Below are 55,870 nucleotides of genomic sequence, written 5' to 3' on the forward strand. Positions count from 1 at the left end.
TAATTTCGATCAATCAATCAGTAAAAATCCACACAAGTTGTTCTTCATAAGCTCTTAATGATCTTCTCACTGGTTCGTCACCAGCAAGCTAGGTCGGCTATACTACTCTCTTTCAGAGAATAGTCAACAGGTTTTATTGATTATTTTCAAACTCCTTCAAGATCCTTAGAATTAACCCTTAAGCCAACCCCTTGTTTCTCAACAAGTTTTAATCAATATCACCGCCGATGGATGTGCATTCTACAGCATTCCCAACCCAACACAACCCCCTTTTTTAATTATTTTATTAAAAATAACTCGAATGGTTATTTATTCCGCAAAAATGTGGTTTTTTTCTATTTTTTTAAGAAAACAGGCACTGAATCTACAAATTTATCGAATAATTTTCCTGTTTTATTCTTTTCTTGCCAATTTAACGGCCGACAATCGATATATTCGCAATAGCCGCTCTCTCCACTTATCTCTTCATCATTTATTTTAATTTGATAACTAAAACTTCCTGCATAACCAGCCCCTACCCCAAATTTAAAGTCGCCACGACTTTGTGACTGTATATGTACATTAATTTTTGAATTGCTAATGATCCATTCGAATTCGCGAGGTAAATACATTTTATGGTGATTTGGGGTCATCACTGCTGGATAAACGCGATGTACTCGTAAATACACGCCATCGTCATACATCTGTATTTTTTTTGAATTGAAATCTTTTAAATAAAGTCTGGACTGCAAAATTCGATTTAGTCCATCTCGGGTTTGCATCACAATAAGTTGGCGTTGATTACTGAGATTAATAATTTGTGCAGTATAAAATGCAATAGAAAAAGAGGGGAAGATCATGGCTCGAGCAAACTCAAGTGAGCCAAGTTGCTGAATGGTATATGGTCGATCTTTATAAACAATCTCGCCAGAACATTCACATAATTGTGACCAATATTCTGCCAAACCCATTCTTAGCTTATTGAAATAGCAAAATGAGCCAGATATTTTAATTTGCAGGTCAAAGCTTAATTCTGAATCATTGCGTTGCAACTTAAATTCGGGAAAAGCACCACTAAAATTTTCTCGATCTTGAAATTGAAAGATGTTCTCGTCAAAAGTGCAGTCATTTTCCATGGAATAGCAATGTAGCTGTCCAACCATATGTGAACTGATGCTGGACATCACTGTTGCTGTATTTTGGGCAGAGTATTGTACATTACGCAAAATTTTGGCGTTTGGCTGACCAATCACGCTAATGAAATTTAAATAATGTAGGGGCGCAGGTAAGTTTGGAATTTTCAGCGCCAACAGAACGGTTTTATATTGTCGGCTAGGCGGATGTAATGGATAGCTATGTGGAAGCAAGGCTGGAGTCTGGTTCAGCTGTTTGGATTGATCTAGAAAATCTTTAAACAACTGCATATCAGACTCCTTACATGATTATGTAGCCGTATTTTTGCGAGCAAGGAATGTGGTTACAAATCCTGAAAAAGCATAAATAATTGAAATCACTAATATTCCGACAGGAATATTATAAGTCACAGCAGCCAAGATAAATACAGCTATTGGTAATACAGCAAAAGGAACCCGCTTTCGCTCTACTGTTTTAAATGAATAATATTTCATATTCGAGATCATCAGCAAACCTACTGCAGCAATGACAACAGCATTGACGATTTGAATTCCATGTTCGCGTAAATCAAACACTTCTGGAAAATCTTTCGCAACCAATACCAATGAAATAATCATCACAGCAGCCAACGGACTTGCTACACCAATAAAGTAGCGTTTATCAACCACGCCAATCTGTACATTAAAGCGTGCTAAACGAAAGGCAGCACATGCCGTATAAACAAAGCACGCAGCCAAGCCAATTCTGCCTAAATCGTGCAGGCTCCAGCTATACATTAAAATAGCGGGTGCAACACCAAATGCGAGCAAGTCCGATAAAGAGTCAAACTGTTCGCCAAAAGGGCTTTGCGCACCAATTGCACGAGCAACACGACCATCTAAACCATCAAGCAATGCCGCAATAAAAATGGCATATACTGCTTGGGTATAATCACCATTCATACTCGCAATAATAGAATAAAACCCCGACAGCAATGCAGCTGTCGTAATTAAATTCGGCCACAGGTAGATACCGCGACGTTTGACCTTTTGCCCCTCATGGGTATGCTCTTCTTCCACTACTTCAAAAGTAATACCATCAAAAGCATTTTCTTCTTTGGTAGAGTTTTCCCGTTCAGGTTTATTTATATTTGTCATTGTTCGATCCTAACTGTGACCTTTTATCTTCGTTCAGCGTGTAGGCTGTGTTATTCGCCAACCAACCAGCGAACAGCGGCATGGCCACCATTTTCGCTCATTTTTAAATGTGGGAACAACCATTGTAAAGCTTCATCTGCATCTTGAGAGAACTTCCAAGGTGGATTGATCACCAACAAACCACAGCCATTCAAACCCACTGGCGTATCATCTGGCCATACACATACTTCGCAAACCAATTGACGACGAATACCCGTTTTGTACATTTTCTTTTCAAAACGTTCAATCATGGCACGGTCTTTAATTGGATACCAAACCGCAAAACAGCCTGTTGGCCATTTCTTGTAAGCAGCAACCAGTAATTCTACCAATTGTGGGAAATCTTTACGTTCTAATTCGTAAGGTGGGTCAATCATCACCAAACCACGTTTTTCTTTTGGTGGAATGACACCTAGCAAACCTTCGTAAGCATCACGCTCATGCAAGCCTGCACGTTTATCAAAAATATTGTGGCGCAATTGCTGAAATACATCACGTTGCATTTCAAAAATGGTGGCTCTGTCTATTTCACGCATGCCTTCTAAAGCAAACCATGGTGAACCGGGATACGCACCCTTACCAAAATTCTCACGCATTTTTTCAACAATTTTTAAATATTGTTGTACACCTTCAGGTGCATTACGTTTAATCGAATCATCCAGCTTCACTAAACGGTGAATACCCGTTAAAAATTCGCCCGATTTTTGTGCTTCTGAAGTCGACAAGTCATATTTACCCGCCCCACCATGCGTATCTACATAGCGATAAGGTTTATCTTTTGCATTGAGTCGAGTCAATAATTGAAGCAACAAAACATGCTTCATGACATCGGCAAAGTTGCCTGCATGGAAATGGTGACGGTAATTCATGTTTCTATAATTCCTAATATCAACGTCTATTTTAGCATGAAAAATAGTTTCATTCCGATGCTTATCTTGTTCTAGAATAGCTCACCTTTTTTGCGGTTTTAAATATGGACGCAATGCCCCTCCCAAAGTCTTGGAATGCTGATCAAATATTAAATGATTTAGATCAGCATGGATTTGCCTTAATTGATGATGCTTACTCTTCAGAATACACACAAGCATTACTTGAAGAATGCACTTCTCACTTCAATCAATTTCGTGATGCAGCCATTCAAAATGGTGTAATGAGTCAAATTCGTAGTGACCATATTTTATGGATAAATGACGAATTAAAAATTGCACAACAACACATCGATTATTTAAACGCCCTTTCAGAGCAATTGAATCAGGCGTTTTTTTTGGGCATTCAAGAAGTCGAAGCGCACTTTGCCTGCTATAACGCAGGTGAGTTTTATGCCTTACATCGCGATAACCCACAGCAAAAAAATGGCCGTCTCATTTCTACCGTGTATTACTTACATGAAGAGTGGCAAGAGGACTGGGGTGGCGAACTCCGCCTACAAGACAAAAATGAGCAATGGCATGTCATTGCACCAAAACCGAACCGAATTGCGATTTTTCAAAGTGACTTATTACACGAAGTGATTCAAGCAAAACAGCAACGTCTTTCAATTACCGCATGGTTACGTAGTCGCTCTTCCATTTGGTAGAACTTTAAATTTAAACATTCATCCTCATATAACGCTTATTGTTATATGAGGAATACACCAATGCGTGACCACACCAAACTCATCATTCAACGTATTGGTGAGACAGATCAATTATATTTGCAAGGCAATAGTCCTGAACTTAGCCTAGAACGCGCAGAATTACGCTTACAATTGGTCACGCTCAGTCAAATGCGTCAAGAACAAATTCATTTTCTACAAGAAGCTGTCGTGCTTTTAGAGCAAAGCCGGATTGACGCTGAAGAAATGCCTTTAAGCATGTATATTAATTTGTCTTTGCATTTGGCCAAAGCCTATATGCTGTATTTTGAAATTACTCGTGAAGTGCGTTTTGCTTTAATTGTGCAACAAATTTTAAAACCTATGAAGCGTGATGATTACGGCGATATTTATTTCTTTTTGGCTTATGCCTCTGCAGCAAAAAATGAATTATCCCTGACCCGCCATTGGTTAACCAAATACAGCAAAACCCAAGCTTTTGACTCGGAATTGATACGCGAACATGCGGCTTTTCGTATGTTCCATCAAGAACTGTGGTTTACACAGCTAATTTAAGATGCATTGTACTCAATGTCTAAATTTCTAGTTCAGCTGTAAAAAACAGACAATAAAAAACGCCTCAATAGAGGCGTTTTCTTCAAGACATTCTGTCGTATTAAAATAATAGTAAGCTAATGCCTTTAAGCAGGTTGTAATTTATACGCATCCATATGTAACTGCTGATTCAACTCATCAATCCAAATCGCCCAATCATCATCTTGTATTAAATGACTGATTAAAAAATCACGCTGCCCTCTATTCCAAAAAGGTGCATCATGCAAATTTTGACTGGCAGAAAGCTGATGTGTTCGTACATACAACGCTATCGCGGCAGCACTGTTGGCTAACCCCAACTGAGAAAACAATAATTCTAAGGATGGTTTATGTTGATTGAGCATCTCGCCCTCCTTATCAACGAATCTGTCATTTATTATTTAATTAACTTATAAGATATTGTAAAAAAAACCTAGTCATAAAACTAGGTTTGTTGTTGCAATTTGTATTCATAGACTACACGACCCTGAACGCTTATGTTCTTTATGTAATTGCTCATTCAAAATATCAACCACCATGGCCCACTCATCATCTTTTTTCCAATGACTTAGAATAAAATCCTGCTGGGCTTTGCTCCAAAAATCTGCTTTATGTAAAGGAATATCCATGGTTAATTGATGGGTTTCAATAAATTGATCAATCGCTTCAGAGCTGGAGTCTAATCCCAGTTGATCAAAAAATAGTTCTAAGTTCGGTTGTTGATCAAACATATACGTCTCCCCAAGCCTAAATAGTTCTTTTAACGTTAGCGCGAAGTTCAACCTGTTGCAATTACCCATATCTGAAAGCATGTTATTTTTTGTTGGTTTTTCACCCAGATTTGAGTTTTAAAAAATCTCATCCAATAAAAAAGCACCCCGATTGGAGTGCTTTTTATCTAATTTAAAATCAGCTTAAGCTGAAATCAATTAGTTGAACAAGTGAGCAATAGCAGCACGTTCGCCTTCTAACTCTTCAAGAGTCACATCCATACGCTCACGGCTGAATGCATCAATTTCTAAGCCTTCAACACGTGTGTATTGACCGTTTGCACATGTTACAGGAACACCGTACATAACGCCTTCTGGAATACCATAAGAACCATCAGAAGGAATACCCATCGTTACCCATTCGCCGTTTGTGCCAAGAGCCCAATCGCGCATATGGTCGATTGCAGCATTTGCAGCAGAAGCAGCAGAAGACAAACCACGTGCTTCAATAATTGCAGCACCACGTTTACCAACAGTAGGAAGGAATACGTTTGCATTCCATTCTTGGTCGTTGATCATGTCTTTTACGCTTTCGCCGTTAATAGTCGCGAAACGGTAGTCAGCATACATTGTTGGAGAGTGGTTACCCCAAACTGTAAGATTTTTAATGTCTTTAACTGCTTTACCTGTTTTAGCCGCAACTTGGCTAAGCGCACGGTTGTGGTCAAGACGAAGCATAGCAGTGAATTGACCTGGATTTAGATCTGGAGCAGATTTCATAGCAATATAAGCATTCGTGTTCGCAGGGTTACCTACAACAAGAACTTTAACGTCACGGCTTGCGTGATCGTTAATTGATTTACCTTGAACAGTAAAGATTTTAGCATTTTCTTGTAAAAGCTCAGCACGCTCCATACCTGGACCACGTGGACGAGAACCTACAAGTAAGCAGTAGTCAGCATCTTTGAATGCAACATCTGGATTATCAGTACCGATCATGCCTTCTAAAAGAGGGAATGCGCAGTCTTCAAGTTCCATCATTACGCCTTTCAGCGCAGCTTGAGGCTTTTCAAAAGGAACTTCGAGCAATTGCAAAATAACTGGTTGATCTTTACCTAACATTTCGCCGCTTGCGATACGGAATAATAGGCTGTAACCAATTTGACCTGCTGCGCCAGTAACGGCAACACGAACTGCTTGCTTCATCTAATTATCTCCAATAGAGGATATTCAATGCGATTAAATAGTTAGTCCATTTAATCTAATCATCATAAACGCGAAAGATTGTACTCCAATCTTTTGGCAGTTGCATGTAAAAGGGAATGCTTTTCAACAAAAGTATAATAGGAAATATAAATAAAATAGCGCTAAAGACTCAGAAAGATCCTTTAATGGTAAAGGAAGCTGGACAATTACTGATGACACTATTCGAGCAGGTTTTGTATTGACCATTACTTTTGTAACAAATTTTAATATTGGTCAAAATACTTCCTGCATACGACAGCTGGCATCCCAGTTGCACACCTTGTGCTGGTAAACCACTATTTAATCTCATAATTTTTGATCGTAATGTTGCAGATTGCATAACTTGCGTTTCCTGACTGGTTAATTCCTCAGGTATTTTTAATTTTTCTGCATAATTAATAATGGTTCTAAAATAGTTACTGGCACTCATCGGAACACAGCCACCAATTTCACGCCATAAAGCATTTCGCGCATTTTCATCGGGCATTACTCGTGCCACGACCTTTGCTTGTATCGGTTGTAATTTAGAGGAACTTGAAGTAAAGCAGTCCTGCTGATTGGTTTCTGGAAAAAGCCCAGTAATATTCAGTGAATAGCCTTCCATACATTTGCGCTTTTTATGGCGCTGCGAATCGAGTGAACATACAGCGGGTACCAGCTGCACATTCATCATATAACCATGTACGGTCGGGGCTGCAAAACTGGTAGATACAAGAAAACAGTTACTACATGCAAAGAGTAAGGCAAATTCTATTCTCTTATTTCTAGCATAGTTCAGTCGCATTCATCCTCCCAAATCACAACCATCTACTGTTTATTCTACTGTGAGCTACGCATCGGTATGCTTTGCATCCGTTTACCAATGGACTGCGCACCCTGTCCAAGCAAGACCCCATAATGTGTCGCATTGGTCATCACGTGCTTGACATAGTCACGTGTTTCGGTCAATGGAATGCTTTCAGCGTACTGATCGGCCGCAATATTTGCTTCATCTGACTGCCAACGGCGTGCACGATTTGGCCCTGCGTTGTAACCTGCCGTGGCTAAAACAGGACTATTGCTTAATTGACTTTGAATCATCGACAAATAGAACGTACCGTAGCGAATATTGGTATTCATATCGGTTAATGCTGCAGGGTTGTAAGTTTCGCCCATCTGACGCGCAACCAATTTTGCCGTATTGGGCATAATCTGCATTAAGCCACCCGCGCCCACATGTGAACGTGCCGTTGTGTTAAAACGACTTTCTTGACGCATCAAACCATAAGCCCAAGCAGGATCGATGCCTGCATTTTTACTATGACTAACCACGTAGGCTTGATGAGGCATGGCATAACGTAAACTATAATTATGCTGATTGACCGTTCTATCGGCCGCATAAATAGCACGGTCATACCATCCCATGTCAGTTGCACGTTTGGCTGCAGCCAAAAGTAAACCATCATCTTTTTTCAAATACGCCTGACGAACAGCCCAATTCCATTCACGGTTAATATAACTGTCTGGCGCATTCACATTACGTAATGCAAAAGCACGGCGGAAATGAATGTCTTGACTTAGGCGTTGCGCATCGGCATTACTGGGTTGTGCATTGTTGGGTACACTACTATAACTTTGTCCAACATGGTCTTTTGCCAGTAGATTATGATAATCGTCACCTTGTGCTAAACGCTTAAAAATTGCTTGTGCTGTACGTTTAGATGAAGCGTCGCCACGTTGTTCAGAAGCACGCGCCAACCAATATTGCCAACGGTCTTCTTGACGTTGGGTCACACTCATACTATCAATGGCACGAATTAAGCTTTCCCATGCACTAAAACGAATAGCTTGACGTGCATAAATTTCAGCTTCTTCAGAACTAAACGGTAGTCCGTAACTGGCATCTAAATAATTCAGCACATCGCGACTAAAATTATTTTTCATCACCGTCGTGCCACCAATATAGCCCACTGTTCTATATAGCGCCCGTTGCACATCCGAAGGTGTACCTTCTGCAGCTCGTTTTACAGAGGCCATCGCGGAAGGTAAATCACTGTCCGCTAAACGTCCCAAGGCATAAATAAGGTAGGCTTGATCTTCTTTACTGGTCTTTGGTGCCGACCATAAATAGTTCATTGGGTTGCTTTGAATACTATTTAACTGTGCCAAAGACAAATTCATATTAATACTTTGCGCGGTTGCAATAGCCTGACCCGATTGCCCTGCTCTGAGTTGTCCCCATAAGCGTTGCTGACGATCTTGCTCGCTCATTAGTGGGCTAGACAACATCATTCGTCCTAACCCTGTACACGATTCGGGCTGTGAGTTGGTGGCCAACCACACATCTTTAAATTCTGCGTACACCAAAGGGTCGCCTGACTTGGCACGCACTTGCGCCATTGCACAGGTTTCAGCCTGATCAGGATTGGTCACATACTGTAAGAGTGGTTGCGCGGCACTAAAATCGGCCTGTTTTACTTTTTCTTCGACATAATCGGCAGCCAATTTTTCAGCCATAGCCGATTGAGGATAGCGCTGGGCAAAACTGACAATCTGCGAAGCAGGCTGAGAAGCTAAATTATTGTTGAGTATCCAATATTCAGGATAGTAACCCAGTGCATCATTCTGCATGGCATCCTGATACTGCTGAAGCATGCTGATATTACTGGCACTGGCTGCGCGTAACGCCTCATTAAACTGTTCATCTGCTGCATTTGCATAAGAAACACATGCCGATGCCACGCCTAAGGCAAGCAATTGATAAGATTTTTTGTGTTTCCAAACTTTATTTAACATCCACTTGCCTTCTTTGATTCACTTTTAGCGATACGTGCATTCTGCTAATCATTTTTAAGTTAGTTTAATAACTCTAAACCGACTGTATTGTTGTGTTATGTAACCTTATGATTAAACAATATTAATCTTCAAACATTTTTACTTCACAAATCAATCTTTCTTGCGCGCTATTTTAAACTATAAGTTTATCTCGAATTACTGTTAAAATATGCGCCTTTCACAAATATAGAAATTAATTGAGGCATATAGACTGCAGGTTCATTTCAAGCGTCTGCCAAACTTAATACTCTTCGAAACTATGCTTTTAGGAGCCTACATGACGGTTCAAACCTTCATCCCAAATGGTGCCCAAGCTGCCGCAGAAAACACTGTTACCCAGCCACAGCACACCCCAGCCATCGATGGTTCAGTAAAAAAACTGTACATCGAAACGCAAGGGTGTCAGATGAATGAGTATGACAGTCACCGCATGGCAGACCTTTTAGGCGACTCACACGGTTATGTGCTGACCAAAGACCCGAAAGATGCTGATATTCTGCTAATGAATACCTGCTCAATTCGTGAAAAGGCACAAGAAAAAGTCTTTTCGGAACTGGGTCGCTGGCGCAAGTTGAAAGATAAAAATCCTGACCTGATTATTGGGGTGGGTGGCTGTGTGGCTTCGCAAGAAGGCGATAACATTCAAAAACGTGCCAATTATGTCGATATGATTTTTGGCCCACAAACCTTGCACCGCTTGCCACAAATGCTCGATCAACATTTTGAGCAAGTTGAAAAACCGAAAAAAGATAAAATTAAACTGATAGATATTTCCTTCCCTGACATTGAAAAATTTGACTTTTTACCTGAACCGCGTGTTGAAGGTTACAAAGCATTTGTTTCAATTATGGAAGGTTGCTCTAAATACTGCTCATTCTGTGTCGTGCCTTATACCCGTGGCGAAGAAGTTTCGCGTCCATTGGACGATGTACTGGCTGAAATCGCCACCTTGGCTGAAAAAGGTGTACGTGAAATTTCATTGTTGGGCCAAAACGTCAATGGCTACCGCGGTGAAACCTTTGAAGGTGAAATTTGCACCTTTGCAGACTTGCTTCGTTTAGTGGCTGAAATTTCTGGTATTGGTCGTATCCGTTATACGACATCTCACCCGCTTGAATTCAATGATGATCTGATTCAGTGCTACCACGATTTACCACAAATGGTGTCACATTTACACTTGCCTGTACAAAGCGGTTCCAATGATGTGCTTCAAGCCATGAAGCGTAACCACACCATTGACGTCTATATTGATAAAATTGCAAAACTACGCAAAGTCCGCCCAGATATGCACTTATCTTCTGACTTTATTATTGGTTTCCCAGGCGAAACTGATGCTCACTTTGAAGAAACCTATCAATTTATTCAAGAGATGGATTTCGATCATTCTTACAGTTTTATCTATTCAAAACGCCCAGGTACGCCTGCGTCTGAACTTGAAGATAATATTCCTGAAGATGTGAAGAAAGAGCGCCTTGCCAAAGTTCAACAATGGATTAAGCAATCAAGTATTGATAAAACGGATGCCATGTTGGGAACCATCCAACGCGTTTTGGTCGAAAATGTTTCAGAAAAAGATCCAAATCTACTCATTGGTACAGCCGACAACACCCGTTTAGTGTCATTTATTGGCGACCCTGCTTGGGTTGGACGCTTTGCTGAAATTGAAGTCACAGATATCAAAACGCTCAAGTTTGTTTACGGCGAGCTCTTGAATCTTGAACCTGACGTGGCGTAATGTAAGAGCTGGACTCAAGACTACTTTTAAGGAATTCTCTTGACTGCAGCGATTCGGCGTACAGTAACATTTCCTGGCGTTTCTCTTGACCGTTTGCAAAGCATGCTTGGTGCTTACAACGGTCATTTGAAACAAATTGAACAACGTTTAGATGTCACTATTTCCCATCGGGCAGATGCCTTTTTTATTAATGGTGAAATTGATGCGGTAGAAAGAGCCGAAGGCCTTTTACATCGTTTGCATGAAGAATCAGAAATTTCCAATCAAATTACAGCAGACACATTGCACCTCATGATTCAAGGTAGCCAAACCGAACCTGCGTTTCCAAAAGATGTGGAAGATGCAGAACATTCAGACCTAGATGAAGTCTGGCTACAAACCCGCAAAGGCCGAATTAACCCACGCGGGGCCAATCAAAAACGCTATGTACAACGTATTCTCAACAGTGATATTTCATTTGGTATTGGCCCAGCAGGTACAGGGAAAACCTATCTTGCTGTGGCTGCGGCGGTAGACATGTTGGAACGCAATGAAATTCAGCGGATTTTATTGGTGCGTCCTGCCGTTGAAGCTGGTGAGAAACTCGGTTTTTTACCCGGTGATTTAAGCCAAAAAATTGATCCGTATTTGCGCCCATTGTATGACGCTTTATATGAAATGTTGGGTTTTGAAAAAGTTGCAAAGCTGATTGAACGCCAAGTGATTGAAGTTGCACCTCTTGCCTACATGCGCGGACGAACACTCAACCATTCTTTTGTCATTTTAGATGAAGCACAGAACACCACCCCTGAACAGATGAAAATGTTCCTGACCCGTTTAGGTTTCGGTTCACGTGCAGTCATTACGGGTGACGTCACCCAAGTCGACTTACCTCGCGGACAACAGTCTGGTCTGGCGCATTGTTTGCGTGTGCTTGAAAAAGTCACAGAAATTCATATCACCCGCTTCCATTCCCGTGATGTGGTGCGTCATCAATTGGTGCAAAAAATTGTTGAAGCCTACGAAGGATGGGATAGCGACCAACAGCGCCTCAGCGCTGAAGCTCGTGCTGAACGCAAAGCGTATCAAGATGCACTTGTTGCCGATAATGATACGAAAGCCGATGCACAGAATTAAAGATTTAGGGATTCATTTTGAAACTTAGCCTCTCATTACAACAATCGTTTGAAGCACCTGAATTGGTGCTTAAACGTGCGTATTTAAAGAAAGTTGTTGAAACCACACTACGGTATATCGACACACAAAGTGATTGTGAAATCGGTATCGCCTGTGTCGACAATGATGAAAGTCATAAACTCAATCTGCAATATCGCGGGAAAGACAAACCAACCAATGTGCTGTCTTTTCCAAGTGACTTGCCCGATGAAATGGCACAAATTTTAGATACCTTCCCGATTGGTGATTTGGTCATTTCAATTCCTGTGGTTTTACAAGAAGCGATTGAGCAAAACAAAGCCCCAATTGAGCATTTCACCCACATGCTGGTACATGGCACATTACATTTAATGGGCTATGATCATGAAACATCGGATGAAGATGCCGAAGAAATGGAAGCTTTAGAAATTGAGATTTTAGCCAAACTCGGGTTTAAAAATCCGTATCTAGAACAGTAATTTTTATATCCAAACCCATCAAACCCGATTAATCTCGATTCGTCGGGTTTATTTATGCTAAAAATAAGCCAATATAAAAAACAAATGAAGGCAACATAAAATGTACCGACCGATTTCGGCAATCTTATTCGCACTCGGGTTCTGTTGTACTGCCCCACTCTATGCCAATGATCAAACCTTCTGTAAGGAAGTACAATTTCAAGCCACAAATCAAACTTGGGCTGGACACTATTATTTGCAAGGCGTCATGGAAGTTGGATCAGAGCTGTTGCTTCAAGACAATGGAAAGTTTAAATGGTATTTAGCCGTGGGATCTCTAGACCAATATGCCGAAGGCACATGGTGGAAAAATGGCAACTGCATTGGTTTAAAAGCACTCCCTAAATATAAAAAACACTTAGAAATCTTCCCGACACGCTTAGAAATTACAGACACTCATTTAACCGTAACTTGGCTGGATGGCAGTCAGAAAGGCGCTTATATTCGTGCAACCCCATAAAAGCCAAACAATGAAATACCAATGATGAAGTGCAACGAATCAATGTACTTCGAATTCAGCTTGAGCTGGGTCAAAACGCCACGTGCGTACAATACGCAGTTCTGAAATATCTTTCATATTGCTATCAAAACCGCCAAAAGGTGCAGCTTTACGCACGGAAGTCTTGGCAGCGTCATCCAACATACTGTGCCCTGAACTTTCAATTAAACGAATGGCACGAATGCCCCCATTTTGGTTCAAAATTACCATCAAACGAACTTCACCAGCAAGATTCTGCTGTTTAGCGGCATCTGGATAATAGCGATTGCCGTAAAACTCGACTTTTTGACGGAATTTTTCCATGTATCCTGCGGTATTGTCTTGCTTGGCTTGAATCCCATCAATGGTTTTAATTTTTTGCTGACGGCTAAAGTTTTGTTGGCGTTGTAAATACTGTGCTTCGATACTGGCAATCATGGCAGATTTGGCTTGAAACTGACTTTGCATTTCTTCTGCGGTCTTTTTACGCTGATTTTCGTCTGCTTGCTTCTGCCAACTTAAGGTGGTCATTAACACTTTTTCTTCAAAATTGAGTTCACGTTTTTGCTGTAATTTATCCAAACTCTGTTGTGTCTGTTCACCTGTGGTCTGATCAACCATTGGCGCTGGCATATCGGTAGACATTCGATGCGACTCACGAAATTTCCCTGAGCCTTGCTGATCGGCTTGTGCCAAAAAATCTGCATGTTCAACTTTGACATCACTAGGACGTAAACTCACCGCAATTTCTTTGGTGCTCATATCATTTTCTTGTGGCATCGCAAATTGCATGGTTAACACAAGTAAATGCACAACAGCGGCCAAAGCAACTGCACTGGTAAAAATTGGATCTTTCCACCAGTCTTGAATGAAAGGTTTATACGTCATTTTTTTCAACATCACATTAATACGACAATTTGCCGATATCCCCAAGCACTCTAAGTGAGTATAAAAGAAGTAGAGTTTTCGTTTTTTGAATGAAAATGATAAATCCATCAACAAATGAATAGAACGCTTTCAAAATCCTAAAAATGCTGCTATTAATTTTGCTAAACTGCAAGCTCCGGACATTGTATTTTTTGCATAATTCGACAAGATACCCCCAATATTTTTAAAAGCTTATTTGCTAGGACGCACTATAAATATGCAAACGCTCATTTCCAATCTTTCTCAACGCATCCGCCGAGTGTATCAAAAGGCTGAAGGGTTTATTGAAGATGAACGTGAATTTCCACTTTCTCAAGTGTTTTTAAATGCAACCTTTCAGCGTTTTGTAACCGACAACGTTAAAATGCTTCAGGACTTGCACGCAGATTTACATGATGACTGGCTGCGCCTGTATGCCACACTCAATTACAACGGCTTAGACATTACGCTCTCGGTCGATTTAAAACTGGTGCAAATGGAGCTGAATAAAACCACCCAATTAATTGTCTTTGAGCAAATTAGCGACACCAAAGTGATTGATGCCAAATATCCTAATTTTTTATATAAAATGGGGGTTCGTCTGGCTTTGTGCTTTTATCAAAAAGTGTTGAATGATGACCCATTGGGTATGATTTTAGAAAAGTTAAAAGTGATTAAAGTAAAAGATGATTTATTACATTTGGACTTAAACCGCTGGTTAGGAAAACAGCGCTCAATTATCGAAACCTTAGCCAAAGTCCATGTGAACCATGCCGTACTCAGAGAAGCCGAATTGGTGGTGATGGGCAATGTCAATATTGCAGCATTATTCAGCAAAATGGCTTCAGCAAAATTTGAAAAATGGGATGATTCAGACTTAGAAGAAACCAATGTCACGCCTATTCAGCAAAAAGAAAAATAAGGGCAATCTGTTTCACCCCCCCAAAAAATATAAAAAGCAGCAGTAAATATACATTTTTTACTGCTTTTTTACTCCAATCTCCACAATCCACGCGCATAATTAGCAACTAGCGCTATTGTAAAATAGAAAATTAAATTACTTAAAACTTCATAGGAAAACATCACTTATGGCTACAAATGCAATCAAAACCTTAGGTCTTGCTGCGGGTGTTTCTACTGCGTTGCTCTTTACAGGCTTCGCAAGTCAAACCTTTGCCATGAGTCCATTCCAAGCAAGTTATCAATTTAACTACAATGGCAAGAACATGGGTTCGGCAACCCGTACGCTGAGCAAATCTGGCAACAATTGGTCTTATGTTTTTGTGGCCAAAGCTGGTGCAATTGCCTCTGCAACTGAATCCAGTATGTTTAGCCTTAACGGCACTGCAATTACATCGCAAAGCTTTAAACGTAGCAGTAAAATTTTAGTGCACAACAACACCATGAGCATTAATTTTAATCCAAGTAGCAAAACCATCAACACCAAAAAAGATGATAAAGCACGTTCATTTGCTTGGAAAAGTGGTGTGTTAGATGAACTGAATGCCGAACTTCAGTTACGTGAAGACTTAAAATCAAGTGGTTTAAAATCGAGCTACTGGATTGCCGATGCCAAAGAAATTGAAGCACGTAAGTTCGTAAAACAAGGCACAGAAACCGTCAAAACGCCGTATGGCACTTTCGACACCGTTAAAGTCGTCATGAAACATGATAAACCAGGACGTGAAACTATTTTCTGGTTAGCACCTAAATTAGACTATACACCCGTTAAAATGAGCCACCTAGATGGCAAAACATCATACGGTTTACTGTTAAGTGGCTATAAAGGGCCAACAAGTTAATCGATTTGATCAATTTCGCTTGCATTTTTCTTGGTGCTTTTTAAAATACGCCTTTGCTTTAAAAAGCACCTGCCCTTGAGGACTCTCCCGTGTACGCACTAGAACAGAAAATCTTAGCTGAAGGTATCGTTCTATCTGAAGAAGTATTGAAAGTCGATTCTTTCCTAAACCATCAAATTGACCCAGTGATGATGCAACAAGTTGGTCAAGAATTTGCGCGTCTATTTAAAGATGCAGGCATCACAAAAATTATTACCATTGAAGCCTCTGGTATTGCGCCAGCAGTGATGGCTGGTTTAGAACTTGGCGTACCGGTTATTTTTGCACGCAAGTATCAATCTTTAACGTTAAAAGATGACTTATACCGCTCAAAAGTTTTTTCTTTCACCAAACAAATTGAAAGTACCATTGCCATTTCCAAAAAGCATATCAATGCAACTGACAAAGTTTTAGTCATTGATGACTTCTTGGCGAATGGTCAAGCCGCACTTGGCTTAGCTGACTTAATTCATCAAGCTGAAGCAACAGTCGTTGGTATCGGTATTGTGATTGAAAAATCATTCCAACCAGGCCGTGAATTCTTAATTGATAAAGGTTATCGTGTCGAGTCTTTAGCACGTGTGAAATCTCTAGCAAATGGTACGGTTGAATTTGTACGCGACTAAGTTCGCGTCTTTTCGAATATTAAAGAGTGCATTTGCGCTCTTTTTTATGGCCTGATGCACGCGGAAGCAATCAGACCTCATTCATCAATCAACAAATCATCATCAATTGCTAGTGAAATTAATATTGAAAGAAGTCTAATGAATAAGCGCTAAAATTCTGTGTCCTTGCAAAATTATGACAAATTTGTCATCTTTGAATAGTTTCGTTGATGCAAAAAAGTACTATTGTGTATCTACAATTAGAAAACAAAACCCCACCTTTTTTATTCAGGCCAAGCCTCATGAGTACAGACCACTCCTTAACACAGCCACAAAACATTCAATGTCCCAAATGTGCTTCAACCGACATTGAAGTGCGCAATCACGAACAACACTTACAAAAAATTGGCGGTGTACTACTCAGTGGTGCTGGAACAGCAGCAGGAACAGTCGGTGGAGCAGCCTCTGGCGCATCCATTGGCGCTATGATTGGTGCAACCGCTGGGCCATTAGGAGTCATTATGGGTGGTACTGTGGGTACTTTTGTGGGTGCCATTAGTGTGGGTATTACAGGCGGTTTTCTAGGTCATCGTTTTGGTAAAAAAGCAGGTGTCATTGTGGATCAAAACATATTTCTCGATTACCAATGTAAAACATGTAAACATCGCTTTAAACTGCAACACACCACAGAAAACCCAAATAAAACCTAAATAAAATAACCATAGAAGTCATGAAAATAAAAATGCAGGAACAGTACGATGAATACATTTTCCTGCATTTGGTCTGCAAAATTTTAAACGACAGAGCTTTTGAAAAACTTAAACCAGTTTTTTAACCACAGCACCTAAACGCTTCCCTTGTTCTTCGCATAAGTTTTTTTCATCCTGACTTAAAGATAAATCATGACGTGGCCCACTGACATGGCTCGCACCATACGGCGTTCCCCCTGTTTTAGTATAAGACAACGCAGGCTGTGCATTGCTTAAACCCATAATCATCATGCCATGATGAAACAGAGGTGGAAGCATGGTCAATAAAGTACTTTCCTGTCCGCCATGCATTGAACCCGAAGCGGTAAAGACACATGCAGGCTTGCCATGCAATGCACCATTCAGCCATAAACTGGTGGTCTGATCTAAAAAATATTTCATTTCAGAAGCCATATTACCAAAACGTGTTGGCGAACCCAGTGCCAAACCCGAACAGTTTGCCAGCTCATCTAAAGTACAGTAAATATCACCTTCTTCAGGAATACTTGGCGCAGCTTCAGTCACAACAGTGGCAATATTCGGCACAGTCCGAATTTTGACTGCAACGCCTGCCGACTCAACACCATTGGCAATCAAATGCGCCATTTCTTTGGTTGATCCATATTTACTGTAATAAAGCACAAGAACATAAGGTTGCATATTTTTTATAAATGACATTAAAAAGAAAACTATACGGTATTTTTCCTTTTTTTTGGGTAAGCTTAGACCAGAAACTTTAGCAATATGATTAAAAAAATTGAGACTTTAGCGCATGATTGAAGCATATTTAAAAAAACTTCCCTTTTATGACAAGAAATGGTTTCAGTTTGTTTTATTTGTCATCAGACGTTTTGAAGCCGATCGATGCCGTGAACAAGCAGGTTCTTTAACCTACACCACTTTATTTGCCGTGGTGCCCATGCTCACCGTATTTTTGGTGATCATTTCTTCCATCAAAGCACTAGAACCAGCACGCCAACAATTACAACTCCTGATTTACAGTAACTTCTTACCCAAAACCACCATTGCTTTCGACAAAGCCCTAAATGCATTTACCGATAAATCGAGCAATTTAACCGTGATTGGGGTGTTGTTCCTCTTTATTACCACCGTCATGATGCTGACCAGTATTGAAACGGTATTCAACCGAATTTGGCGGGTGAAAGAAACCCGTGGAGGCATTTTAGGTTTTATGCGCTATTGGACGATTATTTCGCTTGGACCTATTTTGCTCGGTAGCGCATTTGTCATTTCATCAACAGCAGCATCTTTAAATGTACTCAGCAATAATTTTTCAGGTTATGAGCTAGATGGTGCGTTCGTGTTCTGGTGCATTTCATTTTCACTAACTATTTTGGGTTTCTTTATTTTAAATTGGACTATTCCCAATCGCAGTGTCCCCATTAAGGCTGCTTTTTTTGCAGGTACTTTTAGTGCCACGCTATTTGAAATGCTAAAGCACCTCTTTGGTTTTGTCATGTCCAACTTTACCAGTTATGAAATTATTTACGGCGCTTTTGCTGCTGTGCCCATTTTCCTGCTGTGGATTTTTCTGTCATGGAATATTGTGCTTTTAGGTGTCGAAATTAGCTACGCACTCACAGCATTTAATGCCGATACTCATAAACAACGTAAACGTCATGCCGTTATTATGTTGCTTGATTTACTTGAACTTTTTTACCAAAAACAGAAAGTTGGTCAAAGCGTTAATGAATCTGAGGCTTTAGAAGTATTGGGCCGTGAAGAAATTGGACGCTGGCCGTCTTATGTACAGATACTAGAAAAACAACATTTGATTATGCGTACTGACGACAATAACTATGTTTTGGTTCGCAATCTGTCTCAAATTGATTTCTGGAGCTTCTATTCAGCATTGCCTTATCCCTTACCTCGTCGTAAGGATATCGAGGATGTCTGTGGAAATAATCAATGGATAGAAAAAATTGGCCCAGCCCTCATTGAATCCGATGATTATCTGGTGGCAAAATTGGCCATTCCTCTCTCCATCATCTTTGAAGAAAAATAACCACTGCCTTCTGTCGATCTCTATTGTTTTAACGCCAGAAGTTCCTCAAATTTAAAAAAAGGACTGCTATTGCAGTCCTTTTTTTAATAACTTCGGCTTACTTTACAAAAGTATTCCATACATAGTCTTGAGTCTTACCCGTTAAAGTCATTTTTAACTGATCACCTGAAACTAAGGCCGCCACACCCGCTGGTGTACCTGTCATGATCACATCACCAACGTCTAAAGTAAAAACTTGACTAATATCTGCCAGCAAAGTGCCCACATCAAAAATTAAATGAGATGTATCGCCCTTTTGACGTAACTCATCATTGATATGCAAAGTGTAATGTACATCTGCCCAGTCCTGAACCACATCATCCACGGCAATCCAATCGGATAAAATACATGAGCCATCGTAAGCTTTTGAACGTTCCCACGGTTGACCTTTTTTCTTCAAGTCATCCTGTACATCACGCAAAGTTAAATCTAAACCCAATGTTACAGCGCCAACAGCATCTAAAGCTTTAATTGGATCAGTTTCGCCCTTTAATGGACGGTCAATACGCAACGTGAGCTCACATTCATAATGACAATCACCCAAAGATCGGTTCCATGTAATACCATCATCTAGCATCGTTAAAGCACTGGGTGGCTTAATAAATAAAACTGGACGGTCTGGTATGGCATTGCCAAGCTCTTTTGCATGATCTGCATAACTGCGCCCGACACAGACAATTTTTGATGGACGTGTATTCATGGTCTTCCCTTTCGTCTTTACTGAATCTTACTTTTTGAATGTATTTTCGAATATGGCTTGATCTGCCGAATTTTCAAAGGCGCGCTTTGGCACAATTACCACGGTGCGATTTTTCATTTCCAACATATAAGTCAATTTACCTGTCGCAAAATTAGCAACATCGGCATAATGAAAAACATTTTTGCGACCATTGGCATGTAACTCTGCATAGTCCTGATACAAGTCTATACCTTGTTCACTTTTACCAAATTGATATTTAACAAATTGGCGCTTAAACATCATCGGTAAAAACCAATAACGCATTAAAATTTGCATAATTAAGAAAAAAGCACCCAAGCCGACATAATAACGACCCACGCCATTAAAGCCTAAATAAAAGCCCCAAATAATAATTGCGATACTAATCAATGGAGTAATAAAACGAGTAAATTGTTTTTTGCCAAAAGTTGCGAGGGCAAAGCCATCTTGAGATTCTTCTAAATCTAGAAAATAACGCAACGATAATGCAGGTTTAGTGTCAGACATACGCTCACATGCACATAATTGATAGAAATTGAGCTAAATCTTACACCAGATTGCGTATTTTACTGATTCTTTTTCCACAACCATTGCTGGCAATACCGTTTTTATTTTGAAGCTTCAACAAATGAATAAATAGCAAAGAATGTGATATTTATTTTCAATAATCCAAACGCAAAAAAACCGCATCAATGTGCGGTTTTTTAATTCATCAAGTTGGTGCGCCCAGAGAGATTCGAACTCCCGACCCCTTAGTTCGTAGCCAAGTGCTCTATCCAGCTGAGCTATGGGCGCGACGTCTTGATGAGGTGCATTATACGTGATTTTTCAGTTTTGTTAAGTAGCAAATAATTGAAAACAGCCCGAATGTCTAGTATTTCACCATAAGGCTGAGCACTTGTATTATTTAGCACCATCTCAGATCAAAATAAGCGTTTACTTATATCAATCAACGGATTTCTGTCGCGCTCGTCATCCAGTTATTTTTGATATTTTGGCAATGCCATTGAAATAGCCACTTCATGCAATTCAATCAAAAAGAGAAAATAGCGCGTAGATACCAAATTTCAGGCACAAAAAAACCGCTGCTAAAGCGGTTCATTGTTTAAGTTGGTGCGCCCAGAGAGATTCGAACTCCCGACCCCTTAGTTCGTAGCCAAGTGCTCTATCCAGCTGAGCTATGGGCGCATTACTTATGTGCCAATAAAGGCGATACGTTACATACAGTTTACTTATTGGTGCGCCCAGAGAGATTCGAACTCCCGACCCCTTAGTTCGTAGCCAAGTGCTCTATCCAGCTGAGCTATGGGCGCGATATAAGTAAAGTTGGCGGTGAGAGAGGGATTCGAACCCTCGGTACAGTTACCCGTACGCATCCTTAGCAGGGATGTGGTTTCAGCCACTCACCCATCTCACCGTAACGTGGCGCCATAATACAAACTTAACGGCAACACTGCAAGCAATGCCTCGCGTTTTTTTGCATATTTTTGATCAATTAAATACTTTTTAAACAATTTGGCGAAAGTTTCATCTAAATAGATAAAAAATGCCTCCTTTACATCCCTAGAAAGCGCAAACATCGTAAAATATAATTTTAAAACACAATATTGCAATCATTTGCGTGCAGTCTCTGACTGCATGACTTATGCTAAACCTATCTTCTGACTTGAAGCCAAAGACATTATGAAAAATTGGGTCGATCCTGAAGCAAAAGCTGAAGCCGAACGTTACGAAAACCCCATTCCCAGCCGCAAGCTGATTTTGGACACCATTGAACAGCAGAAGACTGCATTGTCACATGCAGATTTTGTCGAGCACTTTGAAATTGCCGATCAAAAAAGTATTGAAGCCCTGAGCCACCGCTTAATTGCCATGGTGCGCGACGGCCAACTGATGAAAGACGGATTTAAATTTCAATTGGCTACAGAACAGCCGACTCATGAAGCAACGGTCTATATCAATAGTAAAGGAATGGGCACGGCCAATATTTCAGGTCATGATGATTTAATGTTGCCTGAACGCGAATTGCGTCAAGTCTTCAACGGTGACCGCGTCAAAGTGCGCCAAACCTCAGTCGACCGTAAAGGGAAAGCTTGGGGCTTTATTACTGAAGTACTACAACACCGCGTGAAAGAAATTATTGGTAAAGTTTCTGTACATGATGGCGAATATTTCATTCAGCCTGCCCTGCCGAATGCACATCAACCCATTACCTTAGAAAAAGAACTAATTGAACATGCCAAAGTCAATTTAGGTGATTCTGTGCGTGTTGCCATTGATACTTATCCAACCAAGGATGAGTTTGCAACAGGCCATATTGTGCAATCTATGGCAGACAAAGCCGATACAGAAATTATTATTCCGCAGACCATTTTAGAATTTGGTCTGCCTTATGAATTTCCAGAAGAAGTCATTCAAGAAGCCGAAAGCTTTAAAGAGCCAACTGCTCAAGACCGTGAAGGCCGTATAGACTTACGTGATTTACCTTTAGTGACTATTGATGGTGAAGATGCACGCGATTTTGACGATGCTGTTTTTGCCGAAAAACGTGCAGGTGGTGGTTATCGTGTTGTGGTCGCCATTGCCGATGTCAGTCATTATGTACGTGTAGGCAAACCCTTGGATGATGAAGCTCAAGAACGCGGTACGTCAGTGTATTTCCCGCATTTTGTACTGCCGATGTTGCCTGAAGCGCTGTCGAATGGATTATGTTCATTAAATCCAGACCTTGACCGCTTATGTATGGTCTGCGATTTAAAACTGTCACGCGCAGGTCGTGTCACCAGTTATGAATTCTATCCATCGGTAATGCACTCACAAGCCCGTCTGACTTATACCGACGTGGCGCAGTATTTTGATGGTGACAGTCAAGCCGTTCCTGAAAACCGCGATGTCCGTAAATCCTTAAATACCTTGTTCCAGTTGTATCAAGTATTAAAAGGTTTACGTGCTGAACGCAGTGCCATGGAATTCGAAACTGTTGAAACCTATATGACCTTTGATGAATTGGGTGGAATTAAAGAAATTCTACCTCGTTCACGTAATGAAGCGCATAAACTGATTGAAGAATGCATGTTACTGGCGAACGTGGCCGCTGCGGATTATGCATTGAAAAATGAAATTCCAATGTTGTACCGTGTGCATGAGCCACCAGAGTTTTCACGCATTCAAAAAGTTCGTGACTATGTGAAGTTGTTGGGAATGAATTTCCCAGAACAGCCGACACAGGCAGATTATCAAGCAGTCATTGAAGCCACCAAAGACCGAATTGATGCACCAAGTATTCATGCCGTATTACTACGTTCTATGATGCAAGCCTATTATGGCCCAAATAACGCAGGTCACTTCGGCTTGGCATATGAAGCTTATACACACTTTACTTCGCCAATTCGTCGCTATCCTGACTTATTGCTGCACCGTGCCATTAAAGCGCAGTTGAAGCAAAAGCCATACCCTATTTCAGGCGCACAGCTCGATGCTGCGGGTGAGCATTTTTCACAAACTGAACGTCGTGCTGATGAAGCATCTCGCTCTGTGACCACTTGGCTAAAATGCCATTATATGCAACAGCATTTAGGCGAAGAGTTTACTGGTATTGTTTCTGCGGTTGCTGAGTTCGGTCTGTTTGTTACCTTAAAAGACTTATATGTTGATGGCATGATTCATGTCAGCCAATTGGGCGATGATTTCTTTGTCTTTGATCAACCTAGCCAAAGCTTAATTGGTCAATCACGTGGACAAACCTTCAGTTTGGGTGATGAAGTTAAAATTAAGGTTGCAGGTGTGAGCTTGGAAGACCGTAAAATTGACTTTGCACTATTACAACAACTGACTCATGCGGGTCGTGTGGTTCGTAGTCGTGCACCACGTACCGCAAAACCGACACAACGCGGTGAAGTCAAACCTGCCCCACGTAGTGATACCAAAGAAGAAGTCTTTTCTGACCGTGCGAATACCAAGGTCAGTGAAGATGGGGAACGTCCCTTTCGAAAGAAAAAAGACAAGTCTAAACCCAGCTCATTCGGCGCAAAACCTGCTAAAAAACCTTCAAATAAATCTGAAGCAAAGACTAAAGATAAAGTGAAGAAAAAGGCCAAAGTGAAAAAGAAAAAGTCCAATGCGAAAGCCAAGACTGAGTAATTTTCCTACATAAAAAAGAGAGCTTCGGCTCTCTTTTTTATCATCAGCTATATATAAAACAGTGACATCACTTCAAAGTTCACTACAACACGCGAAGTAAAATGAATTCTTTTGCCGAAGTTTATGGCAATCAAGAGCCGATTTAATTTATTCACTATAATAAATATGCAGCTAACCTTGATTTCCCCGACTCCAAGCCCGACATCTATACATAACCTAGAAATTTATACGGCATTAAAATCATGACATTAGAAAAGGCGACTTTGCCCGTTCCGCAATTTGATCAAATTACTTTAGACCTCCTTAAACCTCAAATTGAACAGGCCATTCAACAGGGTCAAGCTTTTTTAGAGCATCTAAAAACCGTACCAGAAACCCTTCAAGAACAATTACAGACACTGGCAAAAATTGACGAATTAGAAAATAATTTAAGTGAATCTTGGGGTGTACTGTCACATTTAAATGCAGTCATTAACAATGCTGAAACTCGTGAAGTTCATCAGGCATTATTACCTGCACTCAGTGAATACTACACTGCATTGGGACAACACACGGCGCTGTATCAAACCTATCAACAGATTCATGATGCTTCTATCTTTAACACCTTGCCAGTTGCACAACAAAGTGCCATTAAATTGGCTTTACGTGACTTCAAACTGTCAGGTGTGGCATTAGAAGGCGATGCAAAAAAACGCTATGCTGAAATTTCTGCACGCCTATCACAATTGTCTTCTGACTTTTCCAATCATGTTCTAGATGCAACCCAAGCTTACTTCAAACCATTAACTGAAGATCAGCTTGCAGGCTTACCACAAAGTAGTGTTGAGCTTTTAACACAATATGGCCAACAACGTGAGTTAGAACAAGCTGTCGCGACCTTAGATATTCCCTCTTATTTGGCTATTATGACCTATGCCTCTGACCGTACTGTACGTGAAGAGTTGTATAAGGCTTACACCACACGAGCATCTGAACAAAGCGTTCTGCCTGAATTTGACAATACACCAGTGATGGAAGAAATTTTAGGTTTGCGTCAGGAAATGGCTCAAATTTTAGGTTTTCAAAATTATGCAGAATTATCACTGGCCAGTAAAATGGCACCCGATGTCGACACGGTTCAACAGTTTTTAATTGATTTGGCCGAACATGCGCGCAAGCCTGCAGAAAAGGAAATTGCAGAATTAAAAGCCATTGCGCTTGAAGATGGCATCACTGAATTACAACCTTGGGATACAGGCTACTATTCAGAAAAATTAAAAATGCAGCAGTTTAATTTATCTCAAGAAGCATTAAAGCCTTATTTCCCAGCACCTAAAATTTTGCAAGGTCTATTCAGCATCGTCAATCGCTTATACGGCGTCAATGTTGTAGAACGCCAAGCACCCGTTTGGCATCCAGATGCACGCTATTTTGAATTAGAAGATCAAGGCACCGTCGTTGGTGGATTCTACTTCGACTTATACGCCCGCAGTGGCAAGCGCGGTGGTGCATGGATGAGCGGATTCCGTTCACGTATGCAAACCGAAAATGGCCTACAAAAACCCATTTGTTATATGGTCTGCAACTTTACCCCACCCGTTGGCGATCAACCCGCACTCTTCACGCATGATGAAGTCAATACTCTGTTCCATGAGTTTGGTCATGGTTTACATCATATGCTTACAGAGGTTGATAATATTGCCGTCGCAGGAACGCATGGCGTTGCATGGGATGCGGTCGAACTCCCAAGTCAATTTATGGAATTTTGGACGTGGGACAAAGAAAGCTTAGACCTGCTCAGTGAACATATCGACAGTAAACAAACTTTACCGCAAGACTTATTAAAAGCCTTGTTAGATGCACGTCACTTCCAGTCGGGTATGCAAACCTTGCGTCAAATTGAATTCGCTTTGTTTGATTTAAATATTCATCGACACACACCAGCTTTGAATGCCACACAAATTCAAAATGTGCTAGATGATATTCGTTCCAAATATGCTGTTGCACCCACCGCCAGTTACAACCGCTTCCAACATGGTTTTAGTCATATTTTTGCTGGTGGTTATGCGGCAGGCTATTATTCATACAAATGGGCGGAAGTTTTGGCCAGCGATGCCTTTGATCGTTTTGAACAAGAAGGGATCTTCAACACACAAACTGGAAAAGAGTTTAGAGAGTTTATTCTAGCAGTTGGCGGAAAAGATACAGCACTTGATGCATTTATCAATTTCCGCGGACGCGAGCCAAAAATAGATGCACTACTACGTCATCAAGGTTGGACGAACGCATCATAAAACGCTTAAAATACTGGCCTTAGTTTGATTTAGAGTAAGTATGATGACCATTAAACGTCGTTTCATTGCTGGTGCAAAATGTCCAAAATGTCAGGCGTTAGATCGTGTTGTTATGCTGACTTCAGGCAACGATGAATGGATTGAATGCATCGACTGCGGTTATAGTGAAAACCGCCCAACTTATGTGGATGAGCCAGAAGTACCGGCTGTACCAGATGACGTTGGTGTCATTCAATTCAAGCCTCGTCAGCCCCAATAACAAGGCTTGTATATGATTGAAGATCGAAACCACAACCCGAAACTCTTAATCGGGATTGCTGGAGGACTAATTGCCGTTATTGCAATCTTTTTGGCCTATCAATGGTTTATTGCATCAAATGTTGAAAATAGTCCCACTTATGAGACTGAATTGACTACGCCTGCACAGGTCAAAGCGAAGCCCGCTGAAGCTGTTCCTTTAGCTGAGGCAGAGCCAACGCAAAAACTCATTGAAGAAGATATTCTACAAGCACCTGTCCCTGAAAATGCCTCTATTGCAAAAGAAGAAATTGCAAAATTGGATGATATTCAATTGCAACTTGCAGAACAGGAAAATACGCTTAAAGCACAACATGCCGATGCCGATCAGCTCTTAAAGCTAAAAGAAGAGCAAATCAAATTACTTGAAGCGCAGCTTGCGCAAACACACTAATTTTTAATTCAATTTAGGCTAGACGCTTATTAAGGCTCTGGCCTATTTTGTAATAGACCTCACACACTTGCCAGTTTTCAAAATTTGAATGGGCATTGGCAACTTAATCACCCACTTTGCTACTTGCATGACGCTATGACTCCAAAATATGAAAGTTTTGAGTGTTATTCCAAGCAAGAAAACTTCTCTAATTAACATCTCTTAGATTGGATCGTGCTTGTTTTAAGTACAATATTCAGGTTTTATCTCGTTCCTCAACAATACTTTAAGTGAAAATAGGCAAGCATAAAAAAAGCGCCCTCAGGCACTTTTTTATACGTATCAACTTATATCAAGACGAAACACTCATTACTGATACCAACCGAACATTTTAAAAATATACGGTGCATAAGTCACCACCAATAAAGACGGGAACAAGACCAAAATCGGTAAAATCCAGCGTTCATAACGATAATAGAAATTGGTGTACATGGCTTTCGCTTCGGCATCTGCAGCTCGAACCTCTTCATCTCCAACTGATAAACGCGTCAACAAATGATTCAGTGCCACAGGTGGAGAGACATAACCCAATTCAAAGGCCACCAAAACAATCATCCAGAAATGAATCGGGTGAATACCGTTTTCATATGCCACTGGCGCAATGGTTGCCGCCACCAAAATTACCGCACCAAATGGGTCTGTGGTCATTCCTACAATGGCCAAAAGTAAGGTAATAAAGGCCAGTGAAAGATAAATATTCCCCAAGTGCATCGGCAATAATTCAACAATTTCAGTCCGTTCAATCAGACCACCGACACTGGCAGACAAGGCCATTAAAATAATTAGTGCGCCAATATGTCCGACCGTTTCAGAAGAAGCAAACCAAATGGAATTACCAAAACTACGACGGTTACTATCGTGTCCACCATGCTCTCGCATAAATTCAGAACTTTGTTCATGTTGTAATGCAAGCGATGCATGCATATCCATTGGTTCTTTAATAAAGCGATCTGCAAACCAACGATCAAACATAATATAAACAATTAACAAAATAGGAAGAATCACAGGTGCGGTGAATTCATCCATTTGTGTATCTAAACCATATTTATAAAATGCAATCACAATAAATGTCAGCACAATATAAGGAATGACTGGAATGAAGGCTTTTAACATGCCAGGAATGGCAACTTTAGGCGAATTAACCCGAAAGCGTGTTTCAGCCAAAAACAATGAAATACCCAAGAAAATAAATGCCGTTAGCCAGAACACATAAATGCCGTGATCAAACAATTCATCAGATGTCACATGACGACTGTCTAACATCGAAATCAGAATAATCAGCAAACATGGGCGAATGACCACCCCTAAAGAGCCTGACATAGCTGAAACGGCTAAAGCAAATTGGCGACGCGAACCCGAGTTCCAAACTTCTTTATAAATAATTGCACCAGCAGCCACAACAAAAATACCCGATGCACCTGTGTAAGCTGTAGGAATAGCGGCAGCAATCAGAATTAACCACGTCAAGGTTTCAGGAGCTAAGTTCCAAGGGCGTAAAATACCTAAGAACAAATCCATAATTCGGGTTTGGGTCAGCAACATCCCCGCCCAAATAAACAGCGCAAGGTTTAAGAAGATACCAGAAAATTCAACCAGTTGACCTAAATAAATACCCTGCCCCATTGGATAATCCATGAAGAAGGTAAAAGCAATACCCGTGATAATCGCCATATAGGCATACAGCGGAACACTAAGTAAGGCAAAGCCAATATTGCCTTTACCTTGCTGTTTGGCAGGCGGTGTTTTAAAGAACTGGAAAATACTGATGAGCATCACAGCGCCAAAGAGTGCTAACCATAACCAGTAAATCGCAAGCGTTTCACCTGTCGACTTCACCCCTGAATTCAAGACTGAACTGAATTGACTATAGACCGAAAATGTCAACAAGCCATTACCAATGGCCATAAACAGTGCATAAATACGATAATCCAACTTGGTGGTCGGTGCACGTAAACCAATATGATGGAATTTTAAAGAAGCCGTAATGGCAGAAACCAGCACCATTAACAATAAAATTAATACTCGGTTTTCAGAGCCAAATTTAAAGATGCCAAAGAATGTAGTTTCAATGGTGCGGTAAGTACGAATACTTGGATGTGCATCTAAATATTTTTCAGCTTTATCGTAAAATTGGAATTTTTCTTCACATTGCTGTACGCCCGCCATAACCGATGAACGTACATCAGCAGCCGTCGCCGTTCCGAAAATATCAGCAAATTCATCATTTGCATTTTGCTTCATTTGCGTTTGCACCAAAGCATCGACATTTGGATGACGATTACAATCTGGTTTTACAGGTTCCGCACGAAGAAAAGAATACTGCATGCCAATAGCTTCGTTGCCATACAAGCGCTCCCCTGTACGTAGCAACTGACCATGAATCATTTCTCCCGTACCAATGATAAGCGTCAACAGCAGTAAGATTAAAACAACAAAAGTCGAAATCCATTCGTTCCATATATAACTTAGCAGACCGATCCCTGATCTGTTTTGTTCAGCATTTTGCATGAGTCTTCCTATTTTTTTATTTTCGGATCCAATGTAAGAAACACTCGACCCTTATTCTTTAGGCTGAAAAAAATCCGTTCTTCAGGCCATTACAATCTTATTGCTTTAAATTTGCATGAATATTAAGTCTTTTAAAATGACAATATGCATTTTCTTTTATGTTTTAAAGGTCAACTTTGTCACTCAAGCCACATCATCACATCGCTGAATCACGCTCTGAATAATGATCAACAAGGAGATAAACTGCGGCAATTCCTACCCCCCAAATCACCCCTAACAAATGTGCTTCGACCAACACAGGACTACCAATGAGCTGCGCTGTTCCCATGCTTCCCACGGTATTTTCCCAAAACAATTTCGACAAAATTAAAAACAATACTACGGCTGCAAAATTTCGTTCACGCTTATACATCAAATGTACACAGGCAATAGCGGTATATGCCCCATGTAACACGCCCGACAAGCCTGCATAAGCCTCAATATCTGGTAAAAAATAATAGAAACTTAAACTAATTAAAGGTGGAAGCACCAATAATAAAGCACTGAAATGCCATACCGATGCACGTGGAAAGATAAAAGGCAAACAGATAAATGCCAGCATATTTAAAAAATAATGTATCCAGCTGACATGTACCCAATGGGCTGTCCATAAGCGCCAAAACTCTGTAAGCAAGTCCTTACGCAGGTAGATAAATGCCTCGGGAAAAACTTGTAGGCAGGCACAAACAGATACGACAACAGCTAAAAAAACAATTTTTTGACTTAGAAATTGATCTTTCATTGGCATTCCCTGTTTCACTGAAAAGATGCTGGCGATTCGCTCAGCATCTTCAATCTAAGTGGGACAATCGCAATTTTATTCAGACCCACTCTCAAATAACTCATCTAAATCTGATGAATTTCCTGACTCGTCCCAAAAATGTTCCATGCCGTCATCTGCTGTACGTACACCCGTATGTTCTGTCCAATAACGGTCTGAGATCCCTTTCACCATCATGCCAGCCATACTATCAATCAGTTTAAATTGTGGATTAACCGGCTTTTCATCACTTCTTGCTTGCGCAAAGGTTCTTAATGCATCCCGAATTTTGGCATCATCGCCACTGGCTTGCGCGGCAACAGCATACATAGCATGCGACAAACGCACCCCTTTTTGTTCACCAATTTGAGTTGACTGCTTTAAGGTCAGATACGGATCTGGCTTACCATCACCCGCACCAGGTAATAATGTCCAAATCACGGCACGAGTGGCATTTGGTGCACCCCAAAATTTCTCATTATTTAGACAAGCCATGCCACGCTCTACCACGGCAGCAATATCTTTCGGCACATTCACAGCACCGCCTGAATTAATATCATTGGTCATAGATTGCAGACCACTCAGCATGCCCAATAAATAAACCGTCTGCTCAATATCACTATTCATTTTTGGACAGCTTTCACCCAAAGCCGTTTTGTATTTTTTCTCAAAGCGATTTTGAAAGAGTTGATAGCCTGTGTATTGACGTTGTGCAGCTAAGGCCGCCCAACGCTTCTGCTCAATACGTGCATCTTGTGCTTCAGTCACTTGATTGGCTTTAGATGCTCTTAAATAACGCAGTTCAGATTCAAGCGCCTGCTGTTCCGCACAAATACCAGCAGCCGAGTACATCAGCACTGCCACACGGGTGGGGTCTGCCCCCATATCTTTGGTTGCCATAATCGCAGGGGTTAAGGCATTCCCTGAATTACACACCATTTCAGCGTCATCCATCGCTAAAATAGGCGGAACGACATGTTTTTCGGTAAAACCAAGTGCCACATTGGCCCCTGTTTTCACGACTTGTGAACAACCCGTAAATAAAGTCGTTGTTATTGCTATTACTGCCACACCTTGGCATATTTTTTGGACGTTCGACATTTTCCTGTCCTCTATAATTGTGTTTATGTCCATCCTGACCAACATATCAGAAGCAATTTACCTTTTAAAGAGTATTTACTCTAATCTAGAAGTACACTTTGCCATGTATTGCAAGGCCTGCAATTGACTGAGTTTGCAAAAATCCTAAATTTTAGGCAAAAAAAAGCAGCATTGCGACGGTTCGACACATGCTGCTTATTAACTGGGTAAGTGTAAAACACTTATTTTTGTGCAATTCGTTCCTTCAGCACCGTTCCTAGCCGTCCTACAACAATTGCTAATACAATCGCTGTTGCCAGTAACATCCAAGTTGGATGATCCATAATGATCTCCTCTTCGCTGTTGGTTTATATAATGTACAATGAGGTTGAATATTTAGCCACGAACTTTGTCTGACAATCGATACTTTCTGCCAATTTAATCATATTTTGTCTAACAATAAAAAGATGAGATATAGATATCCAACTGTTTTAAATCTCTTTTATTTTTTTATGAAATTTAAAACTGTTAGACAATTAGATCATTTTTGCCAATATTTTAAGAGATTTCCACTGCTGAAAAGACACTTGATCACACCAAATAATAATCGGTTTGGTTCGTGCATGTTGAAAATACACCACGATATAGGCTTGATGATCGATAATATGACTAATCTGTACGCGTTGCTTTTGACCAGCAGCAAAGAGCGTCCACTCCTTGCCTTCTAAATAATCTAAGCCTGTAATTTGAGGGGTTTTCCGATAAAACAAAATATAAACCACAGCACCCAGCAATAAAAAACCACACCAGAAACTAAAAGGTAATATTTGGTATAAAAGAATCATCAAGAGCGTAAATATACACAGCTGAAACAAAAGTGCTAAATAACTACGTTTCAGCTGAAAACTAGCTTTATCCATGAACGTAATGTTTTAATTTATTAATAAACGTTTTTAACTCTGGGCGCGGTGGTTCACTCACTTCCATAAACCAATCCAATAAATCTGGATCTTCTTGCTCGACAAGTTCAGCAAACATCTCTTTTTCAAATGCATCGGCTTGCAAATAATAATTTTTGACGTAGGGATCAAAATACACATCAATTTCTTTTAAACCGCGACGCGCACGGTAAATAACTTTACGTTCTTCTAAGCTCATTTCTTCGCTCATTGCATTCCCCAATCTTTTAAAATCTGGCTTATTTTACCCGATCCCAGTCTGTTTGTTTGCATCAATTACTTGAATTGACTAAATCTATCAGCAATTTTCCTCGATTTGATCTTTCAGCTCATTGTCGCTTTACGGTTCATCTTATAGCGTGATAACACAAATATAAAATTCAGGAAAATAAGATGCAATCAGGTGCAATTCGCCCCCTTCCAAATATGTTGCCACGGAATCTGTTCAATGAGGAACATGAGGCTTTTCGCGATACTGTTCGCAAATTTTATGAAAAAGAAGTCGTGCCTAATATTGAAAGATATGAACAACAGCAACATGTTGACCGTGATCTATGGAATAAAGCGGGTGCCTTGGGGCTACTCTGCACCACCATGCCTGAAGAATATGGGGGTTCTGGCGTAGACCGCTTATACAGTATGATTTTAATTGAAGAACAAGCCTATGCCATGGATTCCTCGACAGGGTTTTCATTACATTCAGATATTGTTGCCAATTACATTATCAATTTTGCTAATGACGTACAAAAGCAACACTGGCTACCTAAAATGGCCTCAGGCGAAGTGATTACCGCCATTGCCATGACTGAGCCGGGTACAGGTTCAGATTTACAAGCAGTCAGAACTACCGCTGTTTTAGATGGTAATGATTACATTATTAATGGCTCAAAAATTTTTATTACCAATGGCTATTTATGTGACATGGCCATTGTTGTATGCAAAACAGGATCTTCCGAAAAAGGCTCGGCTAATCTTTCATTAATTCTGGTTGAAGCAGATCGAGTCGGTTTCAGCAAAGGTAAACCATTGAACAAAATTGGCATGAAAGGCCAAGACACTTGTGAACTTTTTTTTGATGATGTCCGTGTACCCAAAGAAAATTTATTGGGTATAGAGGGTATGGGCTTTATGATGCTCATGAAAGAATTAGCATGGGAGCGCATGCTAGTTGCCATTATTTGCCAAGCAGGTGCCGAAGCAGCCTTCGCGCATACCGTAAAATACAGCAAAGAACGAAAAGCTTTTGGTAAATCAATTGCTCATTTTCAAAATACCCGTTTTAAATTGGCAGAACTACGGACTGAAATTGATTTTTGTCGTGCCTATCTTGACCGTTGTATGCAGTTACAATTAGAAGAAAACCTGGGTGTAGATGCAGCGGCTGCTGCCAAATACAAAATATCTGAGATGTTTTCTAAAGTCGTTGATGAATGCCTACAATTACACGGAGGCTATGGCTACATGCTGGAATATCCAATTGCACGTGCCTATATCGACAATCGTGCAAACCGTATTTATGCAGGCACCAATGAAATTATGAAAGAGCTGATTTCACGTTCTTTATAATCGTTCAAAAACATTCGTCCCTTCTCATCCAATAAAGAAGTTTGATCACCTCACCTTTAGATGCTATTTCGATGAATCAGTATTTAAGCTTGAATTAAAAAAGGAGCTTTATTTGCTCCTTTTTTAATGCTCAGATGACCATTTGCTGATTAAGAGACTAAACGCGGTTTTTCTTGTACTTTCAGCACTTGCTTTTTAAACTGCAAAACGGTATCTGTAAAATCTGAATTCTTTAATTCCTTACGATCTGCAAGATAATTATTAGATACCTTCCAAGGTGCATGTTTACCTTGTTTCGGCATGACATCGGCAGCACGGGCAATATAACCAGAAGATAAACTTCCCATGACAGTATCTTCCATCAACGCTGTAGCATCACCTTGCGCAATGACTTGATCATAGCCTTCTGCATCCATATGGTTCAGCAAACGGCAAATATATTCGGCAGCAATATCCACCTTGAGTGTCCATGATGCATTGATATAGCCAATAATCATCGCCATATTCGGTACATCACTTACCATAATGCCTTTATACAGCATATGTTTTGACGTATTGAGTGGTTTGCCGTCAATACTAGCTTTAACACCACCCAAAATTTGAATTTCTAAACCTGTTGCAGAAACAATAATATCTGCCTCTAAGTGCTTGCCGGACTTCAATTGAATCCCTGTGGCTGTAAATTTTTCTATTTGATCGGTTTCAACACTGGCTTTACCGCTACGCAAAATCTTAAATAAGTCCCCATCGGGTACTACACATAAGCGTTGATCCCAAGGGTTATATTTAGGCGTAAAGTGTTTCATATCCACCTTACCTTTCAATTGCGTTTTTATTGAATGTAAAAGATATTTACGTAAGAGCTCAGGTTGTTTCTGAGCAACGGCATACACAGCACGCTGTACCCCAATATTACGGGCACGCGTCAATTTATAAGCCACATCTTCGGGCAATACTTTGCGCATTTTATCATAGACAAAATCAACCGAAGGAATAGACGCAATATAAGTCGGAGAACGTTGCAACATGGTAACATGTCCTGCTCCACCCTTTGCCATTGCCGGAACTAAAGTAATAGCCGTCGCACCACTGCCAATAATCACCACCTTTTTACCGGCATAATCTAATTTTTCTGGCCAATGTTGTGGATGTATCATCTGACCTTTAAATTTTTTTTGATCAGGAAATTTAGGTTGAAACCCTTGATCATAATTATAATAACCCGTGCAACCTAAAACAAAATTTGCGATCCATGTTTGCTTTTGCTGATTAGCATCTTCAATTTCTACCTGCCATTTACGAGAAATAGAATCATAATTAGCACTCAATACTCGATGTTGAAAATGTATTTTCTTCATTAATTCAAATTCATCAATCACTTCTGACAAATAGTTTTTAATTGAAGGGCCGTCTGCTAAAACACTCGATTGTTTCCAGGGTTTAAAATTAAAACCGAAGGTCGACATATCCGAATCTGAACGAATTCCTGGGTATTTAAATAAATCCCATGTGCCACCAAAACTTTCGCGACGTTCAATAATTTCAAAGGAACGATGTGGGCTTTCCTTCGCCAAATGCGCTGCAACACCAAGACCTGAAATACCCGCGCCTATAATCAAAATATCAACTTGCTTTTCCATTTTGTTTTTTTCGCCTGTTTATTTTCGCTATTTTATTAAAACATAAAATTGACAATACACAATGTCAAGTTTAGCAAAATCGATGAAATTACGTATCAATTCAGGACAAGTCTATAAAATTGTCAAACAATAGACATAAAAAAAGACTGGTTGAAACCAACCAGTCTTTTTAGAACAACTTACGCTATTCTTGTACGAAATTATTTAACTTCGCGATCTACTAATTCAACGTAAGCCATTGGTGCAGCATCACCTGCACGGAAGCCCGCTTTAAGAACACGTAGATAACCGCCGTTACGTTCTTTGTAACGAGGGCCAAGAACGGTAAATAGTTTACCAACAGTTGCTGCTGAACGAGTACGAGCAAATGCCAAGCGGCGGTTTGCAACAGTATCGTTTTTAGCTAAAGTGATTAAAGGCTCAGCAACGCGGCGAAGTTCTTTCGCTTTAGGCAAAGTTGTTTTGATTAACTCATGCTCTACTAAAGCATTTGTTAAGTTTTGAAACAACGCCTTACGGTGGCTGCTTGTACGGCCTAATTTCACACCACTATTACGATGACGCATGGTGAATAGTCCTACTTAATTAACGGCTACGATAGGCAAAACGATCGTCCATACGGAGGCTAGCCGGAGGCCAGTTCTCTAAACGCATGCCGAGCTGTAAGCCCTTAGAAGCCAGAACATCTTTGATTTCTGTAAGCGATTTTTTACCTAAGTTAGGAGTTTTTAACAACTCCACTTCAGTGCGCTGTACAAGGTCGCCGATGTAGTAAATATTTTCTGCTTTCAAACAGTTAGCAGAACGAACAGTAAGCTCTAGATCATCTACTGGACGAAGCAAGATTGGGTCAACTTCTTCACGAGGTTCTTGAGCAACTGGCGCTTGATCTTTCTGAAGGTCAACAAAAATCGCAATTTGCTGCTGCAAAATAGTAGCTGCTTTGCGGATTGCCTCTTCAGGATCAACCGTACCATTTGTTTCAAGATCAATGACGAGCTTATCAAGGTCAGTACGTTGTTCTACACGAGCATTTTCAACTGTGTAAGACACACGTTTGATTGGGCTATAAGACGCATCTAACTGTAAACGACCCACTGGGCGAGTTTCGCCTTCAGGGAAGCGTGAGTCAGAAGTCTCATAACCACGGCCTTGAGCAACTTTCAGGCGCATCTTAAGATTGCCTGAAGCACTTAAAGTGCCGATCACGAGTTCAGGGTTAACCACTTCAACATTGTGTGGCAAACGAAGGTCAGCGGCTGTTACATCGCCAGGACCTTGTTTTTCCAATGTCAAATAAGCTTCATTTTGATCGAACAGCTTAATAGACAATCCTTTTAGGTTCAGCAAGAGCTCGACGATGTCCTGCTGCAAGCCTTCCAAAGTACTGTACTCGTGCTCGACACCTTCAATTTCAACTTCAACCACGGCAGCGCCAGGTAAAGAAGAAAGTAGGATGCGACGTAAAGCATTACCAAGAGTATGACCAAAGCCACGCTCTAAGGGTTCTAGAATAACTTTTGCCGAGGTCCCGCTTGCCGCTTCGACCTTAATCGCTTGCGGAGTTAGAAACTCATTTGCAGTACGCGTCATTATTGCTACCTCAAGGATTATTTAGAATACAATTCTACAATCAAGCTTTCGTTGATTTCAGCAGGTAAATCAGAACGATCTGGTGCAGCTTTAAATGTACCTTCAAGTTTAGAATTATCAACTTCCATCCAAGAAGGAATACCACGTTGAGCCGCTAATTCAACTGCGCTTTTAATACGCAATTGTTGTTTAGCGCCTTCGTGAACTGCAATCACGTCACCAGCTTTAACTTGGATAGACGCGATGTTAACGCGACGGCCATTTAAAGTGATAGAACGGTGAGATACAAGCTGACGAGCTTCTGCACGTGTAGAACCAAAACCCATGCGATAAACAACGTTATCTATACGGCTTTCAAGCAATTTCAACAAGTTTTCACCTGTTGCGCCTTTCACACGAGCAGCTTCTTTGTAGTAATTACTAAATTGACGCTCTAAAACACCGTACATACGACGTACTTTTTGTTTTTCACGTAATTGTAGTGAGTACTCAGATTGCTTACCACCACGAGCTCCGCCATGTTGGCCAGGAACTTTCGCATGTTTTTTAGTTTTGACGTCAAATGGTTTAACGCCAGATTTTAATTGCAGGTCTGTCCCTTCGCGGCGAGAGAGTTTGCATTTTGGACCAATATAACGAGCCATGAATGATTCTCCTTAGACGCGACGTTTTTTAGGTGGACGGCAACCGTTGTGCGGGATTGGCGTCACATCGGTAATGCTGTTAATTTTATAACCCACTGCACCTAAAGCACGAACCGCAGATTCACGACCAGGACCAGGACCTTTTACAAGGACGTCCAAGTTTTTCAAACCGTAGTCTAAAGCTGCTTTACCAGCAACTTCAGCAGCTACCTGAGCAGCAAACGGAGTTGATTTACGTGATCCACGGAAGCCTTGTCCACCTGAGGTGGCCCAAGCCAGTGCATTACCTTGACGATCGGTAATAGTCACAATGGTGTTATTAAAAGAAGCGTGAATGTGTGCGACACCTTCAGAGACGGTACGAGTGACCTTCTTGCGTGCGCGAGTATCTTTAGCCATCTTTTAGCTTCCAGAAAATCTTATTTCTTAATAGGTTTGCGCGGACCTTTACGGGTACGTGCGTTAGTTTTGGTGCGTTGTCCACGGACAGGCAAGCTGCGACGATGACGAAGACCGCGGTAGCAGCCTAAATCCATTAAACGTTTAATGTTCATGGAAATTTCGCGACGTAAATCACCTTCGGTCGGAACCTTAGCAACTTCTGCACGAATCGCATCGAGCTGAGCATCATCTAACTCGCGAATCTTAGTAGTAGTCTGAATACCAGCAGCAGCTAAGATGTTCTTAGCAGTGTGGCGACCAATACCAAAGATATACGTTAGAGAGATAACAGCATGCTTGTTATCCGGAATGTTTACACCGGCAATACGAGCCATTCAATTTTCTCCAAAAAGGCAGTTAAGACAATCAACCGCCCCACAAAAATCTTGAGGGGCGGATAATAACCTAATTAGCCTACTGAAATCAACAGGTCTTGATCAGATTAACCTTGACGCTGCTTATGACGAGGTTCTGCGCTGCAAATTACGCGAATAACCCCATTACGACGGATAACTTTACAGTTACCACAAATTTTCTTAACAGAAGCTTGTACTTTCATGATGAAACCTCTAAGTGCGCTTATCCCTTAGGATGAGCAGTCGTTTTTCTCATTAATGATTGATTATCATATTGGTGCGAAGTCAAATGGGCTTGAAGCTGAGCCATAAAGTCCATTACAACTACCACTACAATCAGTAAAGATGTACCGCCTAAGCTGAATGGAATACCAAACGAACTTTGCAGAATCATCGGCATTAAGCAGATGACTGTGATATAAATCGCGCCAATAAACGTCAAACGATTGAGAATATGATCTAAGTAACGAGCAGTTTGCTCACCTGGGCGTATACCCGGCACATAAGCTCCACTACGTTTAAGATTCTCTGAAACTTCCTTCGGGCTGAAAACCAGCGCTGTATAAAAATAACAGAAAAATATAATTAACGCACCAAAGAGTACCAAATATAATGGTTGTCCAGGCGACAACACCAGAGCCAAATCTTGAAGGCTACGCTTAATAAATCCTGCACTTGGATCCGAACTGCCTACCCATTGACCTAAGCTCGCAGGGAACAAAAGCAATGAACTAGCAAAAATTGCCGGAATGACACCCGCCATATTAATTTTTAATGGCAAATGTGACTGCTGTGCAGAAAACACACGACGGCCTTGCTGTTTTTGAGCATAGTTCACTGGAATGCGACGTTGCGCTTTCTCAATGAATACAATGGCTGCTAAAACAGCTAGAGACAATAAGCCAAAGATTGCCAGCCCAATTAAGCTGGTTTGACCATTGTCTGTAGAAGATAATGATTGCAGAACTAAATTCGGCAACCCTGCAACAATACCAGCGAAAATGATCATGGAAATACCATTACCCACTCCACGCTCTGTAATTTGCTCTCCTAGCCACATCAAGAACATTGTCCCTGCAACCAGAGATGTTACTGCTGGAACATAAAAAGCCAAACCAGAATTCAGAGTAATCCCCTGACTGATTAAGCCTGCACACATACCAACAGCTTGCACGAATGCAAGAAATAACGTGCCTTGACGCGTATATTGATTAATTTTACGCTTTCCTTGCTCGCCTTCTTTTTTCAAAGCTTCAAGCGAAGGAACAACCGTAGACATCAACTGCACAATAATTGAGGCAGAAATGTACGGCATAATACCTAGAGCAAGAATTGACATCCGCTCTAATGCACCACCAGAAAACATATTAAACAAACCAAGGATAGTTCCCTGATTTGCATTAAAAAGATTTTCCAATGCAGCATTATTAATGCCCGGTACTGGAATATGCGCTCCTAGCCGAAAAACCAGCAACGCGCCAATGAGAAACATCATTCGGCGAATAATTTCACGGTATTTCACATGAAATGGCTGGCCTTTCATCATATTTACATGACCTGAAGAACTAGGAGTCATAGACACTGGGGATTACTCCTCGACTTTACCGCCAGCAGCTTCTACAGCAGCTTTAGCGCCTTTAGTCAATGCAACACCTTGAACAGTGAAAGCACGAGTAATTTCACCAGAAAGTACGATACGTGCACGAATCATATCTTTACGTACAACGTTAGCAACTTTCAAAGTTTCAAGTGAAATAATATCACCTTCTACTTTAGAAAGTTCTGATAAACGTACTTCAGCAGTTTTCAACGCCAATTGGCTAGTGAAACCGAATTTAGGCAAACGACGATATAACGCAGTTTGACCGCCTTCGAAACCAGGACGTGTACCACCGCTCTTACGTGAATTCTGACCTTTGACACCACGGCCACCAGTCTTACCAACACCAGAACCAATACCACGGCCCAAACGAAGGTTATCACGTTTAGCACCTTCTGCAGGTGCAATTGTATTTAAACGCAGAGTCATGGCTTAATCCTCTACACTAACCATATAGTAGACTTGGTTGATCATACCACGGTTAGAAGGCGTATCTTGCACTTCTACAGTATGACCAATACGACGCAGACCTAAACCTTTAAGGCTAAGCTTGTGATTTTTCAAGCGATGCGATGAAGATTTAGTCTGGGTAACTTTAATCGTTTTCATGATTGATTACCCTTGAATTTGTGCTACTGAAAGACCACGTTTCGCAGCAACCTTCTCTGGAGAAGTCATGTCACGCAAACCTTTGAAAGTTGCGTTAACTACGTTTGCAGCGTTAGTAGAACCATAACATTTAGTCAATACATTACGTACACCAACAGCTTCTAGAACAGCACGCATAGCGCCACCAGCAATTACGCCAGTACCTTCAGAAGCAGGTTGCATGTAAACACGGCTTGCACCGTGACGAGCATTGATTGGATGTTGAACAGTACCATCAACAAGATCAACAGTAATCATGTTACGACGAGCAGCTTCAAGTGCTTTAGCAATAGCAGCTGGAACTTCACGCGCCTTACCACGACCAAAACCTACACGACCATTTCCATCACCCACAACAGTTAATGCTGTGAAAGAGAAAATACGACCGCCCTTAACAACTTTGGCTACACGATCAACGGCAACCAGTTTCTCAACGAAACCTTCGTTTTGTTCAACTTTAGCCATGATTAGAACTCCAAGCCGTTTTCACGAGCAGCATCAGCCAAGGCTTTGATACGACCATGATATTTGAAACCAGAACGGTCAAACGCAACTTTAGTTACACCAGCTGCTTTAGCGCGTTCTGCGATTAAAGCACCTACTTGTTTAGCTGCTTCAACGTTACCAGTTGTACCAGCGCGTAAAGTAGCATCTAAAGTAGAAGCTTGAGCTAATACTTTGCCACCATCGGCTGAAATAACTTGAGCATAGATGTGACGCGGCGTGCGGTTTACACACAAACGAGTCGCACCCAATGCACGGATGTGCAAGCGTGTGCTTTTCGCACGACGCAAACGGGTTTGTTTCTTTTCGTTCATAAGAACCTCGCGCCTTATTTCTTCTTAGCTTCTTTACGAAGTACAACTTCGTCAGAATAACGAACACCTTTACCTTTATAAGGCTCTGGCGGACGGTAACCACGGATTTCTGCAGCAACTTGACCTAAAGCAGCTTTATCAGCAGACTTAAGGATAATTTCTGTTGCAGTTGGAGTTTCAGCAGTTACACCTTCAGGAAGGTCGTAATTGATCGGGTGTGAAAAACCTAGATTAAGGTGAACAACGTTACCTTTAATCGCAGCTTTATAACCAACACCGATAAGCTGTAACTTACGTTCGAAGCCTTCGTTAACACCTTTTACAAGGTTGTTTAACACAGCGCGAGCTGTACCAGCTTGCATCCAAGAATCTTTCGATTCTTTAACAGGAGCAATATGAAGTTGACCTTCTTCCTGTTTAAGCTCGACCAGCGCATGCAGGTTGAAAGACAATGTACCTTTAGTGCCTTTCACTTCGACCTGCCGGCCGTTCTGAGTAACTGTTACACCATTAGGTACAGTTACTGGGGCTTTAGCCACACGAGACATGAGGAATCACCTATTAAGAAACAAAAGCAATAACTTCACCACCGATGCCCGCAGCACGTGCAGCGCGATCAGTCATGATGCCTTTGCTTGTAGAAACAATTGCAATACCTAAACCTTGCTTAACGCTCGGAAGTGCATCTTTACCGCGATATTGGCGAAGACCTGGACGGCTTACGCGCTTCACAGTATCAATTACTGGTTTGCCTTCAAAATACTTTAAAGTAATCGTCAAAGTCGCTTTGCCTTCATTGTCAGCAATAGCTACTTCTGAGATATAACCTTCTTGTTGAAGTACGTTAGCAATTGCAACCTTCAACTTAGAATTCGGCATTGAAACAGTTTGTTTCTTTGCCATTTGTGCGTTACGAACACGGGTTAGCATGTCGGCAACGGTATCTTGCATACTCATATATAGTGCTCCTTACCAGCTTGCCTTAACAACGCCCGGTACATCACCTTGCATTACTGTTTCACGTAATTTGTTACGGCTTAAGCCGAACTTACGGAAATAGCCATGAGGACGACCAGTTAAACCACAACGGTTACGTAGACGTACTGGAGATGCATTACGTGGTAATGCTTGAAATTTCATCATCGCTTCGAAACGCTCTTCGTCGCTAGCATTTACGTTTGCAATAATTGCTTTTAATTCAGCACGTTTCGCAGCGTATTTAGCAACAGTAGCTTCGCGTTTCAATTCGCGATTAATCATACCTTTCTTAGCCATATCGACCTCTTATTTGAACGGGAAGCCGAATGCACGCATTAGCGCACGGCCTTCGTCATCGGTGCGAGCAGTCGTAGTAATGGTAATATCCATACCACGAATACGATCAATCTTATCAAAATCGATTTCAGGGAACATGATCTGTTCCTTCAAACCCATTGAATAGTTACCACGACCATCAAATGATTTCGCAGAAAAACCGCGGAAGTCACGAATACGTGGAATCGCAATAGAGATCAAACGGTCTAAGAATTCGTACATACGTTCGCCGCGTAAAGTAACTTTACAACCAATCGGCCAACCATCACGGATTTTAAAACCAGCAATTGATTTACGAGCTAAAGTTAAAACTGGTTTTTGACCAGCAATAGCTTGCATATCAGAAAGAGCACCATCAAGGAGTTTTTTGTCAGCAGAAGCCGCACCAACACCCATATTGATAGTAATTTTAGTGATGCGAGGGATCTCCATCACATTCTTAACGCCCAATTGTTCTAATAACTGAGCTTTAAGTTCGTTATTGTAACGTGTTTTAAGTCTGGCCATAGCCTATTGCAACCTATTACTTCGCTACCGCCACTGATTCACCATTTGATTTGAATACGCGAGTTTTCACGCCTTCAATCACTTGGTAACCAACACGGTCAGCCTTTTGGGTTGTAGCATTAAAAAGTGCCACGTTTGAGATATGAAGCGAAGCTTCTTGTGTAACTACAGCGCCTTCAGCACCTGTTGCACGGTTCGGCTTTTGATGCTTCTTAACCAAGTTAAGGCCTTCAACCATAACACGGTCAGTTGAAACAGACAGTACAGTACCCTGTTTGCCTTTTTCTTTACCTGCGATCACAATTACTTGATCGCCTTTTTTAATCTTAGCCATGATCGCCTCTTATAGTACTTCAGGAGCCAATGAAATAATTTTCATGAACTGTTCAGTACGAAGTTCACGAGTCACTGGTCCGAAAATACGAGTTGCAATCGGCGCTTTGTTGTTGTTCAAAATAACAGCAGCATTATCGTCAAAACGAATTACTGAACCATCTGGACGACGGATGCCGAATTTTGTACGTACAACTACAGCATTCATCACATCACCTTTTTTAACACGTGCGCGAGGAATAGCTTCTTTTACAGTAACTTTAATAATGTCGCCAACAGAAGCATAACGACGATGTGAACCACCTAGTACTTTAATACATTGTACGCGGCGAGCACCACTGTTGTCTGCTACGTCGAGCATACTTTCGGTTTGAATCATTGCCCTACTCCAAAACCGAGCATCACCGGTCGCAATTTCGAAAGGCTCAAAGAGTACTCGAAATTGACCGATGATGCAAGAACGTTAATTACTCAGCAGCAGCTTCAACAACTTCAACTAGAGTCCAAGACTTAGTTTTAGAAATTGGGCGGCTTTCTTTGATAGTTACAACATCGCCAGTTTTAGCTGTGTTGTTCTCATCATGAGCATGTAATTTTGTTGAACGGCGGATTGATTTGCCATACAACGGGTGTTGAACACGGCGTTCAATAAGTACAACAATAGACTTGTCCATTTTGTCGCTTACTACTTTGCCGGTTAACGTGCGGACTGTTTGTTCACTCATTGTCCGTTCCCCTGTTTTTCGGTAAGGAGGGTCTTAATACGAGCAATAGTCTTACGAGTAACCGCAACTTCATGCGATTTACCCAATTGGCCAGTTGCTTTTGCCATACGAAGACGGAATTGGTTTAACTGTTGCTCATCAAGCAAAGCCTTCAACTCTTCTACCGACTTTTCACGTAGATCTATAGTTTTCATTACATCACCGTCTTAGTAACGATAGAAGTTTTAAACGGAAGTTTAGCAGCAGCAAGCGTAAACGCTTCACGTGCCAACTCTTCGTTTACACCTTCCATTTCGTACAGGATCTTACCTGGCTTGATTACACAAACCCAGTATTCCACTGAACCTTTACCTTTACCCATACGAACTTCTAATGGCTTCTGAGTAATTGGTTTATCAGGGAAAACACGGATAAAGATCTTGCCACCACGTTTAACACGACGGCTAATTGTACGACGAGCTGCTTCAATTTGACGCGCAGTCATATGACCACGTTCAAGTGATTTAAGCGCAATAGTACCAAAAGATACTGTGCTACCGCGTTGTGCTAGACCAGTGTTACGGCCTTTATGCATTTTGCGGAATTTAGTACGTTTAGGTTGCAACATGGATTATTCTCCTTTTTCAGCAGAACGATCATTGCGACGACCACGACGCTCTTGACCTTCACCACGACCGCGACCACGTTTAGCTGGACGTTCTTCAGCAGGAGCAGGGTTCATGACTTGTTTCATGCCACCTAAAATCTCGCCACGGAAAACCCAAACTTTAACACCGATCGTACCGTAAGTAGTTTCTGCACGAACAGATGAGTAGTCGATGTCAGCACGAAGTGTATGCAAAGGTACACGACCTTCACGATACCATTCTGTACGAGCAATTTCAGCACCGCCTAAACGGCCAGAAACTTCAACTTTAATACCTTTAGCACCAGAACGCATAGAGTTTTGAACCGCACGCTTCATAGCACGACGGAACATAACACGCTTTTCTAGTTGAGAAGCAATTGCTTCAGCAACTAAACGAGCATCTAAGTCTGGGCGATCGATTTCGTTGATACTTACTTGCGCAGGAACACCCATAATAGATGTAAGTTCGCGTTGTAGCTTCTCAATGTCTTCGCCTTTTTTACCGATTACGATACCTGGACGAGCAGTGCTAATAGTAATTTTAGCAGCGCCTGTAGGACGTTCGATAAGAATATTGCTTACCATTGCGTTCTTAAGTTTTTTAAGTAAAAACTCACGAACTTGCAAATCTTTAAGCAAGTATTCAGCATATTGTTTCGGACTCGCATACCAGTTAGCGTTATGACGTTTCACAACACCTAGGCGGATACCGATTGGATGAACCTTCTGACCCATATCAAACCCCTACCTTAACGGTAATGTGACAAGTACGCTTAGTAATACGATCCGCACGGCCTTTAGCACGTGGCAAAATACGTTTCAGGCTAGTGCCTTCATCAACGTAGATCGTAGAAACTTTAAGGTCGTCTACATCTAAACTGTTATTATGTTCAGCGTTTGCAATCGCAGATTCTAATGCTTTTTTCACCAAAACTGCAGCTTTTTTATTGCTGAAATTTAAGATGTTAAGCGCGTGAGCAATTGATTTGCCACGGATTAAATCTGCAACCAAACGAGTTTTTTGTGCCGAGATAGCGGCACCGCGTAATTTAGCAGTAACTTCCATCATAGCACCTTAACGTTTAGATTTCTTGTCAACACCGTGACCACGATAGGTACGAGTTGGCGCGAATTCACCGAGTTTATGACCAACCATGTGTTCAGATACGATCACTGGAACATGGTTACGACCATTATGTACAGAAATTGTTAGACCAACAAAATCCGGGAGGATCATCGAACGACGCGACCAAGTTTTGATCGGCTTACGGTTATTAGCCGCGATAGCCGCTTCAACCTTAGCGAACAAGTGCGCATCGACGAATGGGCCTTTTTTCAGAGAACGAGGCATTGTCAGATTCCTTTACTTGTTACTTAACGCGACGGTCGCGAATGATCATCTTAGTCGTACGCTTATTGGTACGTGTTTTGTACCCCTTAGCTTTTTGACCCCATGGGCTTACAGGTTGAATACCTTTATTACGCCCTTCACCACCACCATGTGGATGGTCAACTGGGTTCATCGCCATACCACGAACGGTAGGACGAATACCACGCCAGCGAGATGCACCAGCTTTACCTAGTGAACGAAGGTTGCTTTCTTGGTTAGAAACTTCACCAAGAACTGCACGGCATTCAACGTGAATTTTACGCATTTCACCAGAACGTAAACGAACGATAGCGTAAGAACCGTCACGACCCAACAACTGAACTGAAGTACCAGCTGAACGAGCTAATTGCGCGCCTTTACCAATTTTAAGTTCGATGTTGTGTAGAGTAGAACCGATTGGCATGTTGCGAAGTGGCAAGCAGTTACCTGGACGAATTGGAGCATCGTTACCAGACTGAACTTGATCACCTGCGCGAAGGCCTTTAGGTGCAATAATATAGCGACGCTCACCATCAGCATACAAAACTAAAGCAATGTGTGCAGTACGGTTAGGATCGTATTCAATACGCTCAACTACAGCTGGGATGCCGTCTTTGTTACGTTTGAAGTCAATAAGACGGTAGTTTTGTTTATGACCACCACCAACATGACGAGTCGTAATATGACCATTATTATTACGGCCACCAGTACGTTTTTTAGCTTCAACCAACGGTGAGTACGGTGCGCCTTTGTGAAGATGGTCGTGAACGACTTTCTCTACAAAGCGACGCCCTGGCGACGTTGGCTTACATTTTTGAATAGGCATAATTTTCGTCCTTATTCCGCTGCGTTTTCAGCGGTATCGCCCAAGTTAGCCATTTCAACATCTTGGCCAGCTTTCAGGGTGACGTATGCTTTTTTAACATCAGAACGACGTCCTAATGTTTTACCAAAGCGTTTAGTCTTACCTTTAGTGATCGTTGTGTTAACTTTAACAACTTGAACACCAAACAGTTGCTCAACTGCTTTTTTGATTTCAAGTTTGTTTGCATCAAGTGCAACTTTAAAAACTTGAACACCAGCAGTTTCGCCTAAAACTTGTGCTTTTTCTGAGAATACAGGTCCTTGTAGGACTTGATAGATACGTTCGTTGTTCATCCGAGTTCTACCTCAATTTTCTTAGCAGCAGCTACAGACATAACAACTTTGTCAAACGCAATCAAGCTAACTGGATCAATTGCAGCAGCATCAACCACATCTACATGTGGAATGTTACGAGCAGCAAGATACAAATTCTCATCAACAGCATCTGTAACGATCAAAGCGCGAGTCGCATTTAAGTCGTTAAGTTTTGCAAGCAATTCTTTAGTTTTTGGAGCTGCAATAGCAATCTCTTCAACCAAAACTAAGCGACCTTGACGAACAAGTTCAGCTAGGATGCATTGCATAGCACCACGGTACATTTTACGGTTTACTTTTTGAGACCAGTCTTGTGGACGAGCAGCAAAAGTTTTACCACCACCAACCCAGATTGGGCTACGAATAGAACCAGCACGCGCACGACCAGTACCTTTTTGACGGAAAGGTTTTTTACCACCGCCAGATACATCGCCACGAGACTTTTGAGCTTTAGAACCTTGACGACCGCCAGCTAAATAAGCTGTAACAACTTGGTGTACAAGAGCTTCATTAAACTCACGTCCAAAAGCAACTTCAGACAATTCAACAGCAGAGCCGGAAACAGTATTTAAATTCACAATATTTCCCCTCAGGCCTTGATTGTAGGACGTACAGTTACGTCACCACCGGTAGCACCAGGAACCGCGCCTTTCACAACAAGAACTGAACGTTCAACGTCGATAGCAACGATTTCAAGACCCTGTGTAGTTACGCGTTCAGCGCCCATATGGCCGGCCATTTTCTTGCCTTTGAACACGCGACCAGGTGTCTGGTTTTGACCAGTAGAACCCAAAACACGGTGAGAAAGTGAGTTACCGTGTGTAGCATCTTGCGTACGGAAGTTCCAACGCTTAACACCACCTTGGAAACCTTTACCTTTAGACTGACCAGTTACGTCAACAATTTGACCCACTGTGAACAATTCAACGGTAAGCGTACCACCAACTTCACGACCTTCAAGATCAGCTTCTGTAGCGCGGAATTCTTGAACTAAACGACCAGCAGCAACACCCGCTTTAGCGAAGTGACCTTTCTGAGGATTAGTTACGCGAGATTCGCGACGTTCACCAGTAGTGATTTGAATCGCTTGATAACCATCAGTTTCAAGCGTTTTGATTTGAGTGATGCGGTTAGGATCAACCTCAATCACTGTTACAGGCACAGAAACACCAGCATCTGTAAAGATACGTGTCATACCGCACTTGCGACCGACTAAACCAATAGCCATGTGCATAAACCTCTAAAAAAAGCGGCTTAATTAACCTAGAGTGTTAATTAACCGAAAGTCTTAACCCAATGCGATCTGAACATCAACACCAGCTGCAAGATCCAACTTCATCAATGCATCAACAGTTTTATCTGTAGGTTGAACGATGTCGATCAAACGTTTGTAAGTGCGGATCTCGTATTGGTCACGCGCATCTTTGTTAACGTGTGGTGATGTTAAAACGTTAAAACGTTCGATGCGAGTTGGCATCGGAATAGGACCACAAACTTGTGCGCCAGTACGTTTTGCTGTTTCTACGATCTCTTGAGAAGATTGATCAATTAAACGATGATCAAAAGACTTAAGACGGATACGAATTCTCTGGTTAGACATACCAGTTAACTCCAAGCCAAATATATAAAGAATCACCCTTGACGCATCTCCCCCCATTAAATAAATATAGGGCAAGTGTCAAAGGCAGTGAGTTATCACTAAGGTCACGATCGATGCCGCAACTGTCACGATGTTAACTGCTTTATTCGCAGTCAACCCCCTTTCATTAAAGGGTCGCTCATTATATCCATTGTTTAATGCATAAGCAAATGTCTTTTCTTCTTTTTCCCTTATTTAAAAAATTAAGCGTAAGATCAATTGCTTATATTTTAATCAGCATGCCGTTTTCCTTAAAACATACTCAATTGCTTTATTTAATATTTGATTTCCCTGAATAAATTTATTTTTTTCTGATTTTTTTAACTCTTTCGATGATTGCACATATTCTCCCTTATATAACGCCAATTCGTCATCATCATCTAAAAATAAGGCCAAAGTTTCAGGTGTCATTTCTGGATGAAATTGAAAGCCCAGTACATTTTTACCAATTTGGTACATTTGATTACGACATACCTCATTTTCTGCTAAATGTACCGCCCCTTTTGGAATTTCGAAGGTTTCGCTGTGCCATTGCATGACGTTAAATTGATCTGGGAGTTGAAAACAATCGTGCGGGGTAAACTTGATTTTTCGAATCGTACTCCACCCAAGTTCCTGCACTGTATTTTTACCAACCGCAGCCCCAAGTGCATTCGCAATTAACTGCCCACCCAAGCACAACCCTATTGCTGGTTTTCCTAAGGAAAGGTATCGCCTTAACCACCGTTTTTCAATTTTTAACCAAGGGTAATTGGCTTCATCATTCACACTCATGGTGCCACCCATAATAATGAGCAAATCGACATCTTCTACATGAGGTAATGCCTCTATATCTAAAGGTCGGTCTACAGGCAGTGCGAAAAACTCTGTTGCTGAAATTTGTGCATTCATTTCTTTCAAATATGAATAACAACTTCCGAACCCTTCACCAGCAATATGCTGAAAATAATGTACTTTTAAATGCGACTTCATGCGCGCTTGCCTATTGTTGTAGCTATACCTCAGTTTTGCAAAAAGGAAGCCAACTTTATGCTCAATGCTGGGTTTGTAAACAAATCAAACAATTTATAGCGAAAACTACAACGATCTCTTAAGCTTATGTTGTCTATTTCCCCACTTTTAGAGCTGTATTGTGAAAAAAAACCCGCAAACTGCATTAATTCACGCACCAAGAAAAGCCCCACAATATGTATCAACAATACAGCCTCCCCTATTTCGTGCATCAACCATTATTTTTGACAATACCAATGCCCTATTTAATCGCCATTGGACAGATCGCTACGATTATAGTTATGGCACACATGGCACACCGACCACATTTACCTTGGCTGATAATATTGCGCAGCTTGAAGGGGGTGAGTTTTGCTTATTGGCACCCAGTGGTTTGTCTGCAATTAATTTGGTTAACTCTTGTTTTTTAAGTCAGGGGGATGAAGTTTGGGTGGCTGACAATATTTATGGGCCAAATATGGAGCATCTGCGCAATTTAGAAATGCGCTATGGCATTACAGTAAAGGTGTATAACCCCATTGATGTTGCAAGTTTTCAACCGACCGAAAAAGCCAAACTCATTTGGCTAGAAGCTGCAGGCTCTGTGACTTTAGAATTTCCCGATTTAAACAACTTGGTCAAAAAAGCCAAAGCACATCATGTATTAAGTGCCTTGGACAATACATGGGGCGCAGGGCTTGCCTTTAATGCTTTCGATTTTGGCGATGAACATTTAAGTGTCGATTTAACCGCACATGCCCTGACCAAATATCCAAGTGGTGGTGGTGATATTTTAATGGGTTCCGTGGTTACACGTGATGAAAAACTCCATCAGCAACTATTTCGTATGCACGCCCTTCAAGGTATTTCTATTTCTGGTGATGATACTGCCCAAGTTCAACGCAGTTTGGCTTCTATGCAAATACGTTATCAACATCAATCTGAAAGCACATTAACCTTATTAGCATGGCTCAAACAACAAACTGAATTTGCACAAATTTTACATCCTGCCGATGAAACTTCTGCAGGACATACCTATTGGAAAGAAATTTGTAGCACAGAACAAAGTGCAGGCTTAGTCAGTGTGATTTTTAAACCTGAATATCACCTAAAAGATGTTCGTCATTTCTGTGATGCATTGTCTTTATTTAAACTGGGTTTTAGTTGGGGTGGGCCTATTAGCTTGGTCATGCTCTACAATTTAAAAGAAATGCGCACCTTAGAACATACACATTTACAACAAGGTTTATTGGTGCGTTTCTGCATAGGACTGGAACATCCACAAGATTTAATTCAAGATATAAAAAACGCGTTAAAACAATTGAAAAGACAACAACTCGAATAATTTATAAATAGGACGGACTATGGGCACACCAATCATTATTGCAAAAAAAACCAGCGATACGCAGCAAGATATTGTATTGCATTCACAATTTGCCAATCGCCACGGCCTAATTGCGGGTGCGACTGGAACAGGAAAAACTGTCACCCTAAAAGTACTGGCAGAAAGTTTTTCACGTATTGGGGTTCCTGTATTTTTAGCCGATGCAAAAGGTGATGTTTCAAGCTTAGCCAAGGCAGGTTCCAATAATTCCAAATTTGATGAACGCCTAAAAATCTTAAAGATTGAATCAGTCCCATTTACAGCTGCGCCTTTGGTGTTTTGGGATTTATTTGGCGAGCAAGGTCACCCCATTCGCACCACAGTCTCTGAAATTGGCCCATTATTATTGGCTCAAATGCTGAATTTGAATGACACACAAGAAGGTGTTCTTTCCGCAGTCTTCCGAATTGCAGATGATCAGGGCTTACTGCTCATCGACTTTAAAGATTTAAAAGCCATGCTGAGTTATGTCAGCGAACATGCCACCGAATTTAAAGCCGAATATGGCAACCTATCCCCTGCCAGTCTAGGCGCAATTCAACGTAATTTACTGGCACTGGCAGACCAAGGTGGTGATCAATTCTTTGGTGAACCTAGCCTCAATATTTTGGACTTTATTCAAACCGATGCCCAAGGTCATGGCTATATCAATTTATTGGCTGCCGACAAACTCATGAACACCCCAAAACTATACGCCACCTTTTTACTTTGGATGTTGTCTGAATTGTTCGAACAATTGCCTGAAGTCGGTGATATGGACAAACCTAAACTGGTGTTCTTTTTTGATGAAGCGCACTTACTCTTTGATAATGCCAGTGCCGCTTTACAAGAAAAAATTGAACAGGTGGTTCGCCTAATTCGCTCTAAAGGTGTCGGCATCTATTTCGTCACGCAAAACCCTTTAGATTTACCTGAAAGTGTTTTAGGGCAATTGGGGAACCGCGTACAACATGCTTTACGTGCATTTACACCCAAAGATCAAAAAGCAGTAAAAACCGCCGCCGATACCTTTCGTGCCAATCCTGAATTTAAAGTGGATCAAGCCATTACCGAATTAGGTGTTGGTGAGGCACTCATTAGTTGTTTAGATGAGCAAGGTATTCCACAAATGGTGGAACGCGGTTGGGTGATGCCCCCTTACTCTGCTTTTAGCCCCATTAGTCTAGAAGAACGTAAAACACTAATGGCGCAAAGTATTGTGGCTGGCGTATATGAGCAAAGCCTAGATCGTGAAAGCGCATTTGAACTGTTACAGCAAAAAGTGGTAGATCGTCAGCAAGAAGCCCTACAGGCTGAACAAGAAAAAATTCAAGCCAAAGAATTAGACACACAAGCCAAGCAACAGGAAAAAGAACAAGCAACATTTGAAAAACAGCAAGCCCGCGAACAAGAGCGTCTTGCAAAAGAGCAACAAAAGGAAGCAGAACGCAGTGCCAAACAACGTGACAAACTCATTCAAGATACTGTCGGCACTTTTGCCAAAAGTGCCGCGCGTAGCTTAGGAGGAAGCACAGGACAAAAAATTGTCCGTGGTCTACTTGGTTCACTGTTTGGCAGAAAATAATCTAAAACACCTATTAAGAAGTTCAAAATTATGGGATATTTTTATATCCCATAATTTTTTTATGGTTTTTATTCAGACATGTATTGCAAAGTCTTACTATAAAATGTATTTTAAATGCATCTTATAAATGAAAGCCATGAGAGATCAGCTATGACTCCGCAGCAAATTGACCTTGTAAAAGCTACCGTTCCTGTACTTCGTGAAAATGGTGTCGCGCTGACTGGTTATTTCTATAACCGCATGCTGGGTAACAATCCAAACTTAAAAGAAACCTTCAATATGGGGCATCAACGCAGTGGCGCACAGGCACAGGCTTTGGCGGGTGCAGTGTTGGCATATGCTGAAAACATTGAAGATCCATCTGTACTCCTACCTGTTGTGGAGATGATCGCTCATAAGCATGTCAGCTTGAGTATTCAAGCTCCAGATTACAACATTGTTGGGGAAAACCTACTTCATTCCATTAGTGAAGTTCTGAGCATTTCAATGGAAGATCCTTTAATTGATGCGTGGGCTACGGCTTATGGTCAATTGGCTGATTTATTCATTAGTACTGAAAAAGCCATTTATGAACAACATCAGCAAACCAAAGGTAGCTGGTTAGGTTGGCGCAACTTTAAAATTGCCAAAAAAGTGGTAGAAAGTGATGAAATCACATCCTTCTATCTTGCACCTGTTGATGGTGGCGATTTACCAAAATATGAAGCAGGCCAATATATTTCAGTACGGGTATTTGTTGAAGAACTTGGTCTCAAACAACCTCGTCAATATACTCTGTCGACTAGCCCTCAAGCAGATTACTTACGTATTTCAGTAAAACGTGAAGATCAAAAAGGTGACTTGGTTGCAGGCTGGGTATCAAACACGTTGCACGGTCTTGCAGAAGGTTCAGAAATAGAGATTTCTGCACCAACTGGTAATTTCTGCTTAATAGACCCAAATAAACGCAATGTGTTTATCAGTGGTGGTGTAGGCCTCACACCAATGGTTGCTATGCTTAATCAATTGGTGACTTTAGACATGCCACAACCAGTCACCTTCATTCATGCTTGCCGTAGTAAACAAGTACATGCCATGAAGCAACATATTCATGACTTGAAAGCAAAATATCCGCGCTTAAACACCATTACTGCCTATGAGTTCCCTCATGCTAGCGATAAATTAGGTGAAGATTACGAAATCACGGGTCGTTTAGATCTTAGTAGTATCGATAGCGCGTTGTTGCCAATCAATGCAGACTATTACCTGTGTGGCCCTATGCCATTTATGGCTGAACAGCAAAAAACTTTAATTGCACGTGGTATTCCTGCAGAGAATATCCATAGCGAGGCTTTTGGCACAGGTGGTGTTAAACACTAACTTTCAAGTCAGCTTGAAATAGACAGAGGGTTAGTTTAGATGTGCTAAGCTAACCCTTATTTATTTCTCCTAAATTTATAGTATTCTCATGCAGCTGAATAAATTCACCGACTACGCCCTACGTATTTTAATGTATGTCTCTCAGCCTAAAGATATCCCTTATACCGTTGCAGAAATTGCGCAGGACTTGCACGTATCAAAAAATCATTTGATGAAAATTGTGCATTTTATGGGAAAACAAAATTGGCTGATTACCACCCGCGGTAAAGGTGGTGGCATTAATCTAAACCCCAAAGCACTCGAACTCAAACTCGGGCACATGGTACGAATTCTGCAAGGTGAAAACCAAATTGTAGAATGTAATACACCACCCTGTGTGTTACGTAGTCATTGCGGTTTAAAAGGTCTTTTAGATCAGGCCTTGGAACAGTTTTATCTTCATCTAGACCAATATACTTTGGCCCAAGTTCTAAAAACGGCTCCGTCTAGTAAGTACACAACTCTCTCTCCAATTCAGATGATTAATCTTTAATTCCGCTTCTTTGCCTTGCAAAGTTCGCTTGCCTGAACGACTTCCTTTATAATGCTCCCTTGTAGATCATTTATTGAAGTCGAGTTATGCATCAGCACAGAGGAAAATCCAAAAACAGTAAGTCAGCCAATGCGCCGAAGCAAAAAATCAGCTATGAGAAAATAGTTGATCCTGCAATTACTGAGTACTCTGTTCGCGCATTGAACTGGTTGCGTAAAGCCGAATTTTTAATGAGTGCGCCTAAACTCAACTTATGTGTTGAAGATACAGGTTACGAAATTGCATTTGCAGGTCGTTCTAATGCAGGTAAATCCAGTGCGATTAATGCTTTAACCAATCAAAAGCAATTAGCACGTGCGTCGAAAAGACCCGGTCGTACTCAGATGATCAACTTTTTTAGCTTAGGCAATCCCGATCAGCGTTTGGTCGATTTACCCGGTTATGGTTATGCAGCCGTACCTGAAGCCATGAAAATTGTGTGGCAAAAAGAGCTTGAAAACTACCTGATTCATCGTCAAAGCCTACAAGGTCTGGTTTTGCTCATGGATATTCGTCATCCACTACAGCACTTTGACGTGA

General features: G+C 41.2%; 67 protein-coding genes, 4 tRNA genes and 1 pseudogene (1 of these 72 cut by a window edge). 21 read left to right on the forward strand and 51 right to left on the reverse strand.

Annotated elements, in window-relative coordinates; translation table 11 throughout:
• Positions 1–335 precede the first annotated feature (335 nt).
• The 3 genes from BBP83_RS14410 to BBP83_RS14420 are packed head-to-tail and all read right to left on the reverse strand — an operon-like array spanning position 336 to position 3,157.
• Positions 336–1,403 (reverse strand): DUF6670 family protein, encoded by a 1,068-nt coding sequence (locus BBP83_RS14410; protein ID WP_068889768.1) that lies wholly within the window; start codon positions 1,401–1,403, stop codon positions 336–338.
• A gap of 18 nt (positions 1,404–1,421) precedes the next feature.
• Positions 1,422–2,249, reverse strand: a complete 828-nt coding sequence (gene pssA, locus BBP83_RS14415; protein ID WP_068889773.1) for a CDP-diacylglycerol--serine O-phosphatidyltransferase — start codon at positions 2,247–2,249, stop codon at positions 1,422–1,424.
• A 50-nt stretch (positions 2,250–2,299) separates the two neighbouring features.
• Positions 2,300–3,157, reverse strand: a complete 858-nt coding sequence (locus BBP83_RS14420; RefSeq protein ID WP_068889775.1) for a 23S rRNA (adenine(2030)-N(6))-methyltransferase RlmJ — start codon at positions 3,155–3,157, stop codon at positions 2,300–2,302.
• Positions 3,158–3,261: 104 nt separating this feature from the next.
• On the opposite strand from BBP83_RS14420, the gene BBP83_RS14425 reads away from it, so the two are divergent.
• Both BBP83_RS14425 and BBP83_RS14430 read left to right on the forward strand, forming a co-directional pair.
• Positions 3,262–3,864, forward strand: a complete 603-nt coding sequence (locus BBP83_RS14425) for a 2OG-Fe(II) oxygenase (RefSeq protein WP_068889777.1) — start codon at positions 3,262–3,264, stop codon at positions 3,862–3,864.
• 60 nt (positions 3,865–3,924) lie between these two features.
• Complete coding sequence (locus tag BBP83_RS14430) at positions 3,925–4,437, forward strand: hypothetical protein (RefSeq protein ID WP_068889779.1); 513 nt, start codon at positions 3,925–3,927, stop codon at positions 4,435–4,437.
• Between the two features lie 125 nt (positions 4,438–4,562).
• Here BBP83_RS14430 and BBP83_RS14435 read toward each other — a convergent pair whose 3' ends face one another.
• The 5 genes from BBP83_RS14435 to BBP83_RS14455 form a co-directional block, all read right to left on the reverse strand.
• On the reverse strand, positions 4,563–4,820 hold the full coding sequence (locus tag BBP83_RS14435; RefSeq protein WP_068889781.1) for a DUF2789 family protein: 258 nt from the start codon (positions 4,818–4,820) through the stop codon (positions 4,563–4,565).
• 105 nt (positions 4,821–4,925) lie between these two features.
• Complete coding sequence (locus BBP83_RS14440; RefSeq protein ID WP_068889783.1) at positions 4,926–5,186, reverse strand: DUF2789 family protein; 261 nt, start codon at positions 5,184–5,186, stop codon at positions 4,926–4,928.
• A 198-nt stretch (positions 5,187–5,384) separates the two neighbouring features.
• On the reverse strand, positions 5,385–6,371 hold the full coding sequence (locus BBP83_RS14445) for a malate dehydrogenase (RefSeq protein ID WP_068889785.1): 987 nt from the start codon (positions 6,369–6,371) through the stop codon (positions 5,385–5,387).
• 169 nt (positions 6,372–6,540) lie between these two features.
• Entirely contained in the window at positions 6,541–7,194 is a 654-nt protein-coding gene (locus BBP83_RS14450) for a ribonuclease T2 family protein (protein WP_068889787.1), read from the reverse strand.
• Positions 7,195–7,229: 35 nt separating this feature from the next.
• The gene (locus BBP83_RS14455; protein WP_078055459.1) at positions 7,230–9,185 is read right to left on the reverse strand and encodes a lytic transglycosylase domain-containing protein; all 1,956 of its coding nucleotides are present in this window, start codon (positions 9,183–9,185) and stop codon (positions 7,230–7,232) included.
• Between the two features lie 316 nt (positions 9,186–9,501).
• Between BBP83_RS14455 and miaB the strand changes: the two genes are divergently transcribed.
• From miaB to BBP83_RS14475, 4 genes are all read left to right on the forward strand, one after another.
• On the forward strand, positions 9,502–10,959 hold the full coding sequence (gene miaB, locus BBP83_RS14460; RefSeq protein ID WP_068889791.1) for a tRNA (N6-isopentenyl adenosine(37)-C2)-methylthiotransferase MiaB: 1,458 nt from the start codon (positions 9,502–9,504) through the stop codon (positions 10,957–10,959).
• A gap of 39 nt (positions 10,960–10,998) precedes the next feature.
• Complete coding sequence (locus BBP83_RS14465; protein ID WP_068889793.1) at positions 10,999–12,075, forward strand: PhoH family protein; 1,077 nt, start codon at positions 10,999–11,001, stop codon at positions 12,073–12,075.
• A gap of 17 nt (positions 12,076–12,092) precedes the next feature.
• A complete protein-coding gene (gene ybeY / locus BBP83_RS14470) occupies positions 12,093–12,572 on the forward strand; it encodes an rRNA maturation RNase YbeY (RefSeq protein ID WP_068889795.1) in 480 nt (159 codons plus the stop codon).
• Between the two features lie 100 nt (positions 12,573–12,672).
• On the forward strand, positions 12,673–13,071 hold the full coding sequence (locus tag BBP83_RS14475; protein ID WP_068889797.1) for a hypothetical protein: 399 nt from the start codon (positions 12,673–12,675) through the stop codon (positions 13,069–13,071).
• Between the two features lie 39 nt (positions 13,072–13,110).
• Here the strand turns inward: BBP83_RS14475 and BBP83_RS14480 are convergent, their stop codons facing one another.
• Positions 13,111–13,989, reverse strand: coding sequence for an energy transducer TonB (locus BBP83_RS14480; protein ID WP_171258122.1), 879 nt, complete (start codon positions 13,987–13,989; stop codon positions 13,111–13,113).
• A 244-nt stretch (positions 13,990–14,233) separates the two neighbouring features.
• Between BBP83_RS14480 and BBP83_RS14485 the strand changes: the two genes are divergently transcribed.
• The 4 genes from BBP83_RS14485 to BBP83_RS14500 all read left to right on the forward strand — a co-directional run bounded on the left by BBP83_RS14485 (position 14,234) and on the right by BBP83_RS14500 (position 17,151).
• Positions 14,234–14,917 (forward strand): hypothetical protein, encoded by a 684-nt coding sequence (locus BBP83_RS14485; protein ID WP_068889799.1) that lies wholly within the window; start codon positions 14,234–14,236, stop codon positions 14,915–14,917.
• A 166-nt stretch (positions 14,918–15,083) separates the two neighbouring features.
• Positions 15,084–15,797, forward strand: coding sequence for a DUF3108 domain-containing protein (locus BBP83_RS14490; RefSeq protein WP_068889801.1), 714 nt, complete (start codon positions 15,084–15,086; stop codon positions 15,795–15,797).
• 89 nt (positions 15,798–15,886) lie between these two features.
• Positions 15,887–16,462: a xanthine phosphoribosyltransferase gene (locus BBP83_RS14495; RefSeq protein WP_068889802.1), complete on the forward strand. Its 576-nt coding sequence runs from the start codon at positions 15,887–15,889 to the stop codon at positions 16,460–16,462.
• Between the two features lie 281 nt (positions 16,463–16,743).
• The gene (locus tag BBP83_RS14500; RefSeq protein ID WP_068889804.1) at positions 16,744–17,151 is read left to right on the forward strand and encodes a tape measure protein; all 408 of its coding nucleotides are present in this window, start codon (positions 16,744–16,746) and stop codon (positions 17,149–17,151) included.
• Between the two features lie 108 nt (positions 17,152–17,259).
• Here the strand turns inward: BBP83_RS14500 and wrbA are convergent, their stop codons facing one another.
• Positions 17,260–17,850 carry an NAD(P)H:quinone oxidoreductase gene (gene wrbA / locus BBP83_RS14505; RefSeq protein WP_068889908.1) on the reverse strand — a complete coding sequence of 197 codons (591 nt, stop codon included), beginning with the start codon at positions 17,848–17,850 and terminating at the stop codon, positions 17,260–17,262.
• Positions 17,851–17,962: 112 nt separating this feature from the next.
• Here wrbA and BBP83_RS14510 point away from each other — a divergent pair, with 112 nt between their 5' ends.
• A complete protein-coding gene (locus tag BBP83_RS14510) occupies positions 17,963–19,216 on the forward strand; it encodes a YihY family inner membrane protein (RefSeq protein WP_068889806.1) in 1,254 nt (417 codons plus the stop codon).
• A gap of 97 nt (positions 19,217–19,313) precedes the next feature.
• Here BBP83_RS14510 and BBP83_RS14515 read toward each other — a convergent pair whose 3' ends face one another.
• The 6 genes from BBP83_RS14515 to BBP83_RS14540 form a co-directional block, all read right to left on the reverse strand.
• A complete protein-coding gene (locus BBP83_RS14515) occupies positions 19,314–19,955 on the reverse strand; it encodes a fumarylacetoacetate hydrolase family protein (protein WP_068889808.1) in 642 nt (213 codons plus the stop codon).
• A gap of 27 nt (positions 19,956–19,982) precedes the next feature.
• Positions 19,983–20,480 carry a YcxB family protein gene (locus BBP83_RS14520; protein WP_068889810.1) on the reverse strand — a complete coding sequence of 166 codons (498 nt, stop codon included), beginning with the start codon at positions 20,478–20,480 and terminating at the stop codon, positions 19,983–19,985.
• A 211-nt stretch (positions 20,481–20,691) separates the two neighbouring features.
• Positions 20,692–20,768 (reverse strand) — tRNA-Arg (locus tag BBP83_RS14525).
• Between the two features lie 316 nt (positions 20,769–21,084).
• Positions 21,085–21,161, reverse strand: a tRNA-Arg gene (locus tag BBP83_RS14530).
• 48 nt (positions 21,162–21,209) lie between these two features.
• Positions 21,210–21,286: transfer RNA gene (locus tag BBP83_RS14535), tRNA-Arg, on the reverse strand.
• A 14-nt stretch (positions 21,287–21,300) separates the two neighbouring features.
• Positions 21,301–21,390 (reverse strand) — tRNA-Ser (locus BBP83_RS14540).
• A gap of 263 nt (positions 21,391–21,653) precedes the next feature.
• Between BBP83_RS14540 and rnr the strand changes: the two genes are divergently transcribed.
• The 4 genes from rnr to BBP83_RS14560 all read left to right on the forward strand — a co-directional run bounded on the left by rnr (position 21,654) and on the right by BBP83_RS14560 (position 27,077).
• Positions 21,654–24,113, forward strand: coding sequence for a ribonuclease R (gene rnr / locus BBP83_RS14545; protein ID WP_213030449.1), 2,460 nt, complete (start codon positions 21,654–21,656; stop codon positions 24,111–24,113).
• A gap of 242 nt (positions 24,114–24,355) precedes the next feature.
• The gene (locus BBP83_RS14550; protein WP_068889814.1) at positions 24,356–26,386 is read left to right on the forward strand and encodes a M3 family metallopeptidase; all 2,031 of its coding nucleotides are present in this window, start codon (positions 24,356–24,358) and stop codon (positions 26,384–26,386) included.
• Positions 26,387–26,435: 49 nt separating this feature from the next.
• Positions 26,436–26,645, forward strand: a complete 210-nt coding sequence (locus tag BBP83_RS14555) for a YheV family putative zinc ribbon protein (protein ID WP_171258125.1) — start codon at positions 26,436–26,438, stop codon at positions 26,643–26,645.
• A gap of 12 nt (positions 26,646–26,657) precedes the next feature.
• The gene (locus BBP83_RS14560) at positions 26,658–27,077 is read left to right on the forward strand and encodes a hypothetical protein (RefSeq protein ID WP_068889818.1); all 420 of its coding nucleotides are present in this window, start codon (positions 26,658–26,660) and stop codon (positions 27,075–27,077) included.
• Positions 27,078–27,425: 348 nt separating this feature from the next.
• On the opposite strand, the gene BBP83_RS14565 is transcribed toward BBP83_RS14560, so the two are convergent.
• From BBP83_RS14565 to BBP83_RS14585, 5 genes are all read right to left on the reverse strand, one after another.
• Positions 27,426–29,624 (reverse strand): TRAP transporter large permease subunit, encoded by a 2,199-nt coding sequence (locus BBP83_RS14565; RefSeq protein ID WP_068889820.1) that lies wholly within the window; start codon positions 29,622–29,624, stop codon positions 27,426–27,428.
• Positions 29,625–29,820: 196 nt separating this feature from the next.
• A complete protein-coding gene (rrtA, locus tag BBP83_RS14570) occupies positions 29,821–30,405 on the reverse strand; it encodes a rhombosortase (protein WP_068889822.1) in 585 nt (194 codons plus the stop codon).
• Between the two features lie 75 nt (positions 30,406–30,480).
• Complete coding sequence (locus tag BBP83_RS14575; protein WP_068889824.1) at positions 30,481–31,524, reverse strand: hypothetical protein; 1,044 nt, start codon at positions 31,522–31,524, stop codon at positions 30,481–30,483.
• A 515-nt stretch (positions 31,525–32,039) separates the two neighbouring features.
• The gene (locus BBP83_RS14580) at positions 32,040–32,423 is read right to left on the reverse strand and encodes a hypothetical protein (protein ID WP_068889826.1); all 384 of its coding nucleotides are present in this window, start codon (positions 32,421–32,423) and stop codon (positions 32,040–32,042) included.
• Positions 32,416–32,673, reverse strand: a complete 258-nt coding sequence (locus BBP83_RS14585) for an FAD assembly factor SdhE (protein WP_068889828.1) — start codon at positions 32,671–32,673, stop codon at positions 32,416–32,418. The genes BBP83_RS14580 and BBP83_RS14585 overlap by 8 nt, the downstream gene beginning before the upstream one ends.
• A gap of 182 nt (positions 32,674–32,855) precedes the next feature.
• On the opposite strand from BBP83_RS14585, the gene BBP83_RS14590 reads away from it, so the two are divergent.
• Positions 32,856–34,028: an acyl-CoA dehydrogenase family protein gene (locus tag BBP83_RS14590; RefSeq protein WP_068889830.1), complete on the forward strand. Its 1,173-nt coding sequence runs from the start codon at positions 32,856–32,858 to the stop codon at positions 34,026–34,028.
• 149 nt (positions 34,029–34,177) lie between these two features.
• On the opposite strand, the gene BBP83_RS14595 is transcribed toward BBP83_RS14590, so the two are convergent.
• The 30 genes and pseudogenes from BBP83_RS14595 to BBP83_RS14740 all read right to left on the reverse strand — a co-directional run bounded on the left by BBP83_RS14595 (position 34,178) and on the right by BBP83_RS14740 (position 50,434).
• On the reverse strand, positions 34,178–35,668 hold the full coding sequence (locus BBP83_RS14595; RefSeq protein ID WP_068889832.1) for a flavin-containing monooxygenase: 1,491 nt from the start codon (positions 35,666–35,668) through the stop codon (positions 34,178–34,180).
• A gap of 200 nt (positions 35,669–35,868) precedes the next feature.
• A complete protein-coding gene (rplQ, locus tag BBP83_RS14600; RefSeq protein WP_004641032.1) occupies positions 35,869–36,234 on the reverse strand; it encodes a 50S ribosomal protein L17 in 366 nt (121 codons plus the stop codon).
• Between the two features lie 19 nt (positions 36,235–36,253).
• The gene (locus BBP83_RS14605) at positions 36,254–37,261 is read right to left on the reverse strand and encodes a DNA-directed RNA polymerase subunit alpha (RefSeq protein ID WP_068889834.1); all 1,008 of its coding nucleotides are present in this window, start codon (positions 37,259–37,261) and stop codon (positions 36,254–36,256) included.
• Positions 37,262–37,278: 17 nt separating this feature from the next.
• Positions 37,279–37,905, reverse strand: a complete 627-nt coding sequence (gene rpsD / locus BBP83_RS14610; protein WP_068889835.1) for a 30S ribosomal protein S4 — start codon at positions 37,903–37,905, stop codon at positions 37,279–37,281.
• Positions 37,906–37,917: 12 nt separating this feature from the next.
• A complete protein-coding gene (rpsK, locus tag BBP83_RS14615) occupies positions 37,918–38,304 on the reverse strand; it encodes a 30S ribosomal protein S11 (RefSeq protein ID WP_004281491.1) in 387 nt (128 codons plus the stop codon).
• 20 nt (positions 38,305–38,324) lie between these two features.
• Entirely contained in the window at positions 38,325–38,681 is a 357-nt protein-coding gene (gene rpsM / locus BBP83_RS14620; protein WP_004869505.1) for a 30S ribosomal protein S13, read from the reverse strand.
• Between the two features lie 107 nt (positions 38,682–38,788).
• A complete protein-coding gene (rpmJ, locus tag BBP83_RS14625) occupies positions 38,789–38,905 on the reverse strand; it encodes a 50S ribosomal protein L36 (RefSeq protein ID WP_039619814.1) in 117 nt (38 codons plus the stop codon).
• Positions 38,906–38,925: 20 nt separating this feature from the next.
• The gene (secY, locus tag BBP83_RS14630; protein WP_171258127.1) at positions 38,926–40,245 is read right to left on the reverse strand and encodes a preprotein translocase subunit SecY; all 1,320 of its coding nucleotides are present in this window, start codon (positions 40,243–40,245) and stop codon (positions 38,926–38,928) included.
• 45 nt (positions 40,246–40,290) lie between these two features.
• The gene (gene rplO / locus BBP83_RS14635; RefSeq protein ID WP_078055460.1) at positions 40,291–40,731 is read right to left on the reverse strand and encodes a 50S ribosomal protein L15; all 441 of its coding nucleotides are present in this window, start codon (positions 40,729–40,731) and stop codon (positions 40,291–40,293) included.
• Between the two features lie 3 nt (positions 40,732–40,734).
• A complete protein-coding gene (gene rpmD, locus BBP83_RS14640) occupies positions 40,735–40,911 on the reverse strand; it encodes a 50S ribosomal protein L30 (protein ID WP_068889838.1) in 177 nt (58 codons plus the stop codon).
• A 6-nt stretch (positions 40,912–40,917) separates the two neighbouring features.
• Entirely contained in the window at positions 40,918–41,415 is a 498-nt protein-coding gene (rpsE, locus tag BBP83_RS14645; RefSeq protein WP_068889840.1) for a 30S ribosomal protein S5, read from the reverse strand.
• A gap of 2 nt (positions 41,416–41,417) precedes the next feature.
• The gene (gene rplR, locus BBP83_RS14650; RefSeq protein WP_067669342.1) at positions 41,418–41,768 is read right to left on the reverse strand and encodes a 50S ribosomal protein L18; all 351 of its coding nucleotides are present in this window, start codon (positions 41,766–41,768) and stop codon (positions 41,418–41,420) included.
• 14 nt (positions 41,769–41,782) lie between these two features.
• Positions 41,783–42,316 (reverse strand): 50S ribosomal protein L6, encoded by a 534-nt coding sequence (rplF, locus tag BBP83_RS14655; protein ID WP_068889842.1) that lies wholly within the window; start codon positions 42,314–42,316, stop codon positions 41,783–41,785.
• Positions 42,317–42,329: 13 nt separating this feature from the next.
• The gene (gene rpsH, locus BBP83_RS14660; RefSeq protein WP_068889843.1) at positions 42,330–42,725 is read right to left on the reverse strand and encodes a 30S ribosomal protein S8; all 396 of its coding nucleotides are present in this window, start codon (positions 42,723–42,725) and stop codon (positions 42,330–42,332) included.
• A 12-nt stretch (positions 42,726–42,737) separates the two neighbouring features.
• Positions 42,738–43,043 carry a 30S ribosomal protein S14 gene (gene rpsN / locus BBP83_RS14665; protein WP_067762906.1) on the reverse strand — a complete coding sequence of 102 codons (306 nt, stop codon included), beginning with the start codon at positions 43,041–43,043 and terminating at the stop codon, positions 42,738–42,740.
• Positions 43,044–43,052: 9 nt separating this feature from the next.
• A complete protein-coding gene (gene rplE, locus BBP83_RS14670; protein ID WP_068889845.1) occupies positions 43,053–43,589 on the reverse strand; it encodes a 50S ribosomal protein L5 in 537 nt (178 codons plus the stop codon).
• Positions 43,590–43,605: 16 nt separating this feature from the next.
• Positions 43,606–43,923 carry a 50S ribosomal protein L24 gene (rplX, locus tag BBP83_RS14675; protein ID WP_068889847.1) on the reverse strand — a complete coding sequence of 106 codons (318 nt, stop codon included), beginning with the start codon at positions 43,921–43,923 and terminating at the stop codon, positions 43,606–43,608.
• Between the two features lie 9 nt (positions 43,924–43,932).
• A complete protein-coding gene (rplN, locus tag BBP83_RS14680; protein WP_004657680.1) occupies positions 43,933–44,301 on the reverse strand; it encodes a 50S ribosomal protein L14 in 369 nt (122 codons plus the stop codon).
• 88 nt (positions 44,302–44,389) lie between these two features.
• Positions 44,390–44,647 carry a 30S ribosomal protein S17 gene (gene rpsQ / locus BBP83_RS14685; protein ID WP_004691314.1) on the reverse strand — a complete coding sequence of 86 codons (258 nt, stop codon included), beginning with the start codon at positions 44,645–44,647 and terminating at the stop codon, positions 44,390–44,392.
• The gene (gene rpmC, locus BBP83_RS14690; protein WP_068889849.1) at positions 44,644–44,841 is read right to left on the reverse strand and encodes a 50S ribosomal protein L29; all 198 of its coding nucleotides are present in this window, start codon (positions 44,839–44,841) and stop codon (positions 44,644–44,646) included. The genes rpsQ and rpmC overlap by 4 nt, the downstream gene beginning before the upstream one ends.
• Positions 44,841–45,254 (reverse strand): 50S ribosomal protein L16, encoded by a 414-nt coding sequence (gene rplP / locus BBP83_RS14695; protein ID WP_068889851.1) that lies wholly within the window; start codon positions 45,252–45,254, stop codon positions 44,841–44,843. Before rplP ends, rpmC begins: the two co-directional genes overlap by 1 nt.
• A pseudogene (gene rpsC, locus BBP83_RS14700) lies at positions 45,194–46,010 on the reverse strand (30S ribosomal protein S3). The gene rplP and the pseudogene rpsC overlap by 61 nt, the downstream one beginning before the upstream one ends.
• A 1-nt stretch (position 46,011) precedes the next feature.
• Positions 46,012–46,341 carry a 50S ribosomal protein L22 gene (rplV, locus tag BBP83_RS14705; protein ID WP_068889854.1) on the reverse strand — a complete coding sequence of 110 codons (330 nt, stop codon included), beginning with the start codon at positions 46,339–46,341 and terminating at the stop codon, positions 46,012–46,014.
• Positions 46,342–46,350: 9 nt separating this feature from the next.
• Positions 46,351–46,626: a 30S ribosomal protein S19 gene (gene rpsS, locus BBP83_RS14710; RefSeq protein ID WP_004281508.1), complete on the reverse strand. Its 276-nt coding sequence runs from the start codon at positions 46,624–46,626 to the stop codon at positions 46,351–46,353.
• A 19-nt stretch (positions 46,627–46,645) separates the two neighbouring features.
• A complete protein-coding gene (gene rplB / locus BBP83_RS14715; RefSeq protein ID WP_068889856.1) occupies positions 46,646–47,470 on the reverse strand; it encodes a 50S ribosomal protein L2 in 825 nt (274 codons plus the stop codon).
• Between the two features lie 11 nt (positions 47,471–47,481).
• Positions 47,482–47,802 (reverse strand): 50S ribosomal protein L23, encoded by a 321-nt coding sequence (rplW, locus tag BBP83_RS14720; protein WP_068889858.1) that lies wholly within the window; start codon positions 47,800–47,802, stop codon positions 47,482–47,484.
• Positions 47,799–48,401, reverse strand: a complete 603-nt coding sequence (gene rplD, locus BBP83_RS14725; RefSeq protein WP_068889861.1) for a 50S ribosomal protein L4 — start codon at positions 48,399–48,401, stop codon at positions 47,799–47,801. Before rplD ends, rplW begins: the two co-directional genes overlap by 4 nt.
• Before the next feature lie 11 nt (positions 48,402–48,412).
• Positions 48,413–49,051, reverse strand: coding sequence for a 50S ribosomal protein L3 (gene rplC / locus BBP83_RS14730; protein WP_068889863.1), 639 nt, complete (start codon positions 49,049–49,051; stop codon positions 48,413–48,415).
• 60 nt (positions 49,052–49,111) lie between these two features.
• Positions 49,112–49,423, reverse strand: a complete 312-nt coding sequence (gene rpsJ / locus BBP83_RS14735) for a 30S ribosomal protein S10 (RefSeq protein WP_004725677.1) — start codon at positions 49,421–49,423, stop codon at positions 49,112–49,114.
• Between the two features lie 273 nt (positions 49,424–49,696).
• The gene (locus BBP83_RS14740) at positions 49,697–50,434 is read right to left on the reverse strand and encodes a type 1 glutamine amidotransferase (RefSeq protein WP_068889865.1); all 738 of its coding nucleotides are present in this window, start codon (positions 50,432–50,434) and stop codon (positions 49,697–49,699) included.
• A 160-nt stretch (positions 50,435–50,594) separates the two neighbouring features.
• Between BBP83_RS14740 and BBP83_RS14745 the strand changes: the two genes are divergently transcribed.
• The 5 genes from BBP83_RS14745 to yihA all read left to right on the forward strand — a co-directional run.
• Positions 50,595–51,797, forward strand: coding sequence for a PLP-dependent transferase (locus tag BBP83_RS14745; protein WP_068889867.1), 1,203 nt, complete (start codon positions 50,595–50,597; stop codon positions 51,795–51,797).
• A 19-nt stretch (positions 51,798–51,816) separates the two neighbouring features.
• A complete protein-coding gene (locus BBP83_RS14750) occupies positions 51,817–53,400 on the forward strand; it encodes a helicase HerA-like domain-containing protein (protein WP_068889868.1) in 1,584 nt (527 codons plus the stop codon).
• A gap of 150 nt (positions 53,401–53,550) precedes the next feature.
• The gene (hmpA, locus tag BBP83_RS14755; protein WP_068889870.1) at positions 53,551–54,759 is read left to right on the forward strand and encodes an NO-inducible flavohemoprotein; all 1,209 of its coding nucleotides are present in this window, start codon (positions 53,551–53,553) and stop codon (positions 54,757–54,759) included.
• An 88-nt stretch (positions 54,760–54,847) separates the two neighbouring features.
• Positions 54,848–55,291 carry an RrF2 family transcriptional regulator gene (locus BBP83_RS14760; protein ID WP_068889872.1) on the forward strand — a complete coding sequence of 148 codons (444 nt, stop codon included), beginning with the start codon at positions 54,848–54,850 and terminating at the stop codon, positions 55,289–55,291.
• Positions 55,292–55,377: 86 nt separating this feature from the next.
• Positions 55,378–55,870 carry the 5' portion of a ribosome biogenesis GTP-binding protein YihA/YsxC gene (yihA, locus tag BBP83_RS14765; RefSeq protein WP_068889874.1) on the forward strand. The gene runs 398 nt beyond the window's last position, so 493 of the gene's 891 nt are visible here — the first part of the coding sequence; the start codon lies at positions 55,378–55,380; its stop codon lies beyond the right edge, outside the window.

Origin of the sequence: Acinetobacter celticus (assembly GCF_001707755.1) — a bacterium.
Taxonomy (GTDB): domain Bacteria; phylum Pseudomonadota; class Gammaproteobacteria; order Pseudomonadales; family Moraxellaceae; genus Acinetobacter; species Acinetobacter celticus.

Coding starts and splice junctions, on each gene's coding strand:
- BBP83_RS14410 (WP_068889768.1), bottom strand. CDS start 1,403: ATGCAGTTGTTTAAAGATTTTCTAGATCAATCCAAACAGCTGAACCAG.
- pssA (WP_068889773.1), bottom strand. CDS start 2,249: ATGACAAATATAAATAAACCTGAACGGGAAAACTCTACCAAAGAAGAA.
- BBP83_RS14420 (WP_068889775.1), bottom strand. CDS start 3,157: ATGAATTACCGTCACCATTTCCATGCAGGCAACTTTGCCGATGTCATG.
- BBP83_RS14425 (WP_068889777.1), top strand. CDS start 3,262: ATGGACGCAATGCCCCTCCCAAAGTCTTGGAATGCTGATCAAATATTA.
- BBP83_RS14430 (WP_068889779.1), top strand. CDS start 3,925: ATGCGTGACCACACCAAACTCATCATTCAACGTATTGGTGAGACAGAT.
- BBP83_RS14435 (WP_068889781.1), bottom strand. CDS start 4,820: ATGCTCAATCAACATAAACCATCCTTAGAATTATTGTTTTCTCAGTTG.
- BBP83_RS14440 (WP_068889783.1), bottom strand. CDS start 5,186: ATGTTTGATCAACAACCGAACTTAGAACTATTTTTTGATCAACTGGGA.
- BBP83_RS14445 (WP_068889785.1), bottom strand. CDS start 6,371: ATGAAGCAAGCAGTTCGTGTTGCCGTTACTGGCGCAGCAGGTCAAATT.
- BBP83_RS14450 (WP_068889787.1), bottom strand. CDS start 7,194: ATGCGACTGAACTATGCTAGAAATAAGAGAATAGAATTTGCCTTACTC.
- BBP83_RS14455 (WP_078055459.1), bottom strand. CDS start 9,185: ATGTTAAATAAAGTTTGGAAACACAAAAAATCTTATCAATTGCTTGCC.
- miaB (WP_068889791.1), top strand. CDS start 9,502: ATGACGGTTCAAACCTTCATCCCAAATGGTGCCCAAGCTGCCGCAGAA.
- BBP83_RS14475 (WP_068889797.1), top strand. CDS start 12,673: ATGTACCGACCGATTTCGGCAATCTTATTCGCACTCGGGTTCTGTTGT.
- BBP83_RS14480 (WP_171258122.1), bottom strand. CDS start 13,989: ATGTTGAAAAAAATGACGTATAAACCTTTCATTCAAGACTGGTGGAAA.
- BBP83_RS14485 (WP_068889799.1), top strand. CDS start 14,234: ATGCAAACGCTCATTTCCAATCTTTCTCAACGCATCCGCCGAGTGTAT.
- BBP83_RS14490 (WP_068889801.1), top strand. CDS start 15,084: ATGGCTACAAATGCAATCAAAACCTTAGGTCTTGCTGCGGGTGTTTCT.
- BBP83_RS14500 (WP_068889804.1), top strand. CDS start 16,744: ATGAGTACAGACCACTCCTTAACACAGCCACAAAACATTCAATGTCCC.
- wrbA (WP_068889908.1), bottom strand. CDS start 17,850: ATGCAACCTTATGTTCTTGTGCTTTATTACAGTAAATATGGATCAACC.
- BBP83_RS14510 (WP_068889806.1), top strand. CDS start 17,963: ATGATTGAAGCATATTTAAAAAAACTTCCCTTTTATGACAAGAAATGG.
- BBP83_RS14515 (WP_068889808.1), bottom strand. CDS start 19,955: ATGAATACACGTCCATCAAAAATTGTCTGTGTCGGGCGCAGTTATGCA.
- BBP83_RS14520 (WP_068889810.1), bottom strand. CDS start 20,480: ATGTCTGACACTAAACCTGCATTATCGTTGCGTTATTTTCTAGATTTA.
- BBP83_RS14550 (WP_068889814.1), top strand. CDS start 24,356: ATGACATTAGAAAAGGCGACTTTGCCCGTTCCGCAATTTGATCAAATT.
- BBP83_RS14560 (WP_068889818.1), top strand. CDS start 26,658: ATGATTGAAGATCGAAACCACAACCCGAAACTCTTAATCGGGATTGCT.
- BBP83_RS14565 (WP_068889820.1), bottom strand. CDS start 29,624: ATGCAAAATGCTGAACAAAACAGATCAGGGATCGGTCTGCTAAGTTAT.
- rrtA (WP_068889822.1), bottom strand. CDS start 30,405: ATGAAAGATCAATTTCTAAGTCAAAAAATTGTTTTTTTAGCTGTTGTC.
- BBP83_RS14575 (WP_068889824.1), bottom strand. CDS start 31,524: ATGTCGAACGTCCAAAAAATATGCCAAGGTGTGGCAGTAATAGCAATA.
- BBP83_RS14580 (WP_068889826.1), bottom strand. CDS start 32,423: ATGGATAAAGCTAGTTTTCAGCTGAAACGTAGTTATTTAGCACTTTTG.
- BBP83_RS14585 (WP_068889828.1), bottom strand. CDS start 32,673: ATGAGCGAAGAAATGAGCTTAGAAGAACGTAAAGTTATTTACCGTGCG.
- BBP83_RS14590 (WP_068889830.1), top strand. CDS start 32,856: ATGCAATCAGGTGCAATTCGCCCCCTTCCAAATATGTTGCCACGGAAT.
- BBP83_RS14595 (WP_068889832.1), bottom strand. CDS start 35,668: ATGGAAAAGCAAGTTGATATTTTGATTATAGGCGCGGGTATTTCAGGT.
- rplQ (WP_004641032.1), bottom strand. CDS start 36,234: ATGCGTCATCGTAATAGTGGTGTGAAATTAGGCCGTACAAGCAGCCAC.
- BBP83_RS14605 (WP_068889834.1), bottom strand. CDS start 37,261: ATGACGCGTACTGCAAATGAGTTTCTAACTCCGCAAGCGATTAAGGTC.
- rpsD (WP_068889835.1), bottom strand. CDS start 37,905: ATGGCTCGTTATATTGGTCCAAAATGCAAACTCTCTCGCCGCGAAGGG.
- rpsK (WP_004281491.1), bottom strand. CDS start 38,304: ATGGCTAAAGATACTCGCGCACGCAAGAAGGTCACTCGTACCGTCTCT.
- rpsM (WP_004869505.1), bottom strand. CDS start 38,681: ATGGCTCGTATTGCCGGTGTAAACATTCCGGATAACAAGCATGCTGTT.
- rpmJ (WP_039619814.1), bottom strand. CDS start 38,905: ATGAAAGTACAAGCTTCTGTTAAGAAAATTTGTGGTAACTGTAAAGTT.
- secY (WP_171258127.1), bottom strand. CDS start 40,245: ATGAAAGGCCAGCCATTTCATGTGAAATACCGTGAAATTATTCGCCGA.
- rplO (WP_078055460.1), bottom strand. CDS start 40,731: ATGACTCTGCGTTTAAATACAATTGCACCTGCAGAAGGTGCTAAACGT.
- rpmD (WP_068889838.1), bottom strand. CDS start 40,911: ATGAAAACGATTAAAGTTACCCAGACTAAATCTTCATCGCATCGCTTG.
- rpsE (WP_068889840.1), bottom strand. CDS start 41,415: ATGGCTAAAGTTGAACAAAACGAAGGTTTCGTTGAGAAACTGGTTGCC.
- rplR (WP_067669342.1), bottom strand. CDS start 41,768: ATGAACGAAAAGAAACAAACCCGTTTGCGTCGTGCGAAAAGCACACGC.
- rplF (WP_068889842.1), bottom strand. CDS start 42,316: ATGTCTCGTGTGGCTAAAGCCCCAGTAACTGTACCTAATGGTGTAACA.
- rpsH (WP_068889843.1), bottom strand. CDS start 42,725: ATGAGTATGCAAGATACCGTTGCCGACATGCTAACCCGTGTTCGTAAC.
- rpsN (WP_067762906.1), bottom strand. CDS start 43,043: ATGGCTAAGAAAGGTATGATTAATCGCGAATTGAAACGCGAAGCTACT.
- rplE (WP_068889845.1), bottom strand. CDS start 43,589: ATGGCCAGACTTAAAACACGTTACAATAACGAACTTAAAGCTCAGTTA.
- rplX (WP_068889847.1), bottom strand. CDS start 43,923: ATGGCTAAGATTAAAAAAGGCGATCAAGTAATTGTGATCGCAGGTAAA.
- rplN (WP_004657680.1), bottom strand. CDS start 44,301: ATGATTCAAACCGAAAGTATGCTCGACGTAGCAGACAACAGTGGTGCT.
- rpsQ (WP_004691314.1), bottom strand. CDS start 44,647: ATGAGTGAACAAACAGTCCGCACGTTAACCGGCAAAGTAGTAAGCGAC.
- rpmC (WP_068889849.1), bottom strand. CDS start 44,841: ATGAAAACTATAGATCTACGTGAAAAGTCGGTAGAAGAGTTGAAGGCT.
- rplP (WP_068889851.1), bottom strand. CDS start 45,254: ATGTTGCAACCTAAACGTACTAAATTCCGCAAAATGCATAAAGGCCGT.
- rplV (WP_068889854.1), bottom strand. CDS start 46,341: ATGGAAGTTACTGCTAAATTACGCGGTGCCGCTATCTCGGCACAAAAA.
- rpsS (WP_004281508.1), bottom strand. CDS start 46,626: ATGCCTCGTTCTCTGAAAAAAGGCCCATTCGTCGATGCGCACTTGTTC.
- rplB (WP_068889856.1), bottom strand. CDS start 47,470: ATGCCTATTCAAAAATGTAAGCCAACGTCGCCAGGGCGTCGCTTTGTA.
- rplW (WP_068889858.1), bottom strand. CDS start 47,802: ATGAACAACGAACGTATCTATCAAGTCCTACAAGGACCTGTATTCTCA.
- rplC (WP_068889863.1), bottom strand. CDS start 49,051: ATGGCTATTGGTTTAGTCGGTCGCAAGTGCGGTATGACACGTATCTTT.
- rpsJ (WP_004725677.1), bottom strand. CDS start 49,423: ATGTCTAACCAGAGAATTCGTATCCGTCTTAAGTCTTTTGATCATCGT.
- BBP83_RS14740 (WP_068889865.1), bottom strand. CDS start 50,434: ATGAAGTCGCATTTAAAAGTACATTATTTTCAGCATATTGCTGGTGAA.
- BBP83_RS14750 (WP_068889868.1), top strand. CDS start 51,817: ATGGGCACACCAATCATTATTGCAAAAAAAACCAGCGATACGCAGCAA.
- hmpA (WP_068889870.1), top strand. CDS start 53,551: ATGACTCCGCAGCAAATTGACCTTGTAAAAGCTACCGTTCCTGTACTT.
- BBP83_RS14760 (WP_068889872.1), top strand. CDS start 54,848: ATGCAGCTGAATAAATTCACCGACTACGCCCTACGTATTTTAATGTAT.